General features: G+C 51.1%; 42 protein-coding genes, 3 tRNA genes and 1 other annotated feature (2 of these 46 cut by a window edge). Of the genes, 4 read left to right on the top strand and 41 right to left on the bottom strand.

Annotated features, from left to right (window positions below; all coding sequences use genetic code 11):
• Positions 1-687, bottom strand: partial view of a cysteine desulfurase NifS gene (nifS, locus tag DWZ56_RS12570; protein ID WP_118556988.1) — the 5' portion only. 504 nt of this gene lie to the left of the window's left edge; the window shows 687 of its 1,191 coding nt (coding positions 1-687); it begins with the start codon at positions 685-687; the stop codon falls past the left edge of the window.
• Positions 688-691: 4 nt separating this feature from the next.
• Positions 692-1,111, bottom strand: a complete 420-nt coding sequence (locus DWZ56_RS12565; protein WP_118556987.1) for an RrF2 family transcriptional regulator — start codon at positions 1,109-1,111, stop codon at positions 692-694.
• Between the two features lie 104 nt (positions 1,112-1,215).
• Between DWZ56_RS12565 and DWZ56_RS12560 the strand changes: the two genes are divergently transcribed.
• The gene (locus DWZ56_RS12560) at positions 1,216-2,739 is read left to right on the top strand and encodes a putative polysaccharide biosynthesis protein (RefSeq protein ID WP_118556986.1); all 1,524 of its coding nucleotides are present in this window, start codon (positions 1,216-1,218) and stop codon (positions 2,737-2,739) included.
• An 84-nt stretch (positions 2,740-2,823) separates the two neighbouring features.
• Here the strand turns inward: DWZ56_RS12560 and DWZ56_RS12555 are convergent, their stop codons facing one another.
• The 8 genes from DWZ56_RS12555 to DWZ56_RS12520 all read right to left on the bottom strand — a co-directional run bounded on the left by DWZ56_RS12555 (position 2,824) and on the right by DWZ56_RS12520 (position 15,669).
• Positions 2,824-4,059 carry an NAD(P)-dependent oxidoreductase gene (locus DWZ56_RS12555; RefSeq protein ID WP_118556985.1) on the bottom strand — a complete coding sequence of 412 codons (1,236 nt, stop codon included), beginning with the start codon at positions 4,057-4,059 and terminating at the stop codon, positions 2,824-2,826.
• A 35-nt stretch (positions 4,060-4,094) separates the two neighbouring features.
• Entirely contained in the window at positions 4,095-5,186 is a 1,092-nt protein-coding gene (locus DWZ56_RS12550) for a PD40 domain-containing protein (protein WP_118556984.1), read from the bottom strand.
• A gap of 92 nt (positions 5,187-5,278) precedes the next feature.
• Complete coding sequence (locus DWZ56_RS12545; protein ID WP_118556983.1) at positions 5,279-6,520, bottom strand: 6-phosphofructokinase; 1,242 nt, start codon at positions 6,518-6,520, stop codon at positions 5,279-5,281.
• A gap of 172 nt (positions 6,521-6,692) precedes the next feature.
• Positions 6,693-8,285, bottom strand: coding sequence for an ABC-F family ATP-binding cassette domain-containing protein (locus DWZ56_RS12540; RefSeq protein ID WP_158584568.1), 1,593 nt, complete (start codon positions 8,283-8,285; stop codon positions 6,693-6,695).
• A 129-nt stretch (positions 8,286-8,414) separates the two neighbouring features.
• Positions 8,415-9,332, bottom strand: coding sequence for a homoserine O-acetyltransferase MetA (gene metA, locus DWZ56_RS12535; protein WP_118556981.1), 918 nt, complete (start codon positions 9,330-9,332; stop codon positions 8,415-8,417).
• 62 nt (positions 9,333-9,394) lie between these two features.
• Positions 9,395-11,362: an NAD-dependent DNA ligase LigA gene (gene ligA, locus DWZ56_RS12530; RefSeq protein WP_118556980.1), complete on the bottom strand. Its 1,968-nt coding sequence runs from the start codon at positions 11,360-11,362 to the stop codon at positions 9,395-9,397.
• A 6-nt stretch (positions 11,363-11,368) separates the two neighbouring features.
• Positions 11,369-12,109, bottom strand: a complete 741-nt coding sequence (locus DWZ56_RS12525; protein WP_118556979.1) for a pseudouridine synthase — start codon at positions 12,107-12,109, stop codon at positions 11,369-11,371.
• A 14-nt stretch (positions 12,110-12,123) separates the two neighbouring features.
• Positions 12,124-15,669, bottom strand: a complete 3,546-nt coding sequence (locus DWZ56_RS12520; protein WP_118556978.1) for a PAS domain-containing protein — start codon at positions 15,667-15,669, stop codon at positions 12,124-12,126.
• A gap of 187 nt (positions 15,670-15,856) precedes the next feature.
• On the opposite strand from DWZ56_RS12520, the gene DWZ56_RS12515 reads away from it, so the two are divergent.
• A complete protein-coding gene (locus DWZ56_RS12515; RefSeq protein ID WP_118556977.1) occupies positions 15,857-16,231 on the top strand; it encodes a metal-dependent transcriptional regulator in 375 nt (124 codons plus the stop codon).
• A gap of 50 nt (positions 16,232-16,281) precedes the next feature.
• On the opposite strand, the gene DWZ56_RS12510 is transcribed toward DWZ56_RS12515, so the two are convergent.
• The 9 genes from DWZ56_RS12510 to DWZ56_RS12465 all read right to left on the bottom strand — a co-directional run bounded on the left by DWZ56_RS12510 (position 16,282) and on the right by DWZ56_RS12465 (position 33,568).
• Positions 16,282-18,057 (bottom strand): oleate hydratase, encoded by a 1,776-nt coding sequence (locus tag DWZ56_RS12510; protein ID WP_118556976.1) that lies wholly within the window; start codon positions 18,055-18,057, stop codon positions 16,282-16,284.
• A gap of 127 nt (positions 18,058-18,184) precedes the next feature.
• Complete coding sequence (locus DWZ56_RS12505; RefSeq protein ID WP_118556975.1) at positions 18,185-18,766, bottom strand: TetR/AcrR family transcriptional regulator; 582 nt, start codon at positions 18,764-18,766, stop codon at positions 18,185-18,187.
• Positions 18,767-18,806: 40 nt separating this feature from the next.
• Positions 18,807-19,172: an Hpt domain-containing protein gene (locus DWZ56_RS12500; protein ID WP_118556974.1), complete on the bottom strand. Its 366-nt coding sequence runs from the start codon at positions 19,170-19,172 to the stop codon at positions 18,807-18,809.
• Positions 19,159-24,489 carry a response regulator gene (locus DWZ56_RS12495; protein ID WP_118556973.1) on the bottom strand — a complete coding sequence of 1,777 codons (5,331 nt, stop codon included), beginning with the start codon at positions 24,487-24,489 and terminating at the stop codon, positions 19,159-19,161. Before DWZ56_RS12495 ends, DWZ56_RS12500 begins: the two co-directional genes overlap by 14 nt.
• A 48-nt stretch (positions 24,490-24,537) precedes the next feature.
• On the bottom strand, positions 24,538-27,543 hold the full coding sequence (locus tag DWZ56_RS12490; protein WP_118556972.1) for a GNAT family N-acetyltransferase: 3,006 nt from the start codon (positions 27,541-27,543) through the stop codon (positions 24,538-24,540).
• 392 nt (positions 27,544-27,935) lie between these two features.
• Positions 27,936-28,961, bottom strand: coding sequence for a tRNA preQ1(34) S-adenosylmethionine ribosyltransferase-isomerase QueA (gene queA / locus DWZ56_RS12480; RefSeq protein WP_118556971.1), 1,026 nt, complete (start codon positions 28,959-28,961; stop codon positions 27,936-27,938).
• Between the two features lie 98 nt (positions 28,962-29,059).
• Positions 29,060-30,295, bottom strand: coding sequence for an SH3 domain-containing protein (locus DWZ56_RS12475; RefSeq protein WP_118556970.1), 1,236 nt, complete (start codon positions 30,293-30,295; stop codon positions 29,060-29,062).
• A 185-nt stretch (positions 30,296-30,480) separates the two neighbouring features.
• A complete protein-coding gene (locus DWZ56_RS12470; RefSeq protein ID WP_118556969.1) occupies positions 30,481-33,258 on the bottom strand; it encodes an ATP-binding protein in 2,778 nt (925 codons plus the stop codon).
• A 238-nt stretch (positions 33,259-33,496) separates the two neighbouring features.
• A tRNA-Arg gene (locus DWZ56_RS12465) sits at positions 33,497-33,568 on the bottom strand.
• 207 nt (positions 33,569-33,775) lie between these two features.
• On the opposite strand from DWZ56_RS12465, the gene DWZ56_RS12460 reads away from it, so the two are divergent.
• On the top strand, positions 33,776-34,744 hold the full coding sequence (locus tag DWZ56_RS12460) for a DUF5688 family protein (protein WP_118556968.1): 969 nt from the start codon (positions 33,776-33,778) through the stop codon (positions 34,742-34,744).
• A gap of 230 nt (positions 34,745-34,974) precedes the next feature.
• On the opposite strand, the gene DWZ56_RS12450 is transcribed toward DWZ56_RS12460, so the two are convergent.
• The 13 genes from DWZ56_RS12450 to DWZ56_RS22740 all read right to left on the bottom strand — a co-directional run bounded on the left by DWZ56_RS12450 (position 34,975) and on the right by DWZ56_RS22740 (position 46,885).
• The gene (locus tag DWZ56_RS12450) at positions 34,975-35,685 is read right to left on the bottom strand and encodes a phosphatase (protein ID WP_118556966.1); all 711 of its coding nucleotides are present in this window, start codon (positions 35,683-35,685) and stop codon (positions 34,975-34,977) included.
• Entirely contained in the window at positions 35,685-37,826 is a 2,142-nt protein-coding gene (locus DWZ56_RS12445) for a polyribonucleotide nucleotidyltransferase (protein ID WP_118556965.1), read from the bottom strand. The genes DWZ56_RS12450 and DWZ56_RS12445 overlap by 1 nt, the downstream gene beginning before the upstream one ends.
• Before the next feature lie 214 nt (positions 37,827-38,040).
• Positions 38,041-38,307, bottom strand: coding sequence for a 30S ribosomal protein S15 (gene rpsO / locus DWZ56_RS12440; RefSeq protein ID WP_118556964.1), 267 nt, complete (start codon positions 38,305-38,307; stop codon positions 38,041-38,043).
• Positions 38,308-38,471: 164 nt separating this feature from the next.
• Positions 38,472-39,212 carry a 23S rRNA (guanosine(2251)-2'-O)-methyltransferase RlmB gene (rlmB, locus tag DWZ56_RS12435; protein ID WP_118556963.1) on the bottom strand — a complete coding sequence of 247 codons (741 nt, stop codon included), beginning with the start codon at positions 39,210-39,212 and terminating at the stop codon, positions 38,472-38,474.
• Positions 39,213-39,262: 50 nt separating this feature from the next.
• Complete coding sequence (locus tag DWZ56_RS12430) at positions 39,263-39,697, bottom strand: Mini-ribonuclease 3 (protein WP_118556962.1); 435 nt, start codon at positions 39,695-39,697, stop codon at positions 39,263-39,265.
• A complete protein-coding gene (gene cysS / locus DWZ56_RS12425) occupies positions 39,682-41,088 on the bottom strand; it encodes a cysteine--tRNA ligase (protein WP_118556961.1) in 1,407 nt (468 codons plus the stop codon). Before cysS ends, DWZ56_RS12430 begins: the two co-directional genes overlap by 16 nt.
• Complete coding sequence (gene cysE, locus DWZ56_RS12420; RefSeq protein WP_118556960.1) at positions 41,085-41,726, bottom strand: serine O-acetyltransferase; 642 nt, start codon at positions 41,724-41,726, stop codon at positions 41,085-41,087. Before cysE ends, cysS begins: the two co-directional genes overlap by 4 nt.
• A 64-nt stretch (positions 41,727-41,790) precedes the next feature.
• Positions 41,791-42,012: a binding site (T-box leader), on the bottom strand.
• A gap of 136 nt (positions 42,013-42,148) precedes the next feature.
• Complete coding sequence (gene ispF, locus DWZ56_RS12415; protein ID WP_118556959.1) at positions 42,149-42,712, bottom strand: 2-C-methyl-D-erythritol 2,4-cyclodiphosphate synthase; 564 nt, start codon at positions 42,710-42,712, stop codon at positions 42,149-42,151.
• Positions 42,713-42,776: 64 nt separating this feature from the next.
• Entirely contained in the window at positions 42,777-43,748 is a 972-nt protein-coding gene (locus DWZ56_RS12410) for a diacylglycerol/lipid kinase family protein (protein ID WP_118556958.1), read from the bottom strand.
• 85 nt (positions 43,749-43,833) lie between these two features.
• Positions 43,834-44,784 (bottom strand): hypothetical protein, encoded by a 951-nt coding sequence (locus DWZ56_RS12405; RefSeq protein ID WP_118556957.1) that lies wholly within the window; start codon positions 44,782-44,784, stop codon positions 43,834-43,836.
• Positions 44,774-44,914 carry a hypothetical protein gene (locus tag DWZ56_RS22745; RefSeq protein ID WP_158584567.1) on the bottom strand — a complete coding sequence of 47 codons (141 nt, stop codon included), beginning with the start codon at positions 44,912-44,914 and terminating at the stop codon, positions 44,774-44,776. The genes DWZ56_RS12405 and DWZ56_RS22745 overlap by 11 nt, the downstream gene beginning before the upstream one ends.
• 379 nt (positions 44,915-45,293) lie before the next feature.
• The gene (locus DWZ56_RS12400; protein WP_118556956.1) at positions 45,294-46,703 is read right to left on the bottom strand and encodes a helix-turn-helix domain-containing protein; all 1,410 of its coding nucleotides are present in this window, start codon (positions 46,701-46,703) and stop codon (positions 45,294-45,296) included.
• 35 nt (positions 46,704-46,738) lie between these two features.
• Positions 46,739-46,885 (bottom strand): hypothetical protein, encoded by a 147-nt coding sequence (locus DWZ56_RS22740; RefSeq protein WP_158584566.1) that lies wholly within the window; start codon positions 46,883-46,885, stop codon positions 46,739-46,741.
• Positions 46,886-47,016: 131 nt separating this feature from the next.
• On the opposite strand from DWZ56_RS22740, the gene DWZ56_RS12395 reads away from it, so the two are divergent.
• Complete coding sequence (locus DWZ56_RS12395) at positions 47,017-47,889, top strand: CPBP family intramembrane glutamic endopeptidase (protein ID WP_158584565.1); 873 nt, start codon at positions 47,017-47,019, stop codon at positions 47,887-47,889.
• Between the two features lie 134 nt (positions 47,890-48,023).
• On the opposite strand, the gene DWZ56_RS12390 is transcribed toward DWZ56_RS12395, so the two are convergent.
• The 9 genes from DWZ56_RS12390 to DWZ56_RS12350 all read right to left on the bottom strand — a co-directional run.
• Entirely contained in the window at positions 48,024-48,719 is a 696-nt protein-coding gene (locus DWZ56_RS12390; RefSeq protein ID WP_118556954.1) for a phosphatase PAP2 family protein, read from the bottom strand.
• A 189-nt stretch (positions 48,720-48,908) separates the two neighbouring features.
• Positions 48,909-48,982, bottom strand: a tRNA-Met gene (locus DWZ56_RS12385).
• Between the two features lie 9 nt (positions 48,983-48,991).
• A tRNA-Val gene (locus tag DWZ56_RS12380) sits at positions 48,992-49,064 on the bottom strand.
• Positions 49,065-49,238: 174 nt separating this feature from the next.
• The gene (locus tag DWZ56_RS12375) at positions 49,239-50,594 is read right to left on the bottom strand and encodes an NCS2 family permease (RefSeq protein ID WP_243095235.1); all 1,356 of its coding nucleotides are present in this window, start codon (positions 50,592-50,594) and stop codon (positions 49,239-49,241) included.
• A 168-nt stretch (positions 50,595-50,762) separates the two neighbouring features.
• On the bottom strand, positions 50,763-52,688 hold the full coding sequence (locus tag DWZ56_RS12370) for a beta-L-arabinofuranosidase domain-containing protein (RefSeq protein WP_118556953.1): 1,926 nt from the start codon (positions 52,686-52,688) through the stop codon (positions 50,763-50,765).
• A gap of 28 nt (positions 52,689-52,716) precedes the next feature.
• On the bottom strand, positions 52,717-53,604 hold the full coding sequence (locus tag DWZ56_RS12365) for a carbohydrate ABC transporter permease (protein WP_118556952.1): 888 nt from the start codon (positions 53,602-53,604) through the stop codon (positions 52,717-52,719).
• A gap of 22 nt (positions 53,605-53,626) precedes the next feature.
• Positions 53,627-54,541, bottom strand: a complete 915-nt coding sequence (locus DWZ56_RS12360; RefSeq protein WP_330424870.1) for an ABC transporter permease — start codon at positions 54,539-54,541, stop codon at positions 53,627-53,629.
• 80 nt (positions 54,542-54,621) lie between these two features.
• On the bottom strand, positions 54,622-56,367 hold the full coding sequence (locus tag DWZ56_RS12355) for an extracellular solute-binding protein (protein WP_118556951.1): 1,746 nt from the start codon (positions 56,365-56,367) through the stop codon (positions 54,622-54,624).
• Positions 56,368-56,453: 86 nt separating this feature from the next.
• Positions 56,454-57,671: the 3' portion of an AraC family transcriptional regulator gene (locus DWZ56_RS12350; RefSeq protein WP_158584564.1), read on the bottom strand. Its footprint extends 435 nt past the window's final position; 1,218 of the gene's 1,653 nt are visible here — the last part of the coding sequence; its start codon lies off the right edge, out of view; it ends in the stop codon at positions 56,454-56,456.

The following is a 57,671-nucleotide window of genomic DNA, read 5'->3' as shown; positions in this document are numbered from 1 at the left end:
TGAGCCGCCATGCATGAAGTTGCGGATCTTAACGCCGGTGCGTATATAGAGGAAACCGATGCCCTTGGGTCCTCCGAATTTGTGGGCGCTGGCGCTTAACATATCAATGTTCATCTCATCCACATCGATCGGCACATGGGCAAAAGCCTGTACCGCATCCGTATGAAAAAGGATCCCGTGCTCCCTGGCCACTTCACCGATTTCCTTCACCGGCTCTATCGTTCCGATCTCGTTGTTGGCGAACATGATCGAAATCAGGATCGTATCCTTGCGGATCGCCCGTTTCAGTTCATCGATGGAGATCCTGCCGTATTCGTCCACATCCAGATAGGTCACTTCACAGCCGTTTTTCTCCAGATATTCGCAGGTATGCAGCACGGCATGGTGCTCAATCCTGCTGGTGATGATGTGATTCCCCTTTGCTCTGTATGCTTCTGCTGCCGCCTTGATCGCCCAGTTATCGGACTCCGTGCCGCCTGAGGTGAAATATATCTCCTCCGGCTTTGCGCCCAGCGCATTGGCTACGGTCTCCCGCGCTTCCTGGATCACGGTTCTATTATTGGCTCCAAAGGAATACACGGAAGCGGCGTTGCCGAACTGTTCGGTAAAATAAGGAAGCATCGCTTCCACCACTTCTTTTTTTGTGCGGGTTGTGGCCGCATTGTCCAGATAGATCATTTTATCCATATTCCTACTCCTTCTCCTTCAGGTCCATCAGTTCGCTTAAGTATATATGGTTTACAGTGTCCTGAATATTATCGTTTATTTTTTTCCAGACATATTTGGTAGTGCAGGTATCTGCATTCTGACAGCTTTTATCCTCATTAAACCCGGCGCAGTCCACCGGATTTAAATCACCTTCCAGCACCATCAGGACTTCACCCACGGATATGCAGGACGGCGGCTTCGCCAAGCGGTAGCCTCCGCATACACCGCGCACGCTGTCCACCAGACCGGCTTTCTTCAGCTTTCCTATTAGTTGTTCCAAATATCCGTCGGATATATTCTGTCTTTTCGCGATGCTGTTTATGGAAATCGGCCCATCGGCGCTGTGCACAGCCAAATCCACCATGGCTCTTAATCCGTATCGTCCTTTCGTAGACAGCTTCAATTCCTCACCTCACAATTCCTACTATTTCACTAGGTGTTTCGAATATATCATAAATAAGAATCTCTGTCAATATATTATAATAATTACTTTCATTAGGAGATGCTATGCGCAAACGGAATCCTCTGGTCATCGGCGCCTTAATCCTCACCGTTTCCGGGCTGCTGACACGCTTTATCGGATTTTTTTACCGAATCTTCCTAACCAGGGTGATCGGGGCGGAGGGAATGGGGATCTATCAGCTGATCTTCCCCGTATACGGTATCTTCTTCTCCCTGTGCTGCGGTCCCATACAGACTGCGATCTCCCGTTATGTTGCCGCTGAAACCGCTAAAAAAGAAAAAAACGCGGGCCGCAATTTCTTCTATGCAGGGCTCTTATTATCCCTGTCTCTTTCTTTTCTGTGCGCCGCATTTTTATACCGATTCTCCGATTTGATCGCCGTCCATATGCTGATGGAACCCCGGGCCGCGGCCGCCCTGCAGCTGATCTCGCTGTCCATACCGGTCAACGCCATCCATTCCTGCATCGTGGGCTACTATTATGGGCATAAGAAGACCGGCATCCCCGCATTCTCACAGCTGGCGGAGCAGATCGTCCGTGTCATCGCTGTGTGGCTCATGGCCAATGTTATGATCTCCCAGGGAAAAACGCTGACAGTAACCTTTGCGGTGGCCGGCATGGTGTTGGGAGAAGTGGTCTCCGCGCTGGTAACGGTAATCGCGGCATTTATCACATTTTCCTCCGGCCATGATACAGAGGCTAAACCCAAGCTTCATCTGTGCTCCAACATGAAAAAAATACTGTATCTGGCGATACCGCTGACCGCAAACCGGATGGTATTAAGCGTGCTTCAGAGCGCGGAAGCCATCATGATCCCCAGCCGCCTGCAGAAATTCGGCATGGCAAATGCGGATGCGTTAAGCGTATACGGCGTGCTCACCGGCATGGCCCTGCCCTTCATCCTTTTTCCGTCCACACTGACCAATTCCATCTCCGTCATGCTGCTGCCGGATGTGGCACAGTCCCAATCTGCCAACGACGGAGGCAAAATCAGCAGGGTGACCAGCCTCACCATGGGTTACTGCCTCTATATCGGCATTCTCTGTACCGGTATCTTCGTAAATTACGGGCAGGATATGGGCGAACTGATCTTCAACAACTCCACGGCGGGCACCTATATCATGACTCTAGCCTGGCTGTGCCCCTTTCTCTATCTGGCCACCACGGTGGGCAGCGTGATCAACGGGCTGGGCAAGACCGGTATCACCTTTGTACAGAATGTGATCGGGCTTAGCGTACGGCTCATCTTCGTTCTGCTGCTGATTCCCAAATACGGAATCATCGCATACCTCTGGGGCATGTTAGTCAGTGAGCTGGTCGTAGCATTTTTACATATCCATTCACTTAAAAAAAGGGTGAAGCTGTACTTCAGCGCGCTCTATCAGATCGTGCGCCCGGTGCTGGCGCTTTGCGCGGCCATCTGGATCACCCGAACGTTCTCCGGATTCGTGCCTTCTTCGATCCCCGCATATATCGTGCTGGCGGGCAGCTGCCTGCTCATCGCGCTGATCTATGTGGCCGTTTTATTTGTTACGCGCAGAGAAAGAGAGCCGGCTGCTGATCGATGACAGTGATCGGTCGGTGACAGTTTCATCTGATAGAAAAAAGTCCGAAGCTCCTAAATCAGAGCTATCGGACTTTTCCAGTCATCTTTAACCGCGGTCTGATCCGCTGTTTTCCTGCATATAACGGTCCATGGCATCGGCCACGATTCTGGAGTAGGCGACCGCCTCCACCACGGTCTTGGCGCCGAACACCACATCGCCGGACGCGAAAATGCCAGGATAGGTGGTCTCCCCCTGTTCATTGGTGAGCAGCAGTCCGCTCTCGGAAGCCTTGAGTCCCTCCGTCGTGCTGACTAACTTGCTCTTGGGGCCCTGGCTGATGGAAATGATGACGGAATCCGCGTATATCTGTCTAGTTTCCTCCGAATAGCCGGTTTTATTGCCCTCCTCATCAAAAAGCACGTCCCGAAAGACCGGACCGTCATCGTTGATCTCCACGATGGCCTTGCCGAATTCAAACTTTGCTCCGTCCAGCTTCGCATAAGCGGTCTCATGGCTGCTGGCATCACTTTTCAGTCCTCTGGCATAGAGGGTGACATCGTTGGAGCCGTGCCGGATCACAGTCCTTGCCACATCCATGGCAGAATTACCCACACCGATGATCGCCACATGCTCTCCCAAGTCATATGCATCGGGATTTGCCAGATAATCGATTGCAAAATGCACGTTTCCCAGGGATTCCCCCTTGATTCCCAGCTTCTTCGGCCGCCATACGCCGGTGCCGATAAAGATGCTCTGATAACCGTCCCGGAACAGATCCCGGATCTCAAGGGCGCCGCCGATCGTGGTGTTGGGGCGTATCTTTATGCCGATGGAAAGCAGCTTTTTCTTATACCGCTCCAGTATCGTCTTGGGCAGGCGGAAAGCCGGAATGCCATACTGCAGCACGCCGCCAATCCGGTCCCTTGAGTCAAATACGGTGACGCCGTATCCCTTCTTGGTCAAAAGGATGGCAATCGTGATGCCCGCCGGACCGGCGCCGATCACGGCAACCTTTTTGCCGTTCTTCGGAGCGCATTCGATCCGGATCCTCTCAAACATCGTATCGGACACATAATTTTCTATGGAACTGATATGAACAGGCTGACCTTTTCTTCCCAGCACGCAGTTGCCCTCACACTGTCTCTCATGGTTGCAGACCAGAGAGCACACCAAGGAGAGCGGGTTGTTCTCAAAGAGCATCTGCCCCGCTTCCTCCAGCCTGCCGTCCTTAAAGGCCTCAATCATCTTTGGTATTTCCGTATGGATGGGACATCCCTGGCGGCACATCGGTTTCTTACAGTTCAAGCACCGATTCGCCTCGTCGATTACATGTACAGCCATTCACATCTCCTTTCGAAAGTTGATATAGCTTTTTGTTACAGCAGCTCGGATATATCGACAAACACGGCCTCAGTTTTTGTATCGCTCACCGGATGGTTAAAATAGATCCTTTTGCCGTCCATGGAAAAGGTCGGGTTGGGATGGATCTGCAGCTGCCAGATCGTATGCTGGCAGTCGCTGTTGCCGATGAGCAGGGCCGGCTCCACCTCGCCTCTGCGGTACAGCAGGACATCTGCCGGATATCCGGGATATGCGCGGTCGCCGGTAAACCATTTGCGGTCCGGTGAACCGTCAATATGGTTTCCGATGCCTCCCAGCGTCTCCACCACTTCTCCGTCCACCGTAAAACGCTGAATCCTGCTGGTGTCCATCTCGATCCGGCCGTTGTTATAATACTGACGGGTTGCCATAAATGTATCATCGTCAAACCAGAGCTGATGCACCGGTTTATCCGCTATAAAATGCGTTTTGCCATCCGTCAGGTCCACGCAGCCCTGCGCCCCGAACACTTTGCATTCCTCCACGCTTAAGCGCATCATCACTCTGGTGGCGGAAGGATTGAGCTGCACATGGCTCATGGAAAGCGTCCAAGCATTCGGCGTATATCCGGCCTGCTTCACGATATCCAGAATCACCTGTCCGGGCACGATCTTCGTAATCGATCCGTCTGAAAGATCCAGCGTGTAGATCCCGCATTCATCAATCTCCGGATGAGTTGGGTTCTTGTCCAGAAACTCCGCAGATATGGAAAAAGGATATTTCCCGTTTTCCGCTCTATGGCTCTCTTTGCCAAAAATAGGGCCGAAAACGGTCTCTCCGGTATCCACGTCCAGAATGGAAAATGAGTTTACTTTATCTATGCTGCTGCGGAATACGATCCTGTGATTGTCCACAAATGTGGCGGAAGGTCCGTTATGGTTGCCGCAGCGAAGATCCGCAACCTTGCGGTGTCCTGTGAGCGTATCTCTGTCACAGATCCATAATTCCGTATCGTTTTCTCCTTTAGGTTCCAGTGATTTCTTACGGCCATATACCAGTCTTTTCCCATCCGGGCTTTCCGGCTGTCCTCCGTTCATGCCCAGCATGGTGGAATCTTCTGTCTCGGCGATGTGTTGTAATGTTATCATAATTTTTTGTCCTCTCCTTATTTTGTTTCTATCATGAAATACCGGGCACAGGTAAAACGCGCCCGGTATTGGATGCCTGTAAATCTATGCGGTTATTCTTTTTCGGTGTAATAGAGGTGACGGGGAAGGCCATCGGTCATAATCGGTGTCAGCTCCGCCTGAATCAGCGGCTTTACATAGCTGATAAAGTCCTGTGTCACATAATCTCCGGTCCGGTTGATCCAGTCCCTGGGCACCACCTTCTCCACGTTTGCCACCTTATGCACATCATACAGGTCTGTAACACAGATATAGGGATCATTAAAAAGGCGCTTTAAAATGACCATTTTGCCGGTTTCTCCCTCAAACGCCGCTTTCACCGCGGCACCGCCCACCTGATATGCCTCAGTAATATCCACTCTGGAAACGATATGGGATGCGCATCTTTGAAGCGTGTTAAATTCAATCGCCCTGGTTTTACAGCCTACTTCTCCGGCAATTTTTAACGACAAATATCTGGCCGTACCTGTCAGCTGCCTGTGGCCGAACGCATCCACATAATCGGTGCTGTCCGTGAGTTCGCAGACATAACGGCCGTCAGCCACCTTCACACCTTCAGACACAGCCACCACCACGGACTTTTTTTGTTTATGAAGGTCTTCCACTTTCTTCATAAATACGTCCACATCAAATGGGATTTCCGGCAGAAACAGCATGTCCGGACCTTCGCAGTCCTCACATTTAGCCAGGGCAGCCGCACCTGTCAGCCAGCCTGCATTGCGGCCCATGATCTCCAGAATCGTCACATTCTGCTGATCGTATACCAGGCCGTCACGGATCACTTCCTTGGTGATCGATGCGATATATTTGGCCGCGCTGCCATAGCCAGGCGTGTGGTCGGTGGCCGCCAGATCGTTGTCTATCGTTTTCGGCACTCCCATAAACCGGATTTTGCTGTCGGTCAGTATAGCATAATCCGAAAGCTTTTTGATCGTATCCATGGAATCGTTGCCGCCGATATAGAAGAAATATTCAATGTCCAGCTTTTTCAGAATCTCGAAAATCCGGATGTAAGGCTCCTGATTTTCACTGATATTCGGCAGCTTGTACCTGCAGGAACCAAGATAAGCGGAAGGAGTTCTTTTCAGCAGCTCGATGTCCAGATCATTCGCAATGTGCTTGGATAGATCCACCACCCGTTCCTCCAGCAGGCCCTGTACGCCGTGCAGCATACCGTATATTTTCCTCGCTCCTCTGTCCCTGGCGGTTTTGTACACTCCCACCAGGCTGGAGTTAATCACTGCCGTAGGCCCTCCTGACTGGCCGACGATCACATTACCCTTCACCTCGTACATAAAATGTTCTCCTTCCTGTTCCTGATTCTTATTTTCGACAGATGCCGCCTGTCCTATCCCTGATAAATGCCCTGTGTGTAAGTGCTTACATTTATTTTTATATATTATAACATAAACATCACACTCTGTGCATTTTTTCTGATTATTATTTTACCATGTCACGGTTGGATACTCAAGCTTTTGATCCTGCTTTTGCCGTATAATCCTCATAGGGCATATCATAAAATACCGCTTTGTGATCCCTGATTTCAAGCACCGCGGTTGCCAGCTTTGCAATAAAATAGCGGTCATGCGAAACAAGCAGGACCGATCCGTCGAACTCCTTCAGCGCATTTTCCAGCACCTCTTTTCCATAAATATCCAGATGATTGGTAGGCTCATCCAGTATCAGAAAGTTATCATGCCTTAGCATCAGCTTCACCAGAGCGAGCCTCACCCTCTCCCCTCCGGACAGGACATCCAGCTCTTTAAACACATCTTCCCCTTTAAATAAAAGCTGCGCCAGGGTGTTTCGAATCTCTGTCTGGCTAAGATTGGGAAAACTGTCCCAGACCTCCTCAATGACGGTTTTCTTTCCGGCAAACAGCGCTAATTCCTGGTCGAAATATCCGACATCGATTCTGTCTCCGAACTTAAACGTGCCTCTGACCGGTTTGATACTGCCTGACAGAGTTTTCACCAGAGTGGATTTGCCCGTACCATTTTTACCGATCACCGCCACACGCTGATTGCGCTGCATGGTAAAGCTTATATCAAACAATGCACTGTCATATCCCACCCCCAGATTTCTGACTGTCAGGCAGCGTTCCGCTCCTTTCTGGCGGGCAAAAAAACGGACATGTATCGTGCGGGTATCCTCTTTTCTCTGGCTGATCACATCCATGCGTTCGAGATATTTAATTTTTGATTGGGCAAACTTCGCTTTATTTACCTTATATCTGAAGTGTTCAATCAGCTCTTCCAGATGACGGATCTCCTTCTGCTGGAGCGCATATCTCTGGTTCTGCCTGGCAATGCTGCTCTTCTTCTCCCTCATGAAATCCGTATAATTGCCGATATATTTAACGGCCGCGCCCTGTTCTATCTCATATACGGTCTTTGCTGTGCGGTCAAGAAACATTCTGTCATGGGAAACCAGCACCACCGCTTTAGGATATCTGCTGATATATCCCTCCAGCCATTCCACCGTATCCATATCCAGATGATTGGTGGGTTCATCCAAAAGAAGTATATCCGGCTTGCTAAGGAGCAGTTTGACCAGTGCCAGTTTCGTCTTTTCCCCTCCGGAAAATTCCCTGATTTTTTTCTGGAGCTCCTCCGGATGAAACCCAAACTTAGTAAAAACCGTTTTCATCTCGGTCTGATATTCATAGCCGCCCAGCTTTTCAAACTCCTCTTGCATCCGGCCGTATTTTTCCAGGACTTCCTCCGTACATTCCGACTCCATCCGCCCTTCCAGTGCCTCAAGTTTCTGCTTCAGGGAATGAATGGAGGCAAAGCACGCCTCGAGCTCCTCACAGACGCTGCGTTCTCCGTCCCGAAATACCGTCTGCTTTAAATATCCGACCCGCAGTCCTTTATCTTTATTTATTTCTCCCGCATCCAGGTCCGTAAGCCCGGCAATGATATCCAAAAGAGTGGTTTTACCGACACCGTTTTTGCCGACAACCGCAACCTTTTCTGTCCCTCTCACCTCAAAAGCCAGATTCTGAAATATTTCCCGGGCCCCAAACGCTTTACAGCCGTCGATAATCTGAAATAACACTGTAAACACCTCATTTCTTACATCTTATTTCTTACATCTTAACAGCAAAATGAGGGGATTCGCAAACCACTAAACATTACAGTGCCGTTTATTACACAGGGGGCCGCAATTGTTATTTGCCGTCCACTGTCATGCCTCTTCTTCCAGATCGTAGGGCGTAATCTGATACACGTAGAAATTCAGCCAGTTCGTATACAGCAGATTTGCATGGCTGCGCCATGTGAGCAGAGGGAATTTCTCCGGATCGTTGTCCGGATAATAGTTCACCGGGACAATGGGGTTGATCCCCTTTTTCAGATCTCTGTGATACTCCTCATTCAGTGTCAGGCGGTCATACTCCGGATGCCCCGTCACAAAGATCTGTTTGCCGTCGGCGCTGGCGATCAGGAAAGGCCCCGCCTCATCCGACTCCGCGCAGAGAATCAGGTCCGGATGGCGCAGCACATCTTCCCGGCGCACGCTGGCATAGCGGGAATGAGGGGCTACGAATTCATCGTCAAAGCTGCGGACCAGCGGAATCTTTCTGTCCAGGGTCCTGTGTCTGTAGATGCCGGACAGCTTCTCGGGCAGGATAATTTTCTCAATGCCGTAATGGTAATAGAGACCGGCCAGGGCGCCCCAGCAGATATGTACGGTGCTGGTGACATGGGTTTTGGACCACTCCATGATTTCACTTAACTCAGGCCAGTAATTCACTTCTTCATATTCCATCATTTCCACCGGCGCACCGGTGATGATGAGTCCGTCGAATTTCTTATGCTTCACCTCTGAAAAAACCTGGTAGAACATGTTTAAATGGCTGGCAGAGGTATTCTTGGAACGGTGGCTCGACATATGCAGAAACGAGATGTCCACCTGTAAGGGGGTGTTGGACAGAGCGCGCAGCAGCTGCGTCTCTGTCTCCTCCTTGATCGGCATCAGGTTTAAAATCAGTATACGTAAGGGACGGATATCCTGGGTGAGCGCCCGGTTTTCATCCATCATAAATATATTTTCCAGCTCCAGCACGGTTTTGGCCGGCAGATCATTTTGCACTTTAATTGGCATAGCGTATCTATCTTCCTTCCTGTTATAGCTTTCACTCCCCGGTCATTGCATTGGATGAAGCTTCAGCCCTCCTGTCCAAGCAGTTCTAAAAGTTCCTCCTCCGAGATAATCGGTATCCCCAGTTCTTTTGCCTTTTTATTTTTGGATGAACCGGAAGCCGTATCATTATTCACAAGGTAATTCGTTTTGGAGGTCACGGAACCGGTCACCTTGCCGCCCTTCTCCTCAATCGCCGCCTTGGCCTCATCCCGGTTCCCGAAATGATGAACCGAACCGGTGATCACAAAATTCAGGCCTGTTAACGGCTGCGGCGCTTCCTCATCCACTGTGCCGCCCTCAATCACCACTTCTTTTATCAGGCGGTCCAGCAGCTCCTGATTGTGCTCATCTTCAAAGAAAGCCTGAAAGCCCTGTGCGATCACTTCTCCCACGCCGTCGATCCCCACCAGTTCCTCCACAGTGGCGCCTGCCACCCTGTTAAGATCGTTGCCGAAAGCCCTGCAGATCATCTTGGCATTGGCCGGACCGACATTGGGGATACCCAGGCTGTATATAAATCTGGGCAGTGTGGTGTGCCTGGCTGCCTCCACAGCCGCAGTCAGATTCTCGTAGGATTTCTCGCCAAAGCCCTCCATGGATACAATTTCCTCTTTATGCTCCGGCAGATGGAACAAATCGGCGAAATCGCGGACGATCCCGCTGTCCACAAATTTCTCCAGCGTCGCTTCAGAGAGGCCGTCGATATTCATGGCGTCCCTGCTGACAAACAGCGTGAAGCTCTTGATCTTTTTAGCCTGACAGGACGGATTGGTGCAGTAAAGGCTCTTCACGTCATTTGTCTGACGCACTTCGGTATCTCCGCCGCAGACAGGGCATTGGGCGGGGATTTCTGCCATGCCGCTGCGCGTCAGATTTTCCGCAATCTGCGGAATGATCATATTGGCCTTATAGACGGTGATGCGGTCGCCCTCCCCCAATGCCAGCGCTTCCAGTATGCTTAGGTTATGGACGCTGGCCCTGCTAACCGTGCTTCCCTCCAGCTCCACAGGCTCAAATACGGCCACGGGATTGATCAGGCCCGTCCTAGAAGGGCTCCATTCAATATGGTCCAGAGTGGTCTCCTCCGTTTCATCCGCCCACTTAAAAGCGATGGAATTGCGGGGAAATTTCGCAGTGCGGCCCAGAGATTCGCCGTAAGCGATATCATCGATTAAAAGCACCAGCCCGTCAGACGGGATATCGTAATCCAGTATCCGGCCGGCGAAGTCCGCCACCGTCTCCGCCAGACTGCTGCTGTCCACAGCCCGGTATTCCACGGTCTCAAACCCCTGTCCTGCAAGCCATTCAAACTGGCGCTCACGCGAATTGTCAAAATCAATGCCTTCCGCTTTCACCAGAGCGAAAGCGAAGAAGTTCACATCGCGCTTTGCCGTGATCTCATTGTTCAGCTGGCGCACGGAACCGCTGCACAGATTTCTCGGATTCTTATATCTGGCATCCACATCGTCGATTTCACCGTTAATCCGGTTGAACACGGAATAGCGGATCACGGCTTCTCCGCGCAGGACCAGCTCCCCGCGGTAAGGAATCCGCACCGGAAGATTGGTAAAGGTCTTCGCATTGTTGGTGATGACTTCACCGATCTCGCCGTTTCCCCTGGTCACAGCCTTCACAAGTTCCCCATCCCGGTACGTCAGCACAATGGTCAGCCCGTCCAGCTTCCAGGACAGCAGCCCTTTCTGTTCTCCGAGCCAGTCTTTTAAGGCCTCCACATCCTTGGTCTTATCCAGTGAAAGCATCGGGCTGTCATGGGGTTCCTTAGGCAGCTCGCTAAGGAGCTCATAGCCGACGCGGACTGTGGGGCTGTTCGCCATCACGGTGCCGGTCTCTTTCTCCAGAGCGGCCAGCTCGTCATACAGCTTGTCGTATTCATAATTGCTCATGATTTCCCGGTTTTCCTGGTAGTAGGTTTTTGCCGCCTCATTGAGCAGGTCCACCAGCTCCCTCATCCGGTTATTATTCGTTTCCATGGTCGTTCACTCTCCGTCTGCAGTCTGTTTATAAGATAAATTGGTAGAATCCTTCAGCATATCCTTTAGTCTCTCCAGTTCTGTCCCTTTTATCTCCCTGTATTCACCGGGTTTGAGGTTCCCCAGCCGGATATTCATGACACGCAGCCGTTTCAGGTAACGCACGCGGTAATCAAGCGCTTCACACATCCTGCGGATCTGGCGGTTCAGCCCCTGAGTCAGAACGATTTTAAACTTGTAATCATCCACTTTGACCAGCCTGCAGGGTTTGGTGACCGTATCCAGTATCGGTACGCCGTTTTGCATCGCGTTTATGAATTCATCCGTGACGGGCTTATTCACCCGCACCATGTACTCTTTCTCATGATTGTTGCTGCCTCTTAGGATCTTATTGACCAGATCACCCTGGTTTGTCATCAGAATCAGCCCTTCCGAATCCTTATCCAGCCGGCCCACCGGATAGATCCGCTGGGGATAGCTGATATAATCCACAATGTTATCCTTATCGAATTTCGCCGTAGTGCATACGATTCCTCTCGGCTTGTAAACTGCGAGGAGCACCGGTTTCTTATGGCCTCCCACCGCCTTACCGGCATATATTATCCTCTGGTCCGGCCGGATCTTCATCCCCATCACAGCAGTCTCTCCGTCCACCAGCACCTTTCCCGCTTCAATCATCCGGTCCGCTTCTCTTCTAGAGCACACGCCGGCGTCGCTCAAATACTTATTCAGTCGTATCTCTTCCATAATCGTCTGTCTTCCTATCCCTCGCAGTTTATGTCTTCTTTCATTTTCCGGCTCTCCCCGCCTTCGGCAGACGGCCGTTTTAAGCAGCTGCGCAAAAGCCGCAGCAGTTCCTTCACCACAATGGGCTTGGTCAGATGGCCGTTCATGCCGCTCTCCATGGACTTTTTCATATCTTCATCAAACGCGTTGGCCGTCATGGCGATGATCGGAATGCTTCTGGAATCCGCCTTTTCCAGCGTCCGGATCTTTCTTGTGGCTTCCAGCCCGTCCATTACCGGCATGCGGATATCCATCAGCACCGCGGCATAATAGCCGGCCTCATGGACCTCAAACAGACGCACCGCCTCCGCCCCGTCATCGGCGGTTTCCACTTCAAAACCGTACATCTGCAGTATGGACACCGCGATCTCCTGATTCAGGCTGTTATCCTCCGCCAGCAGTATCCTTAAGCCGCGGTAATCTTCCGTTTTATCGGCATCCTCGCCGTCAGAGGCTGATAATGGCTCCTTTTTCTCCTCCGATTCGCCGAATGCAGCGGGTATGGTGAAATAGAATTCCGCCCCTTCGCCGAGGCGGCTGCTCACTTCCAAGTTTCCGCCCATCATCTGTACCAAACGGCTGGAAATGGCCAGACCAAGCCCCGTTCCTCCATACTGGGAAGCGGTACTGCTGCTGCCCTGTTCAAACACATTGAAGATGCGCCCCATATCTTGGGGACTGATGCCGATTCCCGTATCCTTCACAGAAAACGTCAGCCGCACCCCGTTTACATCCTCCTTCTGGCTCACATGCAGAAATACGGAGCCGCCCCCGGGAGTGAATTTCACCGCATTGCCGAGTATATTGATCAAAACCTGGTTTAGGCGCAGCGAATCCAGTTTGAGAGGCCGATCGAGACTGTATTCATTGTTCAGCGTGAGAAAAATGTTCTTCTCCGCCGCCTGCGGCTGCATCAGTTCCATCAGCGTGTTCATCTGTTCATTAAAATCCCCGCTCACATAATTGATCTCAACCTTGCCGCTTTCGATTCTGGACATATCCAGTATATCATTGATCAGCTGAAGCAGATATTTGTTGGCCGACTCGATCTTGTTCAGGCATTCCATCGCCTTATTCCTGTCATCCAATACGGTCTTTGCGATTGTAGTCATGCCGGATATCGCGTTCATGGGCGTCCGGATCTCATGGGACATTCGGGAAAGGAAGTCTGTTTTTGCCTGGCTTAAGGCATCGGCCCTGGCCTTCATGATAAAGGACGCGATCAGCTTGGCCGTCTCCTTGATCAGTTTTTTAATCTCTTCCGGCCATACAAATCCGGGCTTACGGCTCTCAAAGGCGAGGCTCCCCGCAAAAGTCCCCTGGTTCCAGATCGCCGCCTGGAGGCAGGCCGCCATGTCGGACGCAGGATTTATGCTCTTCTCATAGATCCCTTCCTCTCCAAACAGCCTGGGCAACGCTTCATACTCTTTTTTTGTAAAATAAATATCCCGGTTCAGCCTCAGATCTTCTTGATCTCTCGCCCACTGATAGGTATAACGCGCGCTTAAATATTCGGGGTTGGTTTCCACAATCGTTACCCGGTCCAGCCCGTATTTCTTGCCGATGCGCGAAAGCAGCAGACTGATGGCGTCCTCCAGCCTTTTGGACTTTCCCAAAAGCTCCAGTGCAAAATCCAGCATATCCTCCGCATGATACACATTCTGACGGTCGATGTCATTCATCGTATGCTTGCTTGTATACATATGGGTCAGATCCATACCGATTTCCCTGGAGGTATCCACATAGCATACAGCCGTTCCCCTCTCATGTGCTTTTACATACAAAAGAGCGCTTTCCGCGCACCGGTACAGTTCATCGTAATCCCGGGTCACGCTGCTGGAACACATGCCAATGCTGGCAGACAGCTCCAGATGAAGCTCCTCATTGCGGTAAAGCTCCCTGACGCGCCGCGCGATCTTCCCGCCAAGCATGACCGCCATATCCTTGCTGCAGTTCTTTACAAAGAGCAGGAATTCATCGCCGCCCAGCCGCACCAGCACATCCTCCGCTTTTGTCTCCTCCCGCATGACTTCCGACACATCCTGCAGCAGCGCGTCCGCAAACACCGTTCCTTCCGCCAGATTCAGACTGGCCAGTTCATCAATATCCATCAGCAGCATCGCACAAATTTCGTCACGGTCCATTTGCTTCAGATATTCCCGCACCTTCGCAAGCCCGGCCTCCTTGCTGTAAAGACCGGTCAGCCTGTCAAAAGAACGGGCCTCTTCAAGTTCCATGCTCATCTGCATTTCTTTCGTGATATCTTCATTGATTCCCACCACAAACGACGGGGTGCTGTCCTCTTCATACCCGATCACAGAAAGCGTTGTCCGGCACCATGCTCCGCTTTTTGTCTGATATACCGAAAAAGAAGTCCGCTCGCCGCTGTGAATCCGCCGATACATCTCACAGAATGCCTCCCGGTAATCCTCCCTTACCATCTCTGCGGCAAAACTGTCCGGCATGCCCCCATACTGCTCCCTGCAGCCATAATAAGAACCGGTACGTCCCGGAATCACGGCCAGGCAGGTCTTAGGATAATAATAAAACTCAAAGCTGGAGGTATTCTGCAGCACCTGCCTTAACAGGATATTGCCGGCTTCCACCTGTTCCGCCAGCAGCTGGTTTTTAAGCTCCGCCTTCTTAGTGCTGTCGATATCCAAAAATACGCTCTGAACCACCACATCCCCATCGTTGTCCCGGATGATCTCGGCGCTACCTATAATCCAGCAGCTGCCGCCGTCCTTTTGCAGCAGCCGGTATTCATAGCCCTTTTTATCCCCGACCTCTTTTAATGAGGAAATATCCTCCAGTATGCGCGCCCGGTCCTCTTTTGCGATCAGTGAAGGCAGATCCCAGTTTTTTTTCGCCCAGAATTCCTCCTGCCCATAGCCGAAGATCCTGACCGCCTCCTGGTTGGCATCTTTAAACACGACCCTGCCGTCCTCCCCGATCCTGTACTGCACAATACCGCAGAGCACGGACTGGAACAGATGCTGAAAGCGGGCCGCAGCACGTTCAAATTCTGCGGTCTGGGCTTTTAACCGGTCCTGGTACTCAACCTCTCTGGAAATATCCCGGACCAGACACAGACATATTTGTCTGCCGTCTTCCGTGACCCCGCACCGCCCCACATTGCTGACCCAAATACAGCTATTGTCCTTTTTTACCATGCGGTGCCGCACTTCATAATCCTGTCCGCCGGCCGCGGATTCCCTGACCGCATCTGCCACGGCTTCCCGGTCCTCCGGATATATGGCATTCATCAGCTTTCCATCGACTGTCCGGCAAAATTCCTCATAGGTATAACCCAAGAATCGGAGCATCCGTTCATTTACGAAATATAGGGGAAAGCCCTCTATAAGGTACCCTCCCAGCATGCCTCCGGGCACGCTTTTACTTAGCAGGCCCGCCGATTGCAGGTTGATGTTCTTCTCAAATTCCTGAAAAGAATCCCCTGCTTTAAAGGAAGGGAAGCAAGCCGTCTTTCCCCGCTGTTCATTTGCTTCGCTGTTTTTCATGTCTGTTTTTGGGTCCCTCCGCTGTTCATAAAGCTGTAATCCACTTTATTGTTGTATAATTCATAATTATACTGGTTATTGACGTTTAAGTCAAACACTCCCCAAAACAACTGTTTTCCTTGATTAATGATAGGGCTGATGATACAATAGCAGTACTACAGCAACTTTTACAGAAAGCTGGTGACATATGAAAATACAGGAATCTGCCGAAAATTATCTGGAAACCATACTGATACTGCAGAAACGTACGGGTGCGGTGCGTTCGATTGATATCGCCGCCGAATTAAACTTTTCCAAACCCAGTGTCAGTGTCGCCATGAGAAATCTGCGTGAGAACGGATATATCGAGGTGGATAAAGAAGGCCATATCGTCCTGCTGGACCAGGGCCGGGAAATAGCAGAAAAAATCTACGAACGGCACACACTGATCTCCGACTGGCTCACAGCCCTAGGCGTAACCCCGTCCGTAGCGTCCGAAGATGCATGCCGCATTGAACATGTAATCAGTGAGGAGAGCTTTGCCGCGATCAAAGCCCATACCTACGCCGGTAAACCTCGCTGAAAAAAGATGCTGCAAAGCCGGCCACCGGTTCTGCAGCATCCTTTTAAAACTTAAATCAGTTCATATTCCTTCAGAAGTTTCTCTATATCAGTTCCTTCCGTCTTCTTAATCATCTCCTTCAGAGCAAATCTCTCCAAAAGCTTCAGATCCATATCGGTTATCTTTTTGCCGTCCCGCAGGGCTACCGCAGAATGAAGCAGATCGCGGATATCATAGGTGCTGCCCCAGACCTCCGGAACGCCTCGGTCTATGTTCAGCAGCGTATATACGGCTTCCATGCCGGTACGGATGGAATACTCCGTCGTAAAGATTGTATCACGGACGGTTTCCGCAAACTGGCCGATAAATGCGAAATTGACTGCGCCTTCGGGTACCACAAGCGGCCGGTCCCCCGCTTCCCGCGGCATGAAGAAAGCGGTGATATACGGCATCATGCACGGGATTGTATTTGCGCTCTCCTCTGCAAGGACAGCGATCTCGGATTCCGGAACACCCATATGGTAGAGCCACTCCATACAGATTTCCTTGCCGGTGCACTCCCTCATCGTCTTCTTCACATAGTTGCCTGGCTTATCGCTGAACAAACCGTAAATCCAGCCGACCAGCTGGCCTTTTGGCTGTGAGCGAAACTGTGGCTGACGGTTGAAGGTCCAGCTAAGCAGCCAGTTGGAATCCTTCGCTGTCACGATGCCCCCTGTGACAACCTTCCCAGAAAACGGATCGCGCTTGCAGATCTTCTGCACATAGGGCGGTATACGGTCGTCCAGCGTGGTCACAGTGGCGCTCATCCAGTTGCTCTTTTCCGGATCGTGACAGAACTTATCCGGGCGGCCAAAGGATGCATCCTGTGCCGCGATCTTGCGCCACATATCCCAGCCGCCGCCCTCCTTAATCTCGGTATTGAAGGAGGCCGGAGTGTTCTGACTGCCCAGAGAGGAGTTTTCCACACATCCTCCGTTGGTGATAAAGATCAGGTCGTCCTCAGTCAGATCGATGGTATCTTCCTCTCCGTCCTTCAGGATCATCAAACGTTTCGCCAATTTCTTGTCTTTCTGTATATCAAATTCTACGTTGACGACCTTTACGCCGTAATGGAACTGTACCCCGAAGGATTCCAGATATTTAACCATCGGCAGGATCATGGATTCATACTGGTTATATTTCGTGAAGCGAAGCGCCGTGAAATCCGGTAGTCCACCCACATGGTGGATATAACGCTTAATGTAGAGTTTCATCTCCAGCGCGGAATGCCAGTTTTCAAAAGCGAACATGGTACGCCAGTAGAGCCAGAAATTGGATTCCAGCACCTCATCATCAAAGCATTCGTCGATTCGCTTATTATAGAGTTCCTCATCCGGCGTAAAGAACAGTTTCATGATCTCCATGGCCCCTTTGTCGGACAGAGCGAATTTCTTATCGGTATGGGCATCCTCCCCGCGGTTGCAGGTGGCGCGCATCAGGGAATAATTCGGATCCTTTTTATTGAGCCAGTAGTATTCATCCAAAACGCTGACCCCTTCAGTTTCTATGGAAGGGATGGAACGGAACAGATCCCACATGCACTCGAAATGGTTGTCCATCTCACGGCCGCCGCGCATCACATAGCCCAGATTCTCATACAGATATCCGTCACAGGCCCCGCCGGGAATCTGTTCTTTTTCAAGGATGTGTACGTGATCCCCTTTCATCTGGCCGTCGCGTACGAGAAAACATGCCGCCGCCAGGGCGCCCAGGCCTGAGCCCACGATATAGGCTGATTTATGATCCACTCCTTCCGGCTTAACCGGGCGTGCAAAAGCTTCATAATTACCGCTGGAATAATACATATCTGTTACCTCCGTCTTTGATTTTTATTATGATCAAAGCTTATCATTTACCGGAGTTTCCCACAATAAACAAACAAAACGCCGTGATAAAAGTTTTATCACAGCGCCTGCTTTGTATGAATTTTTATCACTTTGACAGTTTTGATAAGGGCTTATCCATGCGGAAATTATCCAGAGCCCTGGTGATATCTCCGTGGATCAGAATGCTTAGATGCTCCACAATGCCCTTCGGATCTTCTTTCATTCCGCCGCGGATCCATTCCAGCATGATCCCTACAAAGGCATATTTATAGAAATCCGCGATAAATTTCTTATCTTCATCGCTGACCGCCATGCCCGCTGCTTTTTCTTCGATCACGCCGATCAGCAGATTAAAGGTCAGCTTATACAGATAAAGTTCCACCTGTTCCCGGCTTACCGAATGGTATACATTCATTATGAAGGGCTTATTGGCTAACACCGCCTCAAAAATCTGCAGGAATCCCTGCTGCCAGGTGTCGTAGGTCTTCTTGCCCTCCAGCGCTCTGGCCGCATCCTCCACACAGGACCATTCAATCAGATCGTAGATATCTTTAAAATGATAGTAAAAGGTCATGCGGTTGATCCCGCAGTCTTCCGCGATATCGTTGATCGTAATTTTATCCAGCGGTTTCTTAAGCAGCAGATGTTTCAGCGACGCCTCCAAAGCCCTTTTGGTTGTCTGAGACATCCAGATTCCTCCTTCATCTGTGCACACTTCCGTGTGCTTCTTATACGGCGCACTTTAAACTGCTGCGCAGTTTTTCCGCCCTGGCAAACTCCTCGAGTACCGCCTGGTAGAGCGTTGCATAATCCTCGCCGTCTTCTCCCTTGCGCAGAGGCTCCACAATTCTGCAGACCGCCGTATAAAGCGGGGTCAGCCCCATGTTGCCGGTCACTCCCTTCAGCGTATGAGCCGCTTCAAAGGCCTCCGCCATCGTGCCGGACTGCAGGGCATCCCCCAGCTTCTTAAGGCTGCCATCCTGAAACAGCATATCCAGGAAACGCAGATACACGCCCTCATTTCTCATAAACCGTTCCATTGTCGATTCATAATCCGCGCCATAAGCGTCGAATATTTCCTTAAACTCCTGCATCCGCACCGGCCTCCTTTCCATAAATAAAATCAAACAGCGTCTGATACAGCCGGTCCGGCTCTATGGGCTTGGCCAGATGGGCGTTCATTCCTGCTGCCTTGCTCTTTGCGATGTCATCATCAAAGGCATTGGCCGTCATCGCGATAATCGGGATTGTCCGGGCATCTTTATTGCTAAGATGCCGTATATTCGCCGCCGCGGTCAGCCCGTCCATCAGCGGCATCCTTATATCCATAAGGATCGCATCATAATACCCATCCTCGGATTTGCTGAACACCTCCATGGCACGCAGGCCGTTCTCGGCGGTATCCACTGCAAATCCCCGATCTTCCAGCAGCATCTTCGCCACCTCGGTATTGATCTGGTTATCTTCTACCAGCAGCACACGTTTGCCGGAAAATCTGTAATTCACGATGTCCTGCTGCGCTGTGTCTTCCTCTTTTTCCCCAAGAGCTTTCGTAAAGGCTGATACCAGCGTAGATTTAAACATCGGTTTGCTCATAAGCAGATTCACCCCGGCAAGCTTTGCCTCATGTTCTATGGAAGCCCAGTCATACGCCGTCATTATGATGATCGTAACCTCGGGGCCCACGATGCCGCGTATCTTTTTAGCGGTTTCAATCCCGTCCATCCCCGGCATCTTCCAGTCAATCAATATCATGTCATAATATTTTTTATTATCCCAGAGGTCCTTTACCCGGTCCACCGCCTTGCGCCCGCTGTCCACCCATTCCGCGGTCACCCCCATCTCCTTAAGGGTCGCTACCGTGCTCTCGCAGACCGCCACATCGTCATCCACCACCAGCGTTTTCAAATGGGTGAAATGGGCCGCATGCTTTTTCTGATTGTGGCGCAGCTTCTCCTCTTCCGTAATCCCCAGCTTGACATCCACAGTGAATTCCGATCCAATCCCCTTGATCGAACGCACAGCGATCCGGCCGTCCATCATGTCTACAATGCTTTTGGAAATGGCCAGGCCCAGCCCGGTACCGCCGTACAGCGCGGTCGTGCCGGTAAATTCCTGGGAAAACGGCTCAAAAATATGCGGAAGGAATTCCTCGCTCATCCCGACGCCGGTATCATTTACAATAAAGCGCAGCACCGCGTCATTCTTGGTCTTTTTGCGCTGTGACGCCGAAAAGGTAACCTTGCCGCCTTCCCGGGAGAACTTAATCGCGTTGCTCAAGATATTGATGAGCACCTGCTGCAGCTTCATCGCATCACCAATATAATAGTCGTCCATCACCGGATCCACGATGCACTCATATTCCACATCCTTTGCAGCCGCCTGTGTGTAGCAGATGGAATTGATCTCTGCCAGAAATTCCTCCGTGGGGATCTTCTCTTTTTTCAGCAGCATCTTGCCGCTTTCAATCCGGCTCATATCCAGTATATCATTGATCAGGGACAGCAGGAATCTGGATGAAATGCCAATCTTGGAGATACAGTCCGCCACCTGCTCGTCATCTCCTATGGACCGCGCTGCAATCGCGCTCATCCCGATAATCGCGTTCATCGGTGTGCGGATCTCATGGCTCATGCGGGATAAAAAGTCCGACTTGGCCGCGTTGGCCTGCTCAGCAGCCACCAGCGCAGAAGCCAGCTCTTCCTTCTGGCGCTGTTCCTGGCGGACCACATCGGTCACATCCGTGCGGGCCACGCACACCCGATCCAGCTCACGGCTGATAGAAAAGACATGAAACCGTTTGACGCGCAGCTCATTTTTGTCATCCTTCATTTCCACAATAAATGTGTAGGCGTTCTGCCTGTCCAGCTGCTCCTGCATATACCGGTAATCAAGCTTTTCCAGATATTCTTTTCTTGACGGTTCCTCCATCATCCGTTCCGCCAGAGCGCGCACTTCCTCCCAAAACTCCCCGCTTGCGGGCAGCTGGTTTCCTTCCGCATCCTGCCGCGAAAAGATATGGTAGGTTCCTTTTTTCAGATTCACTTCCGTGATGTTGTCATATTCCAGCTTTGCAATCTGACTAAGGAGCTGTTCCTGCAGCTTCTGTTCCGTTACGTCAAGCGTATAGAAAAATCCGATGATATCTCCGGTATCCGGCCTCAAGCAGCATCTGAAGCTCGTATTTGCCCAGAATACGCCTCCCTTGCTGCGCTTGCGCAGGAATTCGAAGTGATAATCACTTTTTCCTGCTGCATAACCGGCCATCACCGCGTCTCTGTCCAGGGTGCGCCGGATTTCTTCCCCATAGGATGCATCCACAGCACAGTAGGCCAGATTTTCGATCATCTGCCGGTAGGTATCGCCTGTCCCGGATATAGCCATGTCCGATGTGGTCAGATAGCTCTCCATCCGGTCCTGTGTGATGTTGACGATTCCCTGCACGCTTCCATCGGAGCTTGAAAGCTCTGCAAAATAGGTCAATTCTTTTTCATACAGCTCTTTCATCCATTCCTGCAGCTGCTTTTCTTCCGTTATATCCACAAACACACAGTAAAAATACTGCTGGCCGTCGCTTTCCGTAAACAGCTGCGCATTGATGGAAATCCATTTTACCGTTTTATCCTTACAGATCAGGCGGTTCTCGTTATGTATCCTGCTGCCGTGGGACAGCTGCGCAGCCAGTTTATCGGCCATGATCTTAAGGTCCTCCGGATAAATGATGGCGGACATTTTATTGCCCATAGCCGCAAATTCTTCCCGGGTATAGCCGACAAATTCAAACAGGCCGTCATTGGCATCAATCACCGAAAAATCCTCATCGAACCGGCAGAGAAAAACGGCCCCGGGTATGTTGTTGTAGATGTGCAGCACTTCCTCCTGAGCCACCATCTGTTTTGTAATATCAATACAGACGGAGACGATCACCGTCCTTCCGTCCTCTGCGGTCAGCAGCCGTCCCATATCATGTACCCAAATATAGGAGCCGTCCCGTTTCTTCATGCGGTAATCGACTGTATACTCCCCTTTTTGCTCCAGCTGGTGATTTACCGATTCATCCACCGCATCGCGGTCGTCCGGATGCATGCAGTTGGAAATGAGACCGCCGATATCCTCGGTAAATTCCTCTTCGCTTTCATACCCCAGATAATCCAGCATCCACCGGTTGATAAAATAGAACGGGAAACCGGGCTCCATATACCCGCCCATCATGCCGCCGGCGATGGAATCATTCAGAAGCTTCTGACGCTGCTTTTGCATACTCTGCATCACCAGGGTCTTGGGATAGTGCTCCTCCCCCCTCTGGCTGCTGCCGGGTTCTGCCGCATGAAAGCTCCTTATCAGCCACCGGCCCTCACACACGGTCAGAATAAAGAAGAAACGCAGCTGCCAGGCATAAGAAGAATTTTTAAGAGTCAGCTCCATGTCTATCGCACACGCGTCCGCCGCCAGCTTCTGCTGATGGACCGCGGATATCTGCATGTCAAACGGCTCCGATATCTCACCGATATCCTTGCGCAGATATGCTTCCATCTCCCGGTATCCGTAGGCGTGTTCACTATATCCCGTACCGACAAAACGGATATCCTCCGTCACATAGGAGAGGGTCGTATCGAGATCCCCTTTGGTAAACCAGGCATCGCAGAACTCCTGCGCAGTTTCCATCGCATCACCGCTGCTTTGGACTCTTTGTTTTCGGCCGGAAGCGTCCTTAACTGATCCGGCCTTTAAGGCAGCCGCGCCTCTGTCTTTCATCAGAGCTTCGAACTGTGCACATGGAACAGGCTTTGAAAAATAATACCCCTGGGCGTAATCACACCCGATGCTTCTTAATCCCTCCAGCTGCTCTACCGTCTCCACGCCTTCCGCAACCACGCTGACGTTCATCCAGCGGGCCAGATCCATGATAAAACGCAGTATGCCGTGACTCACGGGCTTTTCCGTTTCTGTGCGCACAAATTTCATATCCAGCTTCAGCACGTCAATGGGCATCTCGTTCAGCATATTTAAAGAGGAATATCCGCTTCCAAAGTCATCCATCTCTATCACAAAGCCCAGTTCTCTTAAGCGGACCACCGTATCAATGATCTGCTTCGGATCTTCCGTATAAGCGCTTTCCGTTATCTCCAGGTGAAGCCGGGAAAAAGGGAGATTATGCCTTTGAACCGTTTTTACCAGAATTTCGTCCAGATCCGCCTGATACACATCCGATCTGGAAACATTGACGGAAACCGGTATCGGGTCATAGCCCAGCTCATCCCATTTCTCCAGTATGGCGCAGGTGCGGTCCCAGACAAACTGATCCAATTCAGTGATGAAGCCATTTTTCTCAAATAAAGGGATGAACTCCGCAGGAGACTGCAGGCCCCACTCCGGATGATTCCATCTGACCAGCGCTTCGGCGCCGGCGAGAGTCCCGTCTTCCAGACTGTATTTGGGCTGCAGATACACCTCAAACTGCCCTTTGGCCAGAGCGGATTCCATAGTGTCCGTGATGGCCTGCTCCCGAAGCAGCCGGCTTCTAAGCTCGTCATCATAGAATGCGAAATGTTTGCCGTACTGCCCTTTAATGCTTCTGGCCGCCAGAAGCGCCCGGTCACACATCTGCTCTACGGATGCAGCGGCGTCCTTTACCGTATAGATTCCCCATTTCATGACGATATTGTTGGCGTTGAATATCTTATGAAACACCGCGTTGATTCTCGTGCTCGCCGCCGTGAACAGCGGGTCCGAATATTCCGGCCGGTGCGCGAGCATGCACGCGAACTGGTCCGCGTTAATTCGCCCGCAGATGCCGTTATCCCCCACCTCTTCCATATACATGGAAGCCACTTCACACAGTAGGCGGTCTCCCGCCGGAATGCCGAATATATCATTGATCAGCTTGAAGTTTTCAATGTCGGAACAGATGATATCATATTCCCGGTCCGGATGCTGCAGCAGCATCTCCTTTACACGCTGGTAAAAGAACTCCTTGCTGTAAAGTCCTGTCAGACGGTCATACTGGAACAGATTGATCATAGCGGCGGTTTCCCGCAGATTAATAATAGAAGCAACCCGGTGCAGTATAATTTTGGGCTTATAGGGCTTGGCCACAAAATCCGCCGCGCCGTGAGACAGGGCCGCGACCTCGTCGGACTCACCGTCGCTTTGAGTGGTCACAATCACCGGTATAGAAGAATATGCCGGGTCCGCTTTCACGATGGATAAAAACGTATACCCATCCATGACCGGCATAATGATATCCAGCATGATCAAGGAAATTTTCTCTCCGTACTGCTTCAGTATATTAAGCGCCTCCTGCCCATCGCCCGCTTCCAGCACATCGTACTGGCCGGCCAGGATCTGGCACAGCAAACTGCGATTGAGCACATTATCTTCCACCACTAAAATTTTTTTCCTGGAGACCATCTTCCATACCTCTTCCGTTTAGTTTCTTTCGCATTGAGTATAACAAACTCATGGTAAAATAGCAATCAAAGTATCCTCAAGCACTTTCAGATCAATTGGTTTGGCTATATGCGCGTTCATGCCCGATGCCAGCGCCTCCTGCACATCCTCAGCGAAAGCGTTCGCGGACATGGCGATGATCGGTATCGTCTTTGCATCTGTTCTGTCCAGCGCCCGGATCGCCCTTGTAGCATCGTATCCGTTCATTTCAGGCATGCGGATATCCATCAGGATCGCATCATAAGTGCCTTGGGGAGTATTTTGGAATTCCCTGACGGCTTCCGTGCCGTCCCACCCAACCGTGGTTTTTGCACCGTAGAGCTTAAGCACGCCGCAGAGTATCTCCGCATTGATCTCATTATCCTCCGCCACAAGAATCCTCCGTCCAAGCAGCAGGCTGTTCTGCGAATCGGTGATCCTGTTTATATTCTCTTTTTCAACCCTCGATGCAGCGCAGTCTTTTGCCGCCTCACATTGCACCTCCACAAAAAAGGCTGTGCCTGCTCCCGGCCTGCTCTCCACACGGATAGTTCCGCCCATAAGCTCAACCAGCCCCTTTGATATGCTAAGCCCCAGGCCGGTTCCTTCAATGCGCGCTGCCTCTCTGCTGCGGCTGAACGGTTCAAACAGCCGCGCAAGAAAGTCTTCCGTCATTCCAATTCCCGTATCCCGTACGGTAAAGCGGTAGTGCGCAAAGCCAGGCCTGTCCGCTGCCGCAAGCTCTTCCACCTTAAACTCCACGCTGCCGCCCTTTGGCGTAAACTTGACCGCATTGCCGAGGAGGTTGAGCAGTACCTGATTCAAACGCAGTGCGTCCCCATAAAAATATTCATGGCGGATTTTCTCTGATGCCGCATGAAACTGAAGCCCTGCCGAACTGGCCTGCTGTTCTATGATCCCGGATAGCTGGCTGATCAGCCCTGTGACCGACATTTCCATCCGATTCAGCGTGATTTTTCCGCTTTCTATCTTGCTCATGTCCAGTATATCGTTAATGAGGCTTAACAGATGCCTGGAGGAAAGCGATATCTTCTGCAGGCTATCCGCCACCCTTACAGGATCCCCGATATTGGCGGTCGCTAATGTCGTCATCCCCATGATCGCATTTAAAGGGGTACGGATATCGTGGCTCATGGATGATAGGAACTCGCTTTTCGCACGGCTGGCTTCCTCTGCCAGCGCTAAGGCATTCTCAAGAGTTTTTTGCGCCAGCCGTTCCTTTTCCAGCACATCGGTCACATCGGCCCGCGCCAGGCACACTCTTCCCAGACGCAGGTCAATGGCCGAAACCGTAAGTTTTTTAGTGGATATCTCCTCATCACCTCCCATCATGGAGTAATGAAACGAGTAGGCGGACTCTCTCTGCAGCCGTTCCATGATATAGGCCGGATCCAGCATTCTTTCCACCTGTTTTCGATCGCCTTCCACCACCTGTTTTTGGAGCATATGCGTCACACGGTCGGAGTGACGCCCTTCCTGTGCCTGACCGTCAGTGGATGCCAGATTACCGTTCAGCAGCCTGTAACGGTTCTGCAGCAGATCCACATCCGCCACCAGATCACAGCTGACCACCGACAGCAGGCGCATGATCCGTTCGGATAGGACCTGTTCCGTGGTATCCGTTACTGTCAGAATCCCGGTGATATCCCCTGTATCCGGCATCTCTACCAGGCTGATCTTAAACTGGACATAACAGCCATGGGATTTTGCAGGCAGCTTTATAAAGCAATCCAGCGTAAGCACCGTATCCTTCCGCCTGAATGCCTCCAGTGAAGGGGCATTCAAAAAGTTGTTAAGGAAAGCCTTACGCTCCTTATCATTCACGACAAGACCGGCCAGCCCTCTGAAAAACATCTCCCTGTCCGTGCCGAAGGCGGCAAGAAGCCCTGAATCCGTATAGTCTATGATCTCCAGTATCCTGTTCTTGGTGATGTTGCAGTGCCCCACAATCAGCGCATTCGGCCCGGGAGTACGGTAATGCTGCCTAAGCAGATCATCGTATTGCTGCCTAAGCTTCTTTCTCTCCTCAAGCTCTTTCGTAATATCGTTATAGTTGGCATAGATTTTGCCCTCGCCATTCTCACTCTGGATCATGGACAGGCTGTTTTTCACCCACAGGTATTCGCCGTTGCCCTTCTGCAGCCGGTATATCAGTTCACAGCTGCTCTCTTTGCTGTTCACAAACCGGGCCATCCGGTCCGTAACTGTCTTCCGGTCATCCGGGTGCACACCGGTCAGAGCGTCCTTACGGTACAGGCGATATGCCTCTTTGGGCGTCATGCCGGTCATTGCGGCAAAGCCATCCGAGAGATATTCCGGCACCATTTTCCCGTCCCGGCCATAACTGACTACGGCAACGCCTCCCGGCAGCTGCTTGATCAGCGTCTGGAAATATTTTTCTAACTGTTCTTTTTCCTTCTGCATCGGAACTTCGGTTTTCCTGTCCGTTCTGATTTCTTCAAATGTCTTCACGAAAGGCTGGCCCTCTATATGTTCTCCGATCTGTTTCTCCATCCAGACCATATTATACCAGCGGTTAAATTTATAACCGCATTGCCGGAATTCTCCCACCATGCGGTAACCCATCCTATCATGGAACAGAACACTGTCCTTTGACAGGTATTCATCCTCTTCTTCGGGATATGCGATACATGCGTTCAAATTGAGTATGCCCTGCCGCTTAAGGATCTGTTCCAGAGCCTCATACAGCAGTCTGCCCACCCCCTGTTTCTTCCTGTCCGCCCGGACATACACGGATGTTTCTACAGACCATGCATAGGCCGCCCGTTCCTTAAACGCATCCGCATAAGCGTATCCGATCATCTCACCGCCGCTCTCCGCAGCCAGATACGGGTATTTCTTCAGCACATGCCGGATGCGATCTGCGAATTCCTCCGCAGAAGGGACTTCATACTCAAAGGTAATTGCTGTTTTCTCAACATAGGGTGCATAAATTGCCAGCAGTTCTTTTGCATCTTCTGCAACAGCAATCCGGATCTTTATATCACTGTCCATTATACTAACCCGCCTTATTCTTTCGATTCTACAGATACTCTTCCCATTATACACCCGATACCTCTGTTTGTCATCCGCACATCCGTTTAAAAAGGGATTGGTTTTATCGTCCGTCAGGTGCAATCCTGCGCAAGATCGCGCTGGAGATTCCGGCGCTGTTTATCCTCAACGCCATCTTCCCGCTGTACAACCTGACTTATGTCCAGCTGACTGCGGAAGTCATACTGGCCGCTGCGGCAATTGTGATGCTTACTCGGCTGTTTCGGCGGTTTGATTCGGGGTGGGCTGCAATCATAGACATTAAAAGGGAATTTGGGAATAAAACGCCAAGAACCCGCAAAAGCACAGTACTGCTGCACCTTTGCGGGTTCTTTTCTCTGCAAATAATTTACTCACTCAATAAACATTGCGTCCCCAAAGCTGAAAAACCGATACTTCTGCCGCACCGCCTCCTCATAAGCGGCCAATACATGCTCTCTTCCCGCCAGCGCGGATACCAGCATGATCAACGTGGACTGCGGCAGATGAAAATTGGTAATCAGCGCATCCACCACTTTGAACTGATAACCGGGATAAATAAATATCTCTGTCCAGCCGCTGCAGGCGCGGATGCTTCCGTCTTGAGCTCCTGCGGATTCCAAGGTGCGGCAGCTGGTGGTTCCCACCGCGATCACCCGGCGGCCGCTGCGCTTCGCACGGTTTACTTTTTCCGCCGCATCCTCATCGATGCAGTAGAATTCTGAATGCATGTGATGATCCTGGACATTCTCCACCTTGACCGGACGGAAGGTTCCCAGACCCACATGCAGCGTTACTTCCGCTATATCCACGCCCTTGTTGTGTATCTGCTCCAGCAGCTCCTGTGTGAAATGCAGCCCTGCTGTCGGTGCGGCGGCGGATCCTTCATGCTTGGCATATACGGTCTGATACCTGTTTTTATCCTGAAGCTGATGTGTGATATAGGGCGGAAGGGGCATCTGCCCCAGCTGATCCAGAATTTCTTCAAATATGCCCTCAAACCGGAACTGAATCAGGCGGTTTCCTTCTTCCACCACCTCCAGCACGGTTCCGCTTAGCAGGCCATCCCCAAACACAATCTCTGTGCCGGGCTTCGCCTTCTTGCCGGGTTTGACCAGCGTTTCCCAGATGTTGTTTTCTTTTCTCTTAAGCAGGAGCACTTCGATGGCCGCCCCTGTATCCCGCTTTGTTCCCATCAATCTTGCCGGGATCACCTTCGTGTTATTGATCACCAGACAGTCTCCGGGACAGAGCCGGTCAATGATGTGCTTAAATACTGTATGCTTAATTTCTCCGCTCTTCTTATCCAGCACCATCAGTCTGGAGGAAGACCGATCCTCTAAGGGATCCTGTGCGATCAGTTTTTCCGGCAGATCATAGTCAAAATCTTTCACATCCATTTTATCAGTTCCTCTCTGACACCCAGTTTTTCATCGCTTTGTTCACAGTTCATTTTAACGGAATAAGAGGCGGCACAGGCCGCCTCAATATTTATCCCTTATGGTCTCTGTCTGCTAAGGTACGGAGTTGCCACATAGTATGTGTTCCCCTTATATTCCACCTTACTCCACTCATCATTATAAGCAGTCCGCTTGATGGAATCTCCGGCTTTCAGCGTTGCAACCTCTTCCGAATCGGTGCTGGGTCCCTTGCGGATCTTCACATCCGTGGTCGCATATACCGTTTCGTCCGTTGCCGTAAACGGTGCTGTATCCGGTTTAACCGTTGTTAAAAGATCACTCATTATGTAGCACTCAGCGCCGTTATAGAGCACCTTGCTCCAGGTTCCGTCATCGCTGATGCGCTCGATGGAAGCCGCTCCGGTAAGCTTGCCCACCTCTTCGCTGTCTGTGGAGGGCTCTTTACGGATCTTCACATTCTGTTTTGCATATACGGTGGTGGTTCCGGAAGGCGCAGCGGTGGTTTCAGACGCCTGTGTTTCCGACGGCTGCGTCTGCTCCGGCTGTGTTTCTGCAGGCTCGGTCTCTGAAGGCTGCGTCTGTTCTGGCTGTGTTTCCGGCGGCTGTGTCTGTTCCGGCTCGGTCTCGGGCGGTGTTGTTCCGGTATCCGCACCCTCTCTTAATTTGTCCACCAGCTTAAGCAGGTTCTCATCCGCAGACATGGCCTGCTGCAGCTTCTCTTCCACACTCGTAATCAGCGCCCTTACATCCTGGCTGTTGTATACTTCATCCATATAGCTCTTTACATCCGCATCCACTTTTCCGGCATTGATATACAGGGTTCCGTCACTGTTCATGCAGACCAGCTGCTGCACCATGCCCGGTGCGGGCGTATCGATGTTCATAAATTTTATTTCAAAGTACACATACACCAGGTACGTATTGTCCTGCAGTCCCGGCTTCGTATAACACTTGATGTTCTGGTAGTTCTCGATATATTCCCCCTCTTTTTCGATCTCTTCAAGAGTATAGGGCTCTTCCTGTACCACTATGCTGTTGAGCTGATCTACATTCAGCTCCTTCTTAGCAGTAAAATAGGTTTCAAACAGTTTGTTGATCTCCGGATACGCATCCTCCTGAAGCGGGGGCTCCGTTTCCGCCGGTTCTGTCACCGCCTCATCGGTGGTGGGTTCAACGGTCTGGCCTGCCGGCACCTCCGGTTTCTTTGTGAGCGCGGACACAATCAGAATGATTACCAGCAGCAGCGCAACTGCGCCGAGAATCATATACTTACCGTACTTTTCAATAAACTTTTTATCTATTTTAAACTGCATCTAAATTCCTCCTTCAACTGCTGTAACCAAAACATCGCGGTCTTTGTCGATTACCGCGTCTATACAATAATATCAGACACATGCAAAAATTGCAAGGTCCATCTTCTTACAATTCTGTGATTGATTTGTGAACACATATACATGAAATATGTAATGAAAAGCCCCGAAAAATCAGGGCTTTTCTTCTATGTCCGGGCAACCGCCCCTTCCAGCGCCTCATAAAGCTGCTGCGCTTCAAACGGCTTTGGCAAAAAGCCCGTCATGCCGGCCTGCCTCGTCTTCTCCCGGTCCTCCTGAAAGGTATTTGCCGTCATAGCCAGGATGGGAATGCACAAAGCGTCCGCACGGTCCAGCGCCCGGATCTGCACGGCGGCCTGCATGCCGTCCATAACAGGCATGTTCACATCCATAAGAATCGCACCGTAATATCCCTCCGGGCGGGATGCAAACATCTCCACGGCCTGACGCCCGTCCGCCGCACGGTCGGCCTCAATCTGCTGGATCCGCAGGAGCTCGATGGCGATCTCCGCATTGATGTCGTTGTCCTCCGCAACAAGCACATGCATCCCGGCTAGCGGAAGAGATGTCCGCTTCTTTGGCGCCTTCTTCGACTCCAGCGCACCGCAGTAAACAGGGAGCCGGACAGTAAAGCTGAATTCTGCACCCTCGTCGGGCCGGCTGTTTAAACTGAGCTTTCCTCCCATAAGTTCCACCAGGCTTTTGCTGATGGCAAGGCCCAGCCCCGTTCCCGGCGCATTGGGTTTCTTGTCCGCGGCCTGTTCGAAGGAGAGAAAAATGCGTTCCTGATCCTCCGGACGGATCCCGATGCCGGTATCCCGAACGGAGAAAAAGAGGATGGCTTCCCCGCCTTCCCTCTCCTCTTCCCGAATGGTCAGCGTGATCCGTCCGCCCGGATCCGTGAATTTATATGCATTGGAGAGCAGATTTGTAAGGATCTGGCTAAGACGCATGCTGTCGCCTACATAGAGCCCGTCCTGCGGACGGCAGTCAAATACAAGCTTCAGCTGCTTTTGCTCTGCCTGAAGCATAAATATATCCTCAAGCTGCTCCACCAGATCGTCCATTCGAAACGGCGCCGCCGACAGCTTCATTTTCTGGCTCTCGATTTTAGACATGTCCAGCACGTCGTTAAGCAGAGAGAGCAGGAATTTGGCAGAAGTATCTATTTTACCCAGGTCCTCCCGAACGGAAGGCGTTGCTTCCCCCTTCATCATAGCCAGGTTAGTCAGGCCTATGATCGCATTCATTGGGGTGCGGATCTCGTGGGACATCCGGGAAAGGAAGTCCGATTTTGCCCTGCTGGTCTCTTCCGCCTTTTCCAGTTTGACACGCATGATCCGCGTCTTCATTTTATAAGCATTAAATAGCAGAAACACGGCTGCCGCCAGCACCACAAATCCTACGGAAATCGAAATTACCATTACCGGGTTCGTATATAGCAGCGATTTAAAGGTAGCGGGCGCGGCGAACGTAGGCAGAAGGTCCTGCGATAGGACGCTGTTGATCTCCGCGTCCGCAAGATTACCGATCGCCTTGCTTATTACGGAGTACAGCAGCACATTGACCGGCCGAAGGATGGCAAATGCCATCTGCTCCTTCTGTGCCATATCCACCGAGATGGTTACGTTCGCGTAATAGTCCTGCGCGTACAGCCATTCCAGAGAGGAAGCCGGGATGTAGGCACAGTCTGCTTCACCGCGGTTGACTGCCCTTAAGCAGTCCTCATACTGCGGATATTCCCTGACCGTTCCCTTTATCCCGGCCGATGACAGACTTTTACCCGCCGGAACCGCTATCACGAGACCATCCTTGGACAGATCCGAATACTTGTTGCGGACCAAGGTGGAGTCAAGCGGGACCAGGGGAGCCGTGCAGGCCAGTCCGGCCGCGTCTGCAGTGCGCTCCGTCTCCATATAGCTGCCAATCATATCCGCTTCGCCGTTTTCAAGCAGCCCCTGCAGTTCTCCGTATGCCCCCACATAGACATACTCAAACTCCAGTCCTGTCCGGCCTGCGATCAGAGCGAGACAGTCCGGAACAATTCCCCTGGGCGTTCCCCCATCTTCATAGTACAGCGGATACATCTGCTTTACCACCGCAACCCGGATCGGGCCGCTCTGATTCAGGAACTCCTGCTCCTTTGGGGTGAAGTCGATGGTGTTGATGTATTCAGACGGAAAATATTTCTCATACAGCTCATCGGCAAAATTAGGATTAGCGGAATAAATGGCGCTCATAGCCTCACTAAGCTGCCGGCACAGTTCCGGCTCGTCGTGAGAGGTGACGATATAGTAGGGATCCGCCTCAATCTTTGCCGCGACATTGTATTCCTCGTTCATATATACATCATTTCCGTACATGAGGTCGACTTCGTCATGATCCAGACACTTCCCGTACTCCTCCGACGTATCGTAATATATCAGCTCGCACTCTATATGGTTAAAATTTAGAAACTTCTGCAGGCGGTCAATTTTGCTGACTGCCTTTTTGAATACACCGATGGTCTTTCCATTGAGCGTCGTATAGTCAAAACTTTTGATGGTATCGTCATCCCGGTGGTACATGAGCAGTGAGTAGTTGGCGCCCATAACGTATTTGGGGTAGCTGTATATCTCGTCATAGCCTTCCAGGTAGTACATGCCGCCCATGAGATCGTACCCGCCCCTGCTCATTTCATCGAGCAGCTCGGTGGCCTCTCCGGTCACAAATTCATACTCCCAGCCGGTATACTTGGAGATCTCATGAAGCCAGTCATAGACGCTGCCGCCAAATGTGCCGTCCTCATAGACTTCGCTGATCCCGGGACTGTTTGGAAAGGCCACTGTCAAAACACGGGCCTCACTCTCCTCCCCGTCTGCTGCGCGGGCCGGAACTGAACAAGTAATCAGCAGAATAGCAGCTGCCATTAAGGGTATAAATCTGTTCCAGCGTATGTTTAGCATACACGTTCCTCATTTCTGTTGTAGTGCAGCCCCGTACAGTCACAGGGCTGCTTTCATATAGTATACAGTGCCGGCCGCCTCTTTACAAGGACAGTTTAGCCAGTGTACTGACCGGTCACACCGTTTTTTTCAATAAAGCGCAGCGAATCTGCCGTGAAAGCGAAAAAACACTCCGATGGGCAGAAACGCACCGCTGTCACGCGGGGAATTCCTGCCGTAAGGAGTGTTTCCAAAAGAATGCATCTGAGTGGACTCGAACCACCGCACACGGCTCCGGAGGCCGTTGCTCTATCCCCTGAGCTACAGATGCGCGATATTTATTGTACAACAGATTTTAAAAATGAGCAAGCGTTATTTTTAAAAACATGATTTTTTTTGCGATTAACACTTGCCCATGAGCGGGAACTGTTGTAAAATAATAAATGTGCATGTACAGATCAGTTTTATCTTATGTCCAATTCTTAGGACGATTTATCCCAATTCTACTTATTTAAACATATCAGGAGGTATTCCAACTATGGATTACATCGATTTTTTGTCGTACATGAAAACCAGCCTGCAAAAGATAATGGGCGACAACACCAGAGTGGAGCTGCATAAAATACTCAAAAACAACAGCCTTGCGCTGGACTGTCTCACCATTCTGCCGGAGGGGCAGAATATCACCCCTTCGATCTATCTGAATGACTATTACGATGAATATATGGCCGGTTCCTCTCTTCCATACATCGTTTCCGAAGTTCTCTCGATTTACGAAACCCACAAAGTATCCTTTAAATTTCAGCCCGAACGTTTCCTGAAGTTCGAGAATATACAATCCAGCATCGCGTTCCGGCTGATCAACTACGAAAGCAACCGTGAACTGTTAAACGGTATTCCCCATAAGCGTTTTCTGGATCTGGCCATCGTATACTACCTGATCCTGCACAGCGACGGTCTTGGAGATGCCACCGCCCTGATCCACAATGATCATCTGAAGCTATGGGGTATCGGTGAAGACACACTGTATCGGATCGCCGCGGCCAATACGCCCGCCAAGCTGGGATATGAGCTGAAAACAATGGACGAAGTGATGCGGGAAATGCTGATGAAGGATCTTAACGACAATGTCTCTCTCAACGAATACAGGCTCAGTGTTACGGACAGCGAACTGGACAGTTTCGCCTCTTTGATGATGGAACACCTGCACGGCTCACAGGAAGGCCGTCCGACCATGTATGTACTGACCAACAAAAACCGCTGCTACGGCGCCAGCTGTATGCTGTATCCGGGACTGATGTATAAGTTCGCCGAAGAGCATGGAGATTTCTACCTGCTTCCCAGCAGTATCCATGAGGTCATATTAATTCCCAGGGATGATGTGATCAGCCATGAAGACCTGTGCAGCATGGTAAGAGAAATCAATGAAAATGATGTGGATATCACAGAACGGCTGTCCGATCACGTCTATTTCTATTCCTGCTCAGAAAACGCGTTGCTGATGTAAAAAGAATCCCGCTCGCGGGATTCTCCGCCTGCGGCGGGTCGCTTCAGCGACATCATTCCATTCCGTCGCAGTGCGTTCCTGCCCGGAGGGCTTTTTTATTACATAGGAGAGTTCGGAGAACTTTCCTATGTAATGAAAAAACAGGCCGCCCCGTAAGCCTGCCTGTTTTGAAAAAATCCCGGCCGCAGGATTCATCTCCTGCGGCGGGTCATTCTGTCGGCCAACATACACTATCGCTGCAAATATCCGTCCAGTTCTTCCAGACTGCCGTTTACCACCAGTTCCTCTGGAAACCCTGTCTCCTGCACCAGTTTCCAGGCGAAACGGTGATCTCCGACATCGCTCACCACATGAGCATCGCTGTTCATGATCACTTTTGTCCCGAAACGTTCACAGTGCTTCAGCATGGCTCTGGCATTCTCCCAGCTGTTCTGTCGATAACCGCCCGGCTTGAGAGAACTGTTGTTGAGTTCCAGCAGCACATGGTATTCCTTCGCTTTGCGCGCCATCTCCTCATAATCTGCCAGATATCTGCCGTCATCCGGATGCCCGATCACCTGCACATACGGATTTTCCATGGCACAGATATAGGCATGGGTCAGCTCTTTACAACTCCCCGGCGTGAGGCAGGGAGGATGCATGCTGGCAATCCCGATATCCAGCCGTTTCAGCTCCGCAGGTCCCAGATCCACCCTTCCCTCATAATCGAGGATATTCAGCTCCGCCCCCAGATACAGCTTGACTCCACTAAGCTCCCGCGGCACCACATAAAGGTTGGAAAAATACAGCGCATGACAGGTTCCCGGCAGAGCCGGCGCATGTTCCGTGATCCCCAGCGCTTTCAGGCCCAGGTCAGCGGCGCCTCTGGCCATCTCATAAATCGTGTTATAAGAATGGCCGCTGGCAATGGAATGGGTATGCATATCGAAAATATCGAGCATTAAGCCTCACTGTCCTTTTTTTCTGCTGATTTATCTTTAGCGGCTGCTTTGTCTGCATCCACATCTTTCATACTCAAATTCACGCGGCCCATCTTATCCACTTCCATAACCTTTACGGTAACCACATCACCGATATTCACCACATCTTCGACCTTGGCTACGCGCTGTTTGGAAAGCTTGGATATATGAACCATACCGTCCTTGTTCGGCGCAAGCTCCACAAAGGCTCCGAAATTCATGATGCGGACCACCTTGCCGGTCAGGATCTGTCCGGGCTCCACATCCGTCACAATGCTCTTGATGATCTGAATCGCCTTGGCGATCATCTCTTTATCGGTGCCGCATACGGACACGCTGCCGTCCTCTGCGATATCGATCTTAACGCCGGTTTCATCAATGATCTTATTGATCACCTTGCCCTGTTTGCCGACCACATCACCGATCTTGGACGGATCGATGGAGATCTGCTCAATCTTGGGCGCATATTTTCCGACTTCCGGCCTGGGTCTGTCAATTACCTTGGCCATTACCTCATCCAGGATGTAGATTCTTGCCTCTCTTGTTCTGGCAATCGCTTCCTCAATGATCGGTCTGGTCAGACCGTGGATCTTAATATCCATCTGTATGGCAGTGATGCCCTCATGGGTGCCTGCCACCTTAAAGTCCATATCTCCGAAGAAATCCTCCAGGCCCTGGATATCCGTCAGCACCAGATAATCGTCATCGGTCTCACCGGTCACCAGACCGCAGGAGATACCTGCCACAGCCTTTTTAATCGGCACGCCTGCCGCCATAAGAGACATGGATGACGCGCAGATGCTGGCCTGTGAAGTGGAACCGTTGGATTCAAAGGTTTCCGATACGGTACGGATCGCATAAGGGAATTCCTCTTCCGTCGGAAGTACCGGTACCAGAGCTCTCTCCGCCAGAGCGCCGTGGCCGATTTCACGCCTTCCCGGCCCTCTGCTGGGCTTTGTCTCGCCTACGGAGTAGGAAGGGAAATTGTAATGGTGCATATATCTCTTAGAGGTTTCCGCCTCATCCAGCCCGTCCAGCTTCTGAGCATCGGAAAGCGGCGCAAGTGTCGTCACCGTACAGATCTGTGTCTGCCCGCGGGTAAACATGGCGGATCCGTGTGCTCTGGGAAGCAGATCGATCTCCGCTGCCAGGGGGCGGATCTGATTGATCTGACGTCCGTCCGGACGCTTGTGATCCTTTAAGATCATTTTGCGGACGGTTTTTTTCTGGTACTGGTAAACAGCCTCATCAATCAAAGGCAGCCAGTCCGGATTGCTCTCTGCATATCTCTCCTCCAGCATGTCTTTGAGCTGGCGGATATTTTCCTCACGCACCTGTTTCACATCGGTGAACACAGCTGCCTCCATCTGCTCGGGGCTGATGACGGAAGTCATATCGTCCCACAGCTCTGCAGGAGTCATACAGCTTGTATAGCTGTGTTTGGACTTGCCGCACTCTGCAACGATCGTATCTATGAATGCGATCACCTGCTGGTTCACTCCGTGAGCGGCAAAGATCGCTTCAATCATCTTCGCTTCCGGAACTTCATTCGCTCCGGCTTCAATCATGATCACCTTATCCCTGGTGGACGCAACGGTCAGAGCCAGATCGGACTCCGCCTTCTGCACTGCGGTAGGGTTAAATACGAGTTCGCCGTTTACAAGGCCCACCTGTGTAGTCGCCGTAGGGCCGTCGAACGGGATATCGGAAATAGCCACAGCGATGGCGGATCCCAGCATAGCGGTAAGCTCCGGGCTGCAATCCTGATCCACGCTCATAACCAGGTTATTTAATGTCACATCGTTTCTGTAATCCTTAGGGAAGAGAGGGCGCATCGGCCTGTCAATGACACGGGAGGTTAGAATCGCATTTTCACTGGCCTTTCCTTCTCTCTTATTGAAGCCTCCGGGGATCTTGCCCACGGCGTACAGCTTCTCCTCATACTCCACACTTAACGGGAAGAAATCGATGCCTTCCCTGGGTTTCTCCGATGCGGTTGCAGTGGAAAGAACCACCGTATCGCCATAGTGCATAAATGCAGCGCCGTTTGCCTGTGCAGCCACTCTGCCGATATCTACGGTCAGTGTTCTGCCGGCTAATTCCATTGAATAGCTTTTAAACATTGCGTATCTCCTTCATATTATTAATTTTATATAGTAAGCAGAAGATACCGAAACTACTGAAAAAGGCATTTACTTAAAAAGGCAAATGCCCTTTTCAGTGGTCTCGGTGATCGACTTCTGCTATTACCATCGTTCCATGGAATGCTGAAAAAACAGGGACAGTCAGCATAAACGGCCATCAGCCATCTTAGAGACAGTCCCCGTGCGTCATATCTTACTTTCTGATGCCCAAACGCTCGATCAGAGTACGATATGCTTCAATATCAGTTCTCTTCAGGTAATCGAGTAAACCACGTCTCTGACCAACCATCTGCAGCAGACCTCTTCTGGAATGGTGATCCTTCGGATGCTCCTGTAAATGAGCTGTCAGCTCCGTGATCCTCTCTGTTAAAATAGCGATCTGAACTTCCGGTGAACCGGTATCTTCCGGTTTTCTGCCGTAAGCCTTGATAATCTCTGCTTTCTTTTCCTTTGAAATCATCGTTTCTTCCTCCTGTTATTTTATACAAACCTGACACTAAGACATCGGTTGGAGTATCCGAACTCTGGGTGCCGGCGTTTGCTCATACCTATCTAGTATAGCATAGCAGCCTATGTAAGTCAATTTATTTTTTAGCTGCGAAACAGAGGCATACACAGATACCATTACAGCATGCGCTGTCTCACAATTTCATAGGCAAGCACTCCTGCTGCCACCGAAGCGTTGAGGGAATCAATCTCCCCCTTCATGGGAATGGAAGCGGTCATATCACACTTTTCTCTCACCAGACGGCTTACGCCCTCGCCCTCATTGCCGATCACCAGGCCGATGGGCCCTTTCAGATTGAGCCGGTACATCACTTCTCCGCCCATATCTGCGCAGACAAACCACAGCCCTTCCTTTTTCAGGCTTTCGATGGCAGAGGATATATTGGTCACCTTGGCTACCGGCGTATAGTTTAAGGCGCCGGCAGAGGTTTTGGCCACCACCGCTGTGAGCCCCGCCGCCCTGTTCTTCGGGATAATGACGCCATGGGCCCCGGCCAGATTCGCCGTACGGATAATCGCCCCCAGATTGTGAGGATCCTCGATCCCGTCCAGCAGAAACAGAAACGGCGGCTCCCCCTTCTCTTTGGCCAGCTTCAGCATATCCTCCACCTGCGCGTATTCATAAGCGGCTCCGTAGGCGATCACACCCTGATGGCTGCCCGTGGAAGAGATCTGATCCAAGCGCTCCCTTGAGACAAATTTCACCAGCGTATCTCTCTTTTTAGCCTCCCTCAAGATGCTCATCACCGGACCGTCCTTGCAGCCTTCCAGCACAAACAGCTTATCTATGGGCTTTCCAGAGCGGAAAGCCTCTAACACCGCGTTTCTTCCTTCTATCGTTAATTCCTCAAATCTCATGTTTTCCTCTTTCCTGTGCCGCGCCGGCACATAAAGCCTTTACCCGGATATCATATAAATTTCAGGCCTGTCCTAATCAGGCTTACCATCCTCTCATACCGGCCCGTGAGGTAGAGCCATCCCATCAGGGCCTCAAAGCCTGTGGCCGTCCGGTAATCCGCCACACTGGCGTTTTTCGCGGTATGATAGGCCTTGGCATTTCTGCCGCGTTTGTAAGCGGACAGTTCTTCCTCGGTAAGCTGCGCCTCCAGACCGCGGATCATGGCGGCCTGTGCGGCGGCCTTCACCAGCCCGCTGCTTTTTTTATGCAGCTTGGCCGGCTGAAGGTTGCCCTGCTCCACCAGCACCGTGCGGATGATGAGCTCATAGACGCCGTCTCCGATATAGGCCAGAGTGAGCGGTGAATACGTCCTGATATCCACGGGCGTTAACTCAAATTCCTTCTGTATGCATGAGATCAGATCCTGCGTTACGCCCGTTTCCATTTCACACCTTCCCTGGTATCCTCAAGAAGGATTCCTCTGGAAGCCAGAGTATCCCTGATCTCATCGGCCAGCGCAAAATTTCTGTCTTTCCGGGCCTGTTTTCTTTTCGCAATCAGCTCCTCAATCTCTGCATCCAACAGCTCTTCCTTTTTCTCCGTAATGATTCCCAGCACATCGCAGAGCGTCTCAATGGCATGCTTTGTCTCGCTTACCAGGGCTTTCGTGCTGCTCTCATCCACCGAGGTATTCGCAAATTTCACCAGTTCAAAAATGGCGGATATGGCATCGGCGGTATTGAAATCGTCGTCCATGGCAGCCTCGTATTTGGCAACCAGCTCTTTCACCTTTTCGGACAGTTCCTCTTCCTCTGCGGCAAGTGAGGAACCTTCCGCCTTTTCTTCAAGGTCTTTAAGCCTGCCGATTCCGGTCAGTATGCGCTCCAGGCCGTTGCGGGAAGCCTCCATCAGGTCCGCGCTGAAGTTGAGCGGGCTCCTGTAATGGGCGCTTAACATGAAAAAGCGCAGCACCTGAAGGTCATATTTCTCACTGATCTCCCTGACTGTGAAGAAATTGCCCAGAGATTTGGACATCTTTTTGTTATCAATATTTAAGAAAGCGTTGTGCATCCAGTATTTCGCGAACTCTTTGCCGTTGCAGGCTTCGCTCTGAGCAATTTCATTTTCATGGTGGGGGAAGATCAGGTCTTCTCCCCCCGCATGAATATCAATCTGTTCTCCCAGATACTTTTTCGACATTACCGAGCACTCGATGTGCCAGCCGGGCCGGCCGTTGCACCAGGGTGATTCCCAGTATGGCTCGCCGTCTTTTTTGGGCTTCCACAGCACGAAATCCAGCTCATCCTCCTTCTCATCTCCGGTGACTTTGATCTCCCGGTGGCCGGCCTGCAGATCGTCGAGGTTTTTATGGGACAGCTTTCCGTATTCGCCAAACTTTCTGGTTCTAAAATACACGGTGCCGTCTTGCGCCTGGTAAGCATAGCCTTTTTCAATCAACGTCCGTATCATCGCCAGCATGCCGCCGATCTCTTCGGTGGCCAGTGGATGCACCGTGGCCGGCAGCACATTCATGCCTTCCATATCCTTTTTGCATTCCTCAATATAACGCGTGGATATCTCGGAAGCATCCACGCCTTCCTCAATCGCTTTTTTGATGATCTTGTCATCCACATCCGTAAAATTGGAGACATAGTTCACCTCAAAGCCTTTGTACATAAAATATCGGCGCACCGTATCAAAAACGATCATCGGACGTGCATTTCCGATGTGAATAAAATTGTAGACCGTCGGCCCGCAGACATACATCCTGACCTTACCTTCCTCGAGGGGTACAAATTCTTCCTTTTGCTTGGTAAGTGTGTTGTAAATCTTCATACATTCAATCCTCCTATTTTTTCTTTCAGTATTTCTATCTCTTTTTTCAGCTGCTGGATATCATTTAACACAGGATCCGGCAGGTTAATCTGCTCCATATCCGCCTGCGGCACTCTGACATTATCCCGTTTCACCACGCGTCCGGGCACGCCCACCACGGTGGAGTTGGGCGGCACCTCGCTTAGCACCACCGATCCGGCCCCAATTTTGCTGTTCTCCCCGATCTTAAAGGATCCCAGCACCTTCGCGCCGGCGCTAATCATCACATTATCTCCGATAGTAGGATGGCGTTTTCCCTTTTCCTTGCCGTTTCCGCCCAGCGTGACGCCTTGAAAGAGTGTCACATTGTTTCCCACAACCGCCGTCTCTCCGATGATGACCCCGTGGCCGTGATCGATGAACAGTCCCCTGCCGATGGTGGCTCCGGGGTGTATCTCTATGCCGGTCTTTCTGGCGGTGCGCTGCGAAATCCACCGTGCCAGAAAATAATGCTGCCGCATATATAGTTTGTGCGCAATTCTGTATTTTAAAATCGCTTTAAAGCTGGGGTAGAGAAAAACTTCCAAAGGTGTCTTGATGGCCGGGTCCCGTTCTCTTATAATTTCGATTTCTTCCCTGATATAGCCAATCATACCCATATACGATTGCCCCCTTATGACATAGGACGTACTCCTATTGAAAAAAACAAAAACCCCGTCTCAAAAAAGAGACGGAGTTCATCCGCGGTTCCACTCTACTAAAGACATGACATGTCTTCCCTTAAGGCCGTTAACGCCGGCAATACGGATAGGGCTACTCGCCTCGCTTTCGCCATATCTGCTCCCGGGTGCATTTCATACGTGTCTGTGTCAGGACTGCTTTCAGCCGGCGGCACTCCCTCTCTGCTACGCTTTCACGCACTATTCTCCCGTTCCATGCAGTTTCACTCTATAAACACAGAGGTTTCTTCTGTGTATATATTAGTCTATGCAATAACCTGAAATTTGTCAAGCGGCATTCCGCATTTTTTCCGTCTCCCGGCACGGTGTCGGTCAGTGTTCACAGTACCAGGTGCCGTTTATCAGAACTCGTTGTTCTGGCCTGCCTGATTGGGGCAGCCGCCACAGCCGCCGCAGCCGGATGGCTGCGCCACATCATAGGATTTATAGTTTTCCGCTGTCAGAAGCATCGCTACAGCCTGGGCGCTGATGCCCTCGCCGCTGCCGGTAAAGCCGAGCCCCTCTTCCGTAGTTGCCTTGATATTGATCTGCTGTTTCTCTATGCCCAAAGCGTTTGCGATGTTATCGGTCATCTGCTCCCTGTAGGGAGCAAGCTTTGGCCTCTGCGCAATGACGGTGGCATCGATATTTCCGATCATATACAGATTTTCCTCCAGCAGTTCTCCCACTTTCCTAAGCAGCTCAATGCTGGATGCCCCCTCGTACCTGGGATCCGTATCCGGAAAATGCTGCCCGATGTCTCCGAGCGCCGCCGCTCCCAATAGCGCGTCCATAATCGCATGCACCAGCACATCCGCATCGGAATGTCCTAGCAGCCCCTTTTCATAAGGAATGCTGACTCCTCCCAGAATCAGCTTTCGATCCTCCGTCAGCCGGTGCACATCGTATCCCATTCCTATTCTCATCGTTCACCTCTATCTGTTCTGCGCGGCAGTTAAGCCGCTGCTTTACCATGTTTATGCGACGCGTTTATGATAACATATGCGGGCCTTGTTTGCAAGATACTGCCGCAGAAGGAGCAATGATCCGAATGCATGCGGGCATACATGTAAACTGAAGCTCCTTTTGAAATCCGCAGTTTTCTCCGTCAGCATGTGCCGGCCTTTCCCGGTCCGTCTTAAGGCAGGCCTTACGGCAGCGCAATATCTCCACCTCCCGGAACCGTGTATGAAGGCGGAACATGGATGCGATGAGGATCAAGGCGAATTTCAATCGGGATGCGCCAAAAATCACACACAGATCCAGCAGCCCGTCCTCGCAGGACGCATCGGGCGCAAACGGAAACCCTCCGCCTTCATACTGCTGTATGTGGGCGGATACAAATGAAATTTTCTTAAGAGGCACCCTCTTTACACCGTCCACCATCAGCTCCCCGTCACAGTGTTTCAGAAGAAAGACCTGTTTAAGGCCGATCGCCGCATATACCAGTTTGCCCAGATGCAGGGCATGCAATACCCGTTTTGCTTTGCTGACCGCCATGTTATGGCATACAGCCGCATCAAATCCCAGACCGCTGCTTACCACGAAGCGCCGCTGCTCTTCCCTGCCGTTTTTTTGAAAGGTCAGGACACCGCAGTCCAGCGTCCGGAAATATCTCGGCGTCAGTATCCGCTCCAGCGCCTCCTTAGGATCAGCTGGAAGCTTCATGCTGCGCGCGAAATCGTTGCCGGAACCTGTCGGTATATATCCAAGGGTAACCGGGGTATTCAGATGCAGGCCGCTTACCACTTCATTTAATGTGCCGTCTCCGCCCATCACAATAAGAGAAACCGGATGCCCGTCCTTTGTGAGACTGCCGGCAATCTCCATGGCATGACCGATATGCTCCGTGATATGGGCGCAGTATTCTGTCTTTTTCTCATCCAGCAGTGCCTTTATTTGTTCCCAGATCACCGCCCCCTTTTTAGATCTTGAATTTGGATTTACAATAATATGTATCATTTGTCCTCCTGTTATGGGTAACTTATGTACACTATTATAACATATATAAACTATTTAAAAATTCAATATTATATACAAAAATATATCATTTGACCCAGGCAGGGGCGGAAGGAAGCTTGTCATTGTCGCCTCCTCCCAAAACAGCGCGGTTGGTGGTACCCTCCGTATTATTGGATACATCAGCGTTGATCTGAATTAAGACGCCCCCTACATCGGCTATGGCCGAACAGTTGGAAAGAGGAAAAGGAGCACCCCCGACGACCCAGGGCTTGCTGAGGCTTGCGTAACCTCCTCCCACGATATAATCTCCGTCATACCGCACCTGTTTCAGCGCGCTGTCGATGATGATATGGGCGGTCCCCGCCACATTGGCTACGGCGGCCGTCCCGCTGAGTTCATCCGTGGCCGTATTGCCGGCATCCCCGCCGCCGTACACTTTCCTGGCCAGCAGCGCCCCCTCATGAAAATGGATCATAGTATCGCCGCCCACGTTAGCCGTCACATTGCCAGAGGAGGCGGATCCTCCGCCCCACACGTTCAGAACAGTCCCGTAAATATGGATCTCTGTATTTCCGCTGACGTTGGCTGTGGCACCAGATACCGTGGAACCGCCCCCTCCCGTAACCGTAAAGTAGGTCCCGCTGTTGGGACTGAGATCCTGATTCGTATCACGGATTGTAATTGAGGTAGATCCCTCCACATTCCCGTTGTGTCCGCCGCCGTAAATCGCCGTCCTGTTATACGCCGCAGTCGCACCGTCATACAGGATGCTGGTGCTGCCGGTATCCCTGCCGTCTGCGTCTCCGTAGATATCGCCGCCCAGACTGATGGCGCCCTCCACGATAAAGGGAACCCCATTGGCATACACACTGCCTCTGAACCCCAGATCCACAAAAAGGATCACCGGATTCTCCTTCGTGGCGCCTTCTTTACTGGTGGTGACGGTAAATGAAGTGATTCCCTTATCGTCGGGTACACTGAGGTAGGAGTAGGCATCATTCTGCCCCAGAGACACTTTGAGATTGCTAGGGTTCAATATCAGCTTTACATCCCCCGCCGGATATCTCCGCCGCTCTCATTCTGCCGTCCCCGCTCCCTGTAAAAACGTCAAAATCCGTGGCCTCATAGTCATCCGTGCAGGCCCAGGCAACAGGTAGCTCCGCCAATTTTGCCGCATAATATCCCCCTTTCACTGTCAACAAAAGTACACTATGAATGACAGTGAAAAAAGCAAGAATTAGTCCTAAATCTTTACATTTTGCGATCTGTTTGATATAATTTTGTTAGTTATCCATTAAAAATTTTATATAAACGACTGTCGCTTAACGTGTACATTGCTTTACCCGGATCTTCCGTCTTTTTCTTTACCCGGTAATAAAAGCCCTGCCGTGACAGTCCGCATCTTTCAGCCGCTTTGGCGGCCGTAATCATTCCGTCTTTCTACTCCCGAACCGTCTCGTCAAAACAAGGAATCTCCCTCTCCATTCTTCCAAAGTGAACTCCCCTGGCTTTCACCAATCGGCTGCGGATCAATGCGATTCTGTTTTATCCCTCCGGCTTTTCCTTTGCCGGCTTTGCTTTGGAGCAGGAGGGGATTGCCAGCAGCTGGCGCACCCGCGCCTGGATATGGTCCTCGATGGCGGTCAGATGGGCCTGTGGCAGATTGAGGCTGGGATGCCGTTTGAACCGGAAACCGATCATGCGCCGGAGCTGTTCCTTTTGCTTCGCGCCCATGACCTCGGCGCAGATGCTCTCATAGGAAACGCCGTAAGGATTGGAGCGGGTTTTTGCATAGGCTTCTAAATTCGCATAATCCTCTTTCCCGGCGTAGCTAAACAGTGACAGCCCGTTGTCAAAGATGGGGGCCGGGGCGATGATCTGGCCGCTGTGGTTATCCCGGAGGACGCCAAAATTTCCAAAGTGACGGTCCTCGTTGTAGATCAGCGCGTCGAATACCAGCATACTGCGAATTTGCTCGGAAAACGCTCCGCCGAAAGAGTCATAGTAGTTCAGGCAGGCGGCAATCCCGCCCGATTTGACGATCCTCCCAATGGGGAGATAGGCGGTGTCGATGTCGGTAAACAGACGGCACTTGGAGGCGGTGATGCCCTTCCAATTTTCCAGATCGTAGTGGACGGCGTTCAGCCGCATGGTCTGGGCGATCTGAGAGGCATAGTATTCACAATACGGCTCCCGTCCGGCATTGGACGCGCCTGTGGTGCCGCCCTTATACAGATAAATCCCATCCTGTTCCACAACCCGCCACGCCTTTGGCAGCATTCCGCCTGTGGTCAGTTCCGGTGAGGTGGTAAATGCCTGACGGCTCTGACCCGCGCCGGTGTAGGCCACCAACGCCAGCATTTCGGAAAACCGGTTTTCATACAGATTATACTGCGCGAAGGTTCCTTCAAAGCCCTCCGGCACCACCCAATAGCTGTCGTTTAAGGACAGACCCTTGCAGACGTCGATAATGCCCTTTGTGTCGTTGGCTCCAAGACCCAATGTTTTCAGGATTTCATCCACAAAGGCACGGTTCTTCGGAATAACCCGCCGCTCCAGCCAGCGGATAACGCCCTCGCCGGTGCGCGTCATATCCAGCGGAAAAAGAGGTTCCGCTTCCTCATTGACTGTCAGAATTTCCGCTACCAGACCTTCCAGGCCCCGTTCTTCGATTGTAAAGCGCATCAGCTCGGTATCGTAAATGCGCAGGCTGTAACAGTGATTCATGGGTTCCTCCCTGCTTTCCAGCAATATTTTGATGTCCTTGCCCAGCGCGCCGGCAATTTTCAGCAGCATATCCAGCGTGAGATTCTGCGCGCCGCTCTCCAGACGGCAGAGGTTGGACGGCTGGGTGTCGATCATCCGGGCAAGCTGCGCCTGCGATATGCCTTGTTCCAATCGCGCCTCCACAAGCTGCGCGATGATTTCCCTTCGTTTCTGTAAAAATGGTTCCATTGTATTCCTCCGTTTCACGGCCTGCTCCTATATTATCATAAATGATAACGTTTTGCAAGGCATCCGTGGAAATGGGAGGCGGATTGTTCTCGACAAACAGCGGCTTTTGCGCTTGCCAGTTGCCCCAGTATGCCTTCCAGTTCCTGTTCACTGTCTGCGATCTTGGCTGCCAGTTCAGCCATTCGGTTGATTTTTCCTATAAAAGTTTACCAAAAGTTTAGACGGGATCCCTGCTGTGGACATGCAAAGCGGTTGCTTTCTCCATAAGAAATGTTATAATGTAATAATTCACTTGATAGTAGGAGGAAGACAAATGTATACGGAAAGCTTTGGAAAACGCTTCTGGCGGATGGTGTATCCGCTTGGACTGTATATCCTGATCAGCTCTCTTGCAGGCTTTGCATCCAGCCTGTATCTGGTAGCGCAGGGCGTATCGGAACTTGGGTTTTCAGCGCTAAACGATCCGGAACAGCTGCTCAACCAGGCGGTGGAAAAGATGCCGGACACCCTGTTTTGGGCAACACTGATCTCTGCGGCGGTGACGCTTCCGTTTCTGCTTCTGTTTTATCACTGGGACATGAAACGCGAGCAGAAGCTGGGAACAAAAAAGATTTATGAAAAAGTGCCAGCGCCGTATTTTGGAATCGTGATCCTGTTGGGAATCGCAGCATGCTTTGCCGGCAATAATCTGATCACCATGAGCGGTTTGATGAACAGCACTTCCGGCTATGTAGAAGTGGCGGAAGTTCTTTATGGAGGGAGGCTTGCCGTTGAGCTTCTCGGAATCGGCATACTGGTGCCGGTGGTGGAAGAACTGATTTTCAGGGGGCTGGCCTATAAACGCATGAGAGAATACGCTTCGCCTCTGATGGCGGGCATCACGACCAGCATGCTGTTCGCAGTGTTCCACGGCAACCTTGTACAGGGCGTATACGCATTTCTGCTGGGTGCGCTGTTATGCTATGTTTATGAAAAATATCACAGCTTTTGGGCGCCTGTCCTGCTGCATGCGGCTGCCAATGTGATTTCTGTGCTCGCATCGGAGACTTCCGTGTTTGATTTTCTGTATAGCGGCAGAGGCATCTTCTTCGCTTTTACACTGATTGTATGCGTGCTGGTGGTGGTTTTTGTATATCTGACCGAACGGCTTGTAGTTTCCAATCAGCTCAACCAGAAGGCGGAATAACAGTAAAGAAAGAAATGTGCGACGTCAGGCGCACAAAACACAAAAAAGGTATCAGCCAGCTCCAGCTGATACCTTTTTTGTTCTGTTTAGAACTGATATACCGCTAAATCCGTTTTAACGGTTCCTCCTTACGATTACGGAAGTGTGGAATCTTTGCTGATTTTGCTGAAACGGGTGCGTAATTTCTGCTTGGCTGTGCCCGCCGAGTAATCGCGTGCCGGAAAGTACACAAGGCCATACATGCAGAAGCTTAAAACGATTGCTCCGACCACATCGATCACAGAATGCTGTTTTAAAAACATGGTGGACAGAATAATCAGCACCATCAACACTGCGGATGTGGGTTTTACAAAACGAAAGCGCTTGGAAAACACGGTCCTCGAGATCGCCGTATGTGCGCCGATGGATGCGAACACGTGGATGCTGGGAAATACATTTGTGTTGGTATCGGCTGTGTACAAAACAGAAATCAGCTTTGTAAATATGTTCTTATCAGGATCCAGCTCCGGCCTAAGATCCAGACCGTTCGGAAAAATGGTGCAGATCAACAGGCAGATGGACATGCCGCCGAACAAATAAGCGGCCAGCCGGTAAAAATCAGCTTTCGGACGCTTAAACAGGAAAAACAATACCGTTGCGATGATATAAATAAACCACAGCAGATAGGGAATGATAAAATATTCAATAAACGGAATCCGGTCATCCAAATGGGTATGCAATACCGTATAATTGCTCGTTACAGTCTTCTCCAGATAAAAGAACCAGGGGAAATAGATGAATACATAGAGCAGCACCCATATCTGGCTATGTTTTTTTAAGAAAGTTTTCAAGGGTAACCTGCCTTTCCAATTGATTTTTGCAAATTATAGCACACTTGAGTTTGGTTAACAAGAAGATTTCCGCATTTTTCAGAAATATGTAAGTTTCCCGGTGGAAGTTTGAAAGAAAATGCTTTGTTCAACATCAAAAAACCCTTGCAGCAACAAGGGTTTCATGACGCGGACCGTAATCCGTATGAGTAGCGGAAGGGAGATTTGAACTCTCGACACCACGGGTATGAACCGTGTGCTCTAGCCAACTGAGCTATTCCGCCAGGTTTATATGGGGCCTATAGGGCTCGAACCTATGACCCTCTGCTTGTAAGGCAGATGCTCTCCCAGCTGAGCTAAGACCCCATAATATCAGTCTCAAGTGTGACTTTTTTCTGCCTTATTTGCGACTGCCTTGTTAGTATACTTGCTGTTTCATAAAATGTCAATACCTTTTTTAAATTTTTTGCTATATTTACAGCAGCCGTGAATAACTAAAAGGAGGCACCCCAAAGGATGCCTCCGTCCCTGCAGCTTACTTTACAGGAAAATATACTTCAGAACAAACAACACTGCCAATATATACATCAGCGGTGTGATCTTCTTGGATTTGCCGCAAACCAGGTTCAGGATCACATAGGAGATAACGCCCATGGAGATACCTTCTGCGATGGAATAGAAAATCGGCATTGCCAGGATACAGATATAAGCGGGAATCGCCTCTGTCAGATCTTCGAAATGGATATCGGCAACTGCGGTAAACATCAGGAAACCAACGAAGATCAGAGCGGGAGCCGTAGCAAAGCTGGGGATGGAGATGAACAGCGGCGAGAAAATGATCGCCAGCAAAAACAGCACAGCGGTTGTGATCGCTGTCAGACCTGTTCTTCCGCCTTCAGCAACGCCTGAAGAGCTCTCTACAAAGGTTGTGGTTGTGGATGTGCCGAGCAGAGCGCCGGCGCTGGTTGCAACAGCATCTGCCAGCAGAGCGCCTTTGATCCTGGGAAGCTTGCCGTCCTTATCCAGCATGTCAGCCTTGGAAGAAACGCCGATTAAGGTTCCCAGAGTATCGAACATATCCACAAACAGGAATGCGAAAATAACTACGATAAAGTTCGCCCAGGATAATCCGCTGAAATCAGCCTTAAACAGCTGTCCTGCGGTCTTTCCGAGGGATGAGAAGTCAAAGCTCACGATCGCTGACGGGAATACGGAATAAAATCCTGCATCCGCGTTGGGAACATAGATGTGGAGCAGCTCACACAGCATGCCCAGCACCCAGGTAGCAGCGATACCGATTAAAATAGATCCCTTCACTTTTTTGATGTGAAGGATCGCGGTGATCAGAACGCCGATGATCGCCAGCAGCGCGCAGATACCCACCGTGTTGAAATCCGCGGTAAAGTCAACCAGCTCTACCAGAGTAGCGCCGCCGACAACCACCTTTGCATTCTGCAGGCCGATGAAAGCGATGAACAGACCGATACCAACGCTGACCGCCTTCTTCAGATTCATAGGAATCGCGTTAAAAATCGCTTCACGCACATTGGTAAGAGAAAGCACGATAAAAATCAGACCTTCTACAAATACCGCTACCAGCGCGATCTGCCAGCTGTAGCCCATTGCCCCGCATACGGTATATGCGAAATAGGCATTCAACCCCATGCCCGGTGCCAGTGCAAACGGATAGTTTGCAAACAGCGCCATCAGAACTGTACCGATGAAAGATGCCAGCGCGGTTGCAATCAGAACCGCATGCGCATCCATGCCCGATGCAGAAAGGATGTTGGGGTTTACGGCCAGTATGTACGCCATCGTCATGAACGTTGTGATACCGGCCAGAATCTCGGTTTTAACCGTGGTGTTGTTTTCTTTCAGTTTAAAAAACTTTTCCACTACACCATCCTCCTTTAAGTTAAGTAATAAAAACTTTATGAAATGTTCATACAAATAATATAATATCTTAATCGTCAGAAAATTACAAGCCCTTTTCCAATCTTCTTCTCAACTTTCCGGAGGTTTCCTCTTGTATACAGAAAAATCTGTTCTTTAGAGGAAAATCAGTTACTCGATTGCGTCCCAATGATTCGTTCCGTCGCCCTTATCCTCTCCCGGAATCCCGGCTATAATGCATTTCGTGCCCTCCGGAAAGGCGGCCGGCATAAACATCGGCTGGGGCATCCAAACGCGGATGCATTCCTCCCCTTCAAAAGAGCTGCCGCAGGACGCATAATCGCAAAGCAGCAGTTCTTCCTCCTCATGCTGGAAGAAATGAATCGGTTTATACAGGAAACGTACCCGATAGGCCATATAGGCATCCGGGCAGTCCGCCTCACAGGCAAACGCCCGATCGCTCTCCTCTTCAAGGCTCTGGGAAAGCATATACCGGATCTGTGTCTGTCCGTCCACCTTCCATTTCATCGCATCATTCATCAGCCGCAGGGCCTTCCAGGAGGGAGCTGTGCGCCTGCTGTCCATCGCCAGCACCACCGGACCCACCGTCACCGCTTTAAAGCTTACATTGCCCGGCGCCGTCACGATCCGCGCGTCCATGTCGAACTCCATCTCGATTGAGTCGCCCTCCGACCAGCTGCGGTACATTTCACAGTAAGTGCCGGCATTACAGGAAATCTTCTCTCCGTTAAGCCATACGCCCGTGCTGCGTGAATAAGACGGTATCCTAAACCGCACTCCCCATTCTCCGTCCGGCACACGGTGAAACAGTATCCTCACCTTCCGCTTTTTCGGATATCCCCCTTCTATACGAAACATAAAATCACCCTTGTTGCACGGTGCCTCAAACTCTCCATCCTCATATAGATTGATCACAATTCCTTTTTCATAGTTCATAACCGCCCATTTGGGGACCTCCAGCAGGGCTCTTGGCCCGTTAACCACGCAGCAGCTGGATTGTACGCGTTCAATCTGGATCGGGCTGGGTACACGCTGGCCCAAAAGCGGTGAAAAATATGCCCACCAGCTCCCGTCCTTTTTCATGGCTCCCATAAGCGCATTATATAAGGAAATCTCAAGCTGATCCGCAAAGCGCCGGTCACCGGTCACGCTGAGCATCGCTGCGCACAGCTTCATAAATGTGGCGGTGACACAGGTCTCCATGGGCGTTTCCAGCACCTGGGTCTGGCGGTAGGCGCCGTCGCACCACAGCTCGCCTACGGAACCGGAGCCGGTAATCATGATCTCCCGTTTCAGCACCATATCCACATAACTTTGCACCGCTTCAAAATACTCTTTCCGATCGGTCAGCAGATACAGTTCCAGCACGCCTTCAAAGCAGGACATCACCTCATAGGCCTTAGGGACGGCGATGCTCACCGGAGGAACATGTGAAAGCGCCCCTTCCAGCAGCCGCACCCCCTCCTTATTGTATTTGCCTCCCTGACTCCAGAGGGAGACCAGATGCTCTGCAAACTCCAGATACCGTTTTTCTCCGGTCCTCTGATACAGCCGCACGATGGGCTGAAGCAGCGAGCAGGAAGGCACCCCCAGCAGGAGCTCCAAGCCCACATCCGTGATCTTTTTGCCGGCTTTCATCGTAATTTCGATCAGATGATCAGTCATCCTCCCGGCACACAGAAGCGCCCTCTCTTCCCCCGATACGTCATAATAGGCAAGGAGTCCCAGCAGCACATATTTTCTTCCCCACAGGTCCCAGTCGGAAAAGTCCACGCTGCTGCAGCTGATCCTCCCGTTTTCTTCCTGCACGCTCATGATTCCTTCCACCGCATCCTTTAACACCTGAAAATGCGCTTCCGTTCTCTGATACTCATAGGCCAGCACCGCGGAAGTAAACCATTTTCCCCAAAACTCACCGCAGAACAGGCCGTCGCTGTCCGTTTTCTCCCTGAATACCTCCACAAAGTTCCGGTAGTCTGTCTTCATCACCCCGTTGGCGATACATTGATCTATCTTATTCCCCACATGCCCGGTAAACCTGCATTTTGCCAAACCCATCTCATACACTCTGTTCATCTCACACCTGCTTTCACACTTTATTTAATCATCCTTTGACGCCCCCCAGCGTCATCCCTTTCGTGAAATACTTCTGAAGCCACGGATACACACACAGGATGGGGAGCGCCCCGAGGAAGATCTGCGCCGACTTAAATGTCCGGTCGCTGATCAGCATCCTGTCCCTCATTTCGGCCAGACTGCCGGTACTGACTTCGGTCAGGCTGGTCTGCACCACCACGGACTGCAGATACGTCTGCAGCGGATAATTTTCCGGCCGGTTCATATAGATCATGCCGCTGAACCATTCATTCCAGTACCCCACAATGGTGAACAGAGAAATGGTGGCGATGGCCGGAGCGGCTAACGGCACATAGATTCTCCATAGAATTCGGAAATGGCTGGCTCCGTCCATCCTGGCGGCTTCCTCCAGCTCCTTGGGAAGATCCCGGAAGAAATTTAAAAGCAGCACCACATTAAAGACCGGGATAATGCCCGGCAGGATCAGCGCCCAGATGGAATCCATCAGATTCAGCTCCCTGACCAGCATGAAATTGGGGATCAGCCCGCCGTTAAACAGCATCGTGATAACCAGAAACCAGACATAGAGCGTGCGGCGCCGAAACTGTGTGGACGGCTTTGACAATGGATACGCCGTCAATATGGTCAGAAAAATGCTAAGTGTGCTGCCCAGCACCAGACGCTTTAACGTGACGCCTATGGATCTCCAGAATTCTGTTTTCTCCATCACATACCGGTAAGAAGCCAGCGTGAAGTCCACGGGAAACAGCTTCACATACCCTGCTGCCACCGCCCCTTTCTCACTTAAGGAGATTGCCAGGATATGCAGGATCGGCAGCAGGCACAAAAGGCACAGCAGCAGCATCAGCAAGGTATTAAAAAAAACGAATACTTTTCTGCTCGGTTTACTCTTCATTGTTTTCTCCTCATTTTCCGTATCAGAATATCCTGTAATTAGCGAAACGGTATGCCAGGTAATAGGATGAGCCGATAAAAGCCGTGGATACCAGAGATTTGAAAAATCCCACCGCCGTTGCAACGCCGTACTGCGCTTCTTTTAATCCGAGGCGGTACACCAGCGTATCCAGCACGTCCCCCGTCTCATAAACGATCGGGCTGTACATATTAAAAATCTGATCAAACCCGGCGTTTAATATGTTTCCCATACTTAAAACGGACATTAACACCACCGTCCCCAATATGCTCGGAATCGTGATATGGATGCACTGCTTCCACTTGCCCGCCCCGTCCACGGCCGCAGACTCATAGAGATTCGGATCCACTCCGGTGATGGCCGCCAGATATACAATTGTCCCGAAACCGAAGCCTTTCCAGATATCGGTCACGATCATGGTGCCTCGGAACCAACGGTTGCTGCCCAAAAAGAAGATCGGCTCAAATCCGAGCAGCTTCACAAAATCGTTGATCAGTCCGGTGGACGGTGACAGCATCTGTATAAAGATACCGGACAAAATGACCCATGACAGGAAATGCGGCATGAAGATCACCGTCTGCACCGACCGCTTAAACCTGCTGCTTCTTATCTCATTAATCAGTATCGCTACCGTCAGAGGCACCGCAATGCCCAGCACCATCTTCCACAGAGAGATGACCACCGTGTTGCGCAGCACGCTCATGGTATTCGGCATCTCCAGCAGATAGCGGAAATTATCCAGACCGACCCATTTCTGATTTCCAAACAGCCCCAGCGCCGGCTTGAATTTCTGGAAAGCGATCACCAGGCCGGACAACGGGATATAGGAAAAGATAAAGATCAGGATGACCGCCGGCAGCATCATCAGATGAAAGGTCCTGTTCTCTCTGTTTTTTGCACTGTTTACTCTTTTCTTCAACTGCCCATCTCCTCGCTTAAAACCGGGCTGCCGCATTTTTTTGCAGCAGCCCGTGATTTCATACACCGTAGGTCAGCGCCTTATTTATTTGCCTCATACCACTCGTTTACTTCATCCGTGATATCCTGGCCGCCCAGCGCCAGCCATTTTTCCGTAAACTCATCGAACGCTTCCAGCCCGACCTCTCCCATGACGATCTTCGTAAAGGTTTCCGCCTGCAGCTGATTTAACGTTGCCTGGCGCTCCGTCATCGTTTCGGTGGGCAGGCCGAAATAAGCGTTTACTTTCAGCTTGTTCTCCGCTTTGTATTTCTGTGTGATCTCTGCACCTCCGTTAGGGCCTCCAAAGGTTCTGTTCCAGCCCCACTGCGCCAGGTCCCCCTCCTCATAAGCGATCAGATTTTCATAGATGCTTAGGTCATTGCTTCTGACATTGGAAGGATCTCTCTTCATAACCGCTTCGTACACGTCATATCTGGTGGAGTTTTCATCCGGCACCAGTGAAAACCAGAAGTTCACCACATCGAACATGGACGGCGCATCCTTCGGCGCTCCGTAATATTCGGAGTTCGTTGTTCCGTCAGGTGCCTGATCCTTTGCCTCAGAGGTGATCAGCGTAGCGATTTCCAGATTGGCCATCTTGATTAAAGCCTCCGGATGCTCATACCCCTTGCGCACCACATACCAGAAGTCCACAGTGGCGTTTGCCTGCGGAAGCGCTTCCTCCTCATCCACGGACACGATCTCATACGCCTTAAATTCCGCCTCCGGATTCAGTTTCTTCATATCATTGATGGACAGGGCAAATCCCAGCCAGTTGTATGTAATGCCCACTTTTCCGGAAATCAGATCCTGATTGTACTGCGTCGCATCCTTTGTGGCAAACTCCTTGTCTATGATTCCCTCTTCATACAGCGCGCGCATGGATTCCAGCGCGTTTTTCACTTCCGGCGCCAGGCTGCCGTAAGTAAGGCTGCCCGCTTCAGATTCAATCCAGATATCCGGATAAGCATGGTAGCTGTTGGCAAATCCCGGAAATCCCGGGATGGTAGCAGCAGCCGGTGAGAAGGAATCCTTGTCAAAGGCGATGCCATAGGTATCCGCTCCATCCGGTTTAGCTTCCATAAATTTTCTGGCCAGTTCGATCACATCGTCCATTGTCTCCGGTTCCGGCAGGTTCAATTTCTCCAGCCAGTCGGACCGGATCCAGATCTGCTGTGTGTTGGAATACGGTTTCGTAGGTTCTGTGGGAATGCCCATGATCCTGCCCTCAAAGGTGGAGGACGCCATCATATACGGATCGGATTCGGCCACCTTCTTATAGTCCTCATTCATATATGTGTTGTAAACATCCGTCAGATCTTCCAGCATACCGGCCTCCAGCAGCTGGCGGAACTGCACCGCGTTCACCTTCAGTATATCCGGCAGATCGCCCGATACCAGCATAAGGTTGAATTTTTCCGTATACGCTTCCGGCTTCGCCACCCACAGATGCTCAATGTCGATGTTCAGCCTGTCTTTATAGCGTTTGATCCAGCGGTTGTCGTCCACCGTCTCCTCTATGGTTTCCAGCTGTTTGGACATGTCGTCGCTTAACTGATTGATCATCATGACCTTAACCGGCTCTTCATACTTGCCCAGAGGGTCCGCCGCTTCCGCGGCCTCCGTCCCAGCCGCACTTCCTTCCGGCTTTTGTTTCGCCGTAGTCACGGCCTCCGTCCCCGCCGCCCGGGTATCCCCTCCGGCATCTTTCTGTCCGCACCCCGCTGCAGTTCCCAGCAGAAGAACAACGGCCAACAGTAAACTCAATACTCGTTTCATTATCATAACCCCTTCCTTGTGATTTTTGATAAATAAAGCTTAACAAAAAAGGATGCCATTATCTATTTTAAAATAATGACATCCCTTTCACTTTAATTACCTCCGCCCTCCCGAAGCCGGTATTCCAGAGGGGTGACCCCATATTCTTTTCCGAAGGAACTGGAAAAATACCCCGCGGAGGCAAATCCCGTCTCCGCCGCTATGTCACTGACTTTTTTATCCGTTTCGGCTAACAGCGCGCAGGCCTTCTTCAGCCGGACCTGGGCAATATAATCCGAAATGGAGATCCCCATTTTCTTTTTGTACAGCCTGGATAAATAGGAAGGGTTAAAATGCGCCAGCTCCGAGAGCACATTCATAGACAGATCTTCCTTGAGATGGCTGTGTATGTAGCTGTTGATCTTCGCGATCACCTTATCGCTCTTTACGCTTCCCTGTGCTTCCAGAAGCTGAAAAATCTTATGCAGCAGGTCCGCGAAATAATACTCCACCTCAAAAGCGCCCGCAAAATCATGGAATTCCAGAAGCCTTGACATGGTGTAATTTTTGTTCATCTCCTCCCACAGCCCGTATTGGTCGATCAGCCGGTGCATCGTGAGCGCGCATTCATAAAACGCGCTCTGGGAGATATATGCGCTGTCCTCGAGGTTACTCCTTCCACGGTAGAGAATGTGCAGAAGGGCCAGGTGGGCATCCTTTTTCATCCCGCTGCGAACATAATCGCAGATCATAGGGAACAAATCCTTCTCCTGCTTTGCTCCGGCTTCATAGGTGATATAAGGCGCGGCGTCCTTTTTAAGCAGCACCGTATCCTCCTGCCCGGAGAAGCTTTTCTGAAAAAAGCTCATCTTGAGCATCTGGTACTCCGGATAGATCTGCAGCAGTCCGGTCTCATCCTCCCAGGCGGTAAACAGCACATTTTTCTCCAATTCCGCATAACATCTGTCCTGAACCAGCTCCAGGTACTCCAACACCTGGCTCTGCATCTCCCTCATCCGCATCCGGTTAAGCCCGCTGTATTCCGCCTGTTTTGCGGCCTGGAAAAAGCAGACCAGAATGGAATCCTTATCCTGCACACTTTCCATATGACAGGGCACGTCCACCATTTCACGGAAGATCATCTCCAGCGTCTCCATATTGCGCCTGCGGTCCGGCTGGCTGTCCGCGCTGTCATTTGCCAGCTTGCCCGCCAGCATCCAGACCGGCTTATGAAAATCGATCCCGATTTCGGCGCTGCCGCACTGATTCAAGAACTCTGCGGCATCGCGCACCGGCTCCGTGATCAGCCGGTGCAGCAGATACTGCCGCAG

The sequence above is a fragment of the Lachnotalea sp. AF33-28 genome, from assembly GCF_003477885.1.
Lineage (GTDB): Bacteria > Bacillota > Clostridia > Lachnospirales > Lachnospiraceae > AF33-28.
Note: the sequence above shows the minus strand (reverse complement) of the source record. Positions and strands in the feature narration are given on the sequence as shown.

What these genes read in the sequence shown, in the direction of transcription:
- cysE (WP_118556960.1), bottom strand. Translation starts at nt 41,726, where the DNA reads ATGGGTATGATTGGCTATATCAGGGAAGAAATCGAAATTATAAGAGAA.
- DWZ56_RS12520 (WP_118556978.1), bottom strand. Translation starts at nt 15,669, where the DNA reads ATGAAAAACAGCGAAGCAAATGAACAGCGGGGAAAGACGGCTTGCTTC.
- cysS (WP_118556961.1), bottom strand. Translation starts at nt 41,088, where the DNA reads ATGAAGATTTACAACACACTTACCAAGCAAAAGGAAGAATTTGTACCC.
- DWZ56_RS12355 (WP_118556951.1), bottom strand. Translation starts at nt 56,367, where the DNA reads ATGATAATGAAACGAGTATTGAGTTTACTGTTGGCCGTTGTTCTTCTG.
- DWZ56_RS12370 (WP_118556953.1), bottom strand. Translation starts at nt 52,688, where the DNA reads ATGAACAGAGTGTATGAGATGGGTTTGGCAAAATGCAGGTTTACCGGG.
- DWZ56_RS12545 (WP_118556983.1), bottom strand. Translation starts at nt 6,520, where the DNA reads ATGTACGAGGTGAAGGGTAATGTGATCGTCGGCCAGTCAGGAGGGCCT.
- DWZ56_RS12495 (WP_118556973.1), bottom strand. Translation starts at nt 24,489, where the DNA reads ATGGTCTCCAGGAAAAAAATTTTAGTGGTGGAAGATAATGTGCTCAAT.
- DWZ56_RS12410 (WP_118556958.1), bottom strand. Translation starts at nt 43,748, where the DNA reads ATGATACATATTATTGTAAATCCAAATTCAAGATCTAAAAAGGGGGCG.
- DWZ56_RS12515 (WP_118556977.1), top strand. Translation starts at nt 15,857, where the DNA reads ATGAAAATACAGGAATCTGCCGAAAATTATCTGGAAACCATACTGATA.
- DWZ56_RS12395 (WP_158584565.1), top strand. Translation starts at nt 47,017, where the DNA reads ATGTATACGGAAAGCTTTGGAAAACGCTTCTGGCGGATGGTGTATCCG.
- metA (WP_118556981.1), bottom strand. Translation starts at nt 9,332, where the DNA reads ATGCCAATTAAAGTGCAAAATGATCTGCCGGCCAAAACCGTGCTGGAG.
- DWZ56_RS12460 (WP_118556968.1), top strand. Translation starts at nt 33,776, where the DNA reads ATGGATTACATCGATTTTTTGTCGTACATGAAAACCAGCCTGCAAAAG.
- DWZ56_RS12445 (WP_118556965.1), bottom strand. Translation starts at nt 37,826, where the DNA reads ATGTTTAAAAGCTATTCAATGGAATTAGCCGGCAGAACACTGACCGTA.
- DWZ56_RS12365 (WP_118556952.1), bottom strand. Translation starts at nt 53,604, where the DNA reads ATGAAGAGTAAACCGAGCAGAAAAGTATTCGTTTTTTTTAATACCTTG.
- DWZ56_RS12560 (WP_118556986.1), top strand. Translation starts at nt 1,216, where the DNA reads ATGCGCAAACGGAATCCTCTGGTCATCGGCGCCTTAATCCTCACCGTT.
- DWZ56_RS12450 (WP_118556966.1), bottom strand. Translation starts at nt 35,685, where the DNA reads ATGCTCGATATTTTCGATATGCATACCCATTCCATTGCCAGCGGCCAT.
- DWZ56_RS12550 (WP_118556984.1), bottom strand. Translation starts at nt 5,186, where the DNA reads ATGATAACATTACAACACATCGCCGAGACAGAAGATTCCACCATGCTG.
- DWZ56_RS12555 (WP_118556985.1), bottom strand. Translation starts at nt 4,059, where the DNA reads ATGGCTGTACATGTAATCGACGAGGCGAATCGGTGCTTGAACTGTAAG.
- DWZ56_RS12475 (WP_118556970.1), bottom strand. Translation starts at nt 30,295, where the DNA reads ATGCAGTTTAAAATAGATAAAAAGTTTATTGAAAAGTACGGTAAGTAT.
- DWZ56_RS12510 (WP_118556976.1), bottom strand. Translation starts at nt 18,057, where the DNA reads ATGTATTATTCCAGCGGTAATTATGAAGCTTTTGCACGCCCGGTTAAG.
- ligA (WP_118556980.1), bottom strand. Translation starts at nt 11,362, where the DNA reads ATGGAAACGAATAATAACCGGATGAGGGAGCTGGTGGACCTGCTCAAT.
- rlmB (WP_118556963.1), bottom strand. Translation starts at nt 39,212, where the DNA reads ATGAGATTTGAGGAATTAACGATAGAAGGAAGAAACGCGGTGTTAGAG.
- DWZ56_RS22740 (WP_158584566.1), bottom strand. Translation starts at nt 46,885, where the DNA reads ATGGCTGAACTGGCAGCCAAGATCGCAGACAGTGAACAGGAACTGGAA.
- DWZ56_RS12500 (WP_118556974.1), bottom strand. Translation starts at nt 19,172, where the DNA reads ATGCAGGAGTTTAAGGAAATATTCGACGCTTATGGCGCGGATTATGAA.
- queA (WP_118556971.1), bottom strand. Translation starts at nt 28,961, where the DNA reads ATGGATGTGAAAGATTTTGACTATGATCTGCCGGAAAAACTGATCGCA.
- DWZ56_RS12430 (WP_118556962.1), bottom strand. Translation starts at nt 39,697, where the DNA reads ATGGAAACGGGCGTAACGCAGGATCTGATCTCATGCATACAGAAGGAA.
- DWZ56_RS12470 (WP_118556969.1), bottom strand. Translation starts at nt 33,258, where the DNA reads ATGCTAAACATACGCTGGAACAGATTTATACCCTTAATGGCAGCTGCT.
- rpsO (WP_118556964.1), bottom strand. Translation starts at nt 38,307, where the DNA reads ATGATTTCAAAGGAAAAGAAAGCAGAGATTATCAAGGCTTACGGCAGA.
- DWZ56_RS12525 (WP_118556979.1), bottom strand. Translation starts at nt 12,109, where the DNA reads ATGGAAGAGATACGACTGAATAAGTATTTGAGCGACGCCGGCGTGTGC.
- DWZ56_RS12400 (WP_118556956.1), bottom strand. Translation starts at nt 46,703, where the DNA reads ATGGAACCATTTTTACAGAAACGAAGGGAAATCATCGCGCAGCTTGTG.
- DWZ56_RS12505 (WP_118556975.1), bottom strand. Translation starts at nt 18,766, where the DNA reads ATGTCTCAGACAACCAAAAGGGCTTTGGAGGCGTCGCTGAAACATCTG.
- DWZ56_RS12490 (WP_118556972.1), bottom strand. Translation starts at nt 27,543, where the DNA reads ATGGACAGTGATATAAAGATCCGGATTGCTGTTGCAGAAGATGCAAAA.
- ispF (WP_118556959.1), bottom strand. Translation starts at nt 42,712, where the DNA reads ATGAGAATAGGAATGGGATACGATGTGCACCGGCTGACGGAGGATCGA.